The 57671-nt window shown below is 71.3% G+C and carries 48 protein-coding genes, 1 tRNA gene and 1 pseudogene (2 of these 50 cut by a window edge); 32 read left to right on the plus strand and 18 right to left on the minus strand.

The window, feature by feature from the left end:
• Positions 1–1177, plus strand: partial view of a transcriptional regulator gene (locus Q5694_RS09965; RefSeq protein WP_333932185.1) — the 3' portion only. 239 nt of this gene lie to the left of the window's left edge; 1177 of the gene's 1416 nt are visible here — the last part of the coding sequence; its start codon lies beyond the left edge, outside the window; the stop codon is at positions 1175–1177.
• Entirely contained in the window at positions 1178–2998 is a 1821-nt protein-coding gene (locus Q5694_RS09970) for a DEAD/DEAH box helicase (RefSeq protein WP_333932186.1), read from the plus strand.
• Between the two features lie 18 nt (positions 2999–3016).
• Here the strand turns inward: Q5694_RS09970 and Q5694_RS09975 are convergent, their stop codons facing one another.
• Positions 3017–3205, minus strand: a complete 189-nt coding sequence (locus Q5694_RS09975; RefSeq protein ID WP_123188664.1) for a hypothetical protein — start codon at positions 3203–3205, stop codon at positions 3017–3019.
• 70 nt (positions 3206–3275) lie between these two features.
• Between Q5694_RS09975 and Q5694_RS09980 the strand changes: the two genes are divergently transcribed.
• Together Q5694_RS09980 and Q5694_RS09985 are read left to right on the plus strand one after the other, a co-directional pair.
• On the plus strand, positions 3276–4229 hold the full coding sequence (locus Q5694_RS09980) for a NaeI family type II restriction endonuclease (protein ID WP_333932187.1): 954 nt from the start codon (positions 3276–3278) through the stop codon (positions 4227–4229).
• A complete protein-coding gene (locus tag Q5694_RS09985; RefSeq protein WP_333932188.1) occupies positions 4226–4729 on the plus strand; it encodes a very short patch repair endonuclease in 504 nt (167 codons plus the stop codon). Before Q5694_RS09980 ends, Q5694_RS09985 begins: the two co-directional genes overlap by 4 nt.
• A gap of 16 nt (positions 4730–4745) precedes the next feature.
• On the opposite strand, the gene Q5694_RS09990 is transcribed toward Q5694_RS09985, so the two are convergent.
• Entirely contained in the window at positions 4746–6020 is a 1275-nt protein-coding gene (locus Q5694_RS09990; RefSeq protein ID WP_333932189.1) for a DNA cytosine methyltransferase, read from the minus strand.
• A 363-nt stretch (positions 6021–6383) separates the two neighbouring features.
• Here Q5694_RS09990 and Q5694_RS09995 point away from each other — a divergent pair, with 363 nt between their 5' ends.
• Together Q5694_RS09995 and Q5694_RS10000 are read left to right on the plus strand one after the other, a co-directional pair.
• On the plus strand, positions 6384–6743 hold the full coding sequence (locus Q5694_RS09995; RefSeq protein ID WP_333932190.1) for a DUF317 domain-containing protein: 360 nt from the start codon (positions 6384–6386) through the stop codon (positions 6741–6743).
• A 168-nt stretch (positions 6744–6911) separates the two neighbouring features.
• Positions 6912–7550, plus strand: a pseudogene (locus Q5694_RS10000) (DUF317 domain-containing protein); the annotation flags it as partial.
• Positions 7551–9675: 2125 nt separating this feature from the next.
• On the opposite strand, the gene Q5694_RS10005 reads toward Q5694_RS10000, so the two are convergent.
• The 3 genes from Q5694_RS10005 to Q5694_RS10015 all read right to left on the minus strand — a co-directional run bounded on the left by Q5694_RS10005 (position 9676) and on the right by Q5694_RS10015 (position 11672).
• A tRNA-Pro gene (locus Q5694_RS10005) sits at positions 9676–9749 on the minus strand.
• A 47-nt stretch (positions 9750–9796) separates the two neighbouring features.
• A complete protein-coding gene (locus Q5694_RS10010; protein ID WP_333932191.1) occupies positions 9797–10570 on the minus strand; it encodes a Pr6Pr family membrane protein in 774 nt (257 codons plus the stop codon).
• Between the two features lie 163 nt (positions 10571–10733).
• Positions 10734–11672, minus strand: coding sequence for a metallophosphoesterase (locus Q5694_RS10015; protein WP_333932192.1), 939 nt, complete (start codon positions 11670–11672; stop codon positions 10734–10736).
• 156 nt (positions 11673–11828) lie between these two features.
• On the opposite strand from Q5694_RS10015, the gene Q5694_RS10020 reads away from it, so the two are divergent.
• Positions 11829–12293: a GatB/YqeY domain-containing protein gene (locus Q5694_RS10020; RefSeq protein WP_333932193.1), complete on the plus strand. Its 465-nt coding sequence runs from the start codon at positions 11829–11831 to the stop codon at positions 12291–12293.
• 139 nt (positions 12294–12432) lie between these two features.
• Here the strand turns inward: Q5694_RS10020 and Q5694_RS10025 are convergent, their stop codons facing one another.
• Positions 12433–14745, minus strand: a complete 2313-nt coding sequence (locus tag Q5694_RS10025; RefSeq protein WP_333932194.1) for a transglycosylase domain-containing protein — start codon at positions 14743–14745, stop codon at positions 12433–12435.
• 407 nt (positions 14746–15152) lie between these two features.
• Between Q5694_RS10025 and wblA the strand changes: the two genes are divergently transcribed.
• The gene (gene wblA / locus Q5694_RS10030) at positions 15153–15491 is read left to right on the plus strand and encodes a transcriptional regulator WblA (protein ID WP_333932195.1); all 339 of its coding nucleotides are present in this window, start codon (positions 15153–15155) and stop codon (positions 15489–15491) included.
• A 165-nt stretch (positions 15492–15656) separates the two neighbouring features.
• On the opposite strand, the gene Q5694_RS10035 is transcribed toward wblA, so the two are convergent.
• Together Q5694_RS10035 and Q5694_RS10040 are read right to left on the minus strand one after the other, a co-directional pair.
• The gene (locus Q5694_RS10035) at positions 15657–17105 is read right to left on the minus strand and encodes an ArsA family ATPase (protein WP_333932197.1); all 1449 of its coding nucleotides are present in this window, start codon (positions 17103–17105) and stop codon (positions 15657–15659) included.
• Between the two features lie 48 nt (positions 17106–17153).
• Positions 17154–18131 carry an ArsA family ATPase gene (locus Q5694_RS10040; protein WP_333932198.1) on the minus strand — a complete coding sequence of 326 codons (978 nt, stop codon included), beginning with the start codon at positions 18129–18131 and terminating at the stop codon, positions 17154–17156.
• 117 nt (positions 18132–18248) lie between these two features.
• Between Q5694_RS10040 and Q5694_RS10045 the strand changes: the two genes are divergently transcribed.
• The 4 genes from Q5694_RS10045 to Q5694_RS10060 all read left to right on the plus strand — a co-directional run bounded on the left by Q5694_RS10045 (position 18249) and on the right by Q5694_RS10060 (position 20666).
• Positions 18249–18407 carry a DUF4177 domain-containing protein gene (locus Q5694_RS10045; RefSeq protein ID WP_003991873.1) on the plus strand — a complete coding sequence of 53 codons (159 nt, stop codon included), beginning with the start codon at positions 18249–18251 and terminating at the stop codon, positions 18405–18407.
• Positions 18407–18868 (plus strand): RidA family protein, encoded by a 462-nt coding sequence (locus Q5694_RS10050; protein WP_333932201.1) that lies wholly within the window; start codon positions 18407–18409, stop codon positions 18866–18868. Before Q5694_RS10045 ends, Q5694_RS10050 begins: the two co-directional genes overlap by 1 nt.
• An 80-nt stretch (positions 18869–18948) precedes the next feature.
• The gene (locus Q5694_RS10055) at positions 18949–19827 is read left to right on the plus strand and encodes an NUDIX hydrolase (protein WP_333932202.1); all 879 of its coding nucleotides are present in this window, start codon (positions 18949–18951) and stop codon (positions 19825–19827) included.
• Positions 19824–20666, plus strand: a complete 843-nt coding sequence (locus tag Q5694_RS10060) for an MBL fold metallo-hydrolase (protein ID WP_333932203.1) — start codon at positions 19824–19826, stop codon at positions 20664–20666. Before Q5694_RS10055 ends, Q5694_RS10060 begins: the two co-directional genes overlap by 4 nt.
• Here Q5694_RS10060 and Q5694_RS10065 read toward each other — a convergent pair.
• The gene (locus tag Q5694_RS10065) at positions 20663–21484 is read right to left on the minus strand and encodes a nucleotidyltransferase (protein ID WP_333932205.1); all 822 of its coding nucleotides are present in this window, start codon (positions 21482–21484) and stop codon (positions 20663–20665) included. The genes Q5694_RS10060 and Q5694_RS10065 overlap by 4 nt on opposite strands.
• Before the next feature lie 121 nt (positions 21485–21605).
• Positions 21606–22280, minus strand: a complete 675-nt coding sequence (locus Q5694_RS10070) for a Crp/Fnr family transcriptional regulator (RefSeq protein WP_010031945.1) — start codon at positions 22278–22280, stop codon at positions 21606–21608.
• Between the two features lie 734 nt (positions 22281–23014).
• On the opposite strand from Q5694_RS10070, the gene nth reads away from it, so the two are divergent.
• The 3 genes from nth (at position 23015) to Q5694_RS10085 (ending at position 26100) form a co-directional block, all read left to right on the plus strand.
• Complete coding sequence (nth, locus tag Q5694_RS10075; RefSeq protein WP_333932324.1) at positions 23015–24046, plus strand: endonuclease III; 1032 nt, start codon at positions 23015–23017, stop codon at positions 24044–24046.
• A 145-nt stretch (positions 24047–24191) separates the two neighbouring features.
• Positions 24192–24887 (plus strand): NUDIX hydrolase, encoded by a 696-nt coding sequence (locus Q5694_RS10080; RefSeq protein WP_333932210.1) that lies wholly within the window; start codon positions 24192–24194, stop codon positions 24885–24887.
• Between the two features lie 13 nt (positions 24888–24900).
• A complete protein-coding gene (locus Q5694_RS10085; protein ID WP_333932211.1) occupies positions 24901–26100 on the plus strand; it encodes a MarP family serine protease in 1200 nt (399 codons plus the stop codon).
• A gap of 50 nt (positions 26101–26150) precedes the next feature.
• Here Q5694_RS10085 and Q5694_RS10090 read toward each other — a convergent pair whose 3' ends face one another.
• The 6 genes from Q5694_RS10090 to Q5694_RS10115 all read right to left on the minus strand — a co-directional run bounded on the left by Q5694_RS10090 (position 26151) and on the right by Q5694_RS10115 (position 34302).
• Complete coding sequence (locus Q5694_RS10090; RefSeq protein WP_333932212.1) at positions 26151–26333, minus strand: hypothetical protein; 183 nt, start codon at positions 26331–26333, stop codon at positions 26151–26153.
• A gap of 128 nt (positions 26334–26461) precedes the next feature.
• The gene (locus Q5694_RS10095; RefSeq protein ID WP_333932213.1) at positions 26462–27400 is read right to left on the minus strand and encodes an alpha/beta fold hydrolase; all 939 of its coding nucleotides are present in this window, start codon (positions 27398–27400) and stop codon (positions 26462–26464) included.
• Positions 27397–27885 carry a phage holin family protein gene (locus tag Q5694_RS10100; protein ID WP_333932214.1) on the minus strand — a complete coding sequence of 163 codons (489 nt, stop codon included), beginning with the start codon at positions 27883–27885 and terminating at the stop codon, positions 27397–27399. The genes Q5694_RS10095 and Q5694_RS10100 overlap by 4 nt, the downstream gene beginning before the upstream one ends.
• Positions 27886–28004: 119 nt before the next feature.
• The gene (nhaA, locus tag Q5694_RS10105; RefSeq protein WP_333932215.1) at positions 28005–29441 is read right to left on the minus strand and encodes a Na+/H+ antiporter NhaA; all 1437 of its coding nucleotides are present in this window, start codon (positions 29439–29441) and stop codon (positions 28005–28007) included.
• 198 nt (positions 29442–29639) lie between these two features.
• Positions 29640–31595 carry an acetate--CoA ligase gene (gene acs, locus Q5694_RS10110; RefSeq protein ID WP_333932216.1) on the minus strand — a complete coding sequence of 652 codons (1956 nt, stop codon included), beginning with the start codon at positions 31593–31595 and terminating at the stop codon, positions 29640–29642.
• Positions 31596–31917: 322 nt separating this feature from the next.
• Positions 31918–34302 carry a bifunctional SulP family inorganic anion transporter/carbonic anhydrase gene (locus Q5694_RS10115; protein ID WP_333932217.1) on the minus strand — a complete coding sequence of 795 codons (2385 nt, stop codon included), beginning with the start codon at positions 34300–34302 and terminating at the stop codon, positions 31918–31920.
• Between the two features lie 292 nt (positions 34303–34594).
• Between Q5694_RS10115 and Q5694_RS10120 the strand changes: the two genes are divergently transcribed.
• Positions 34595–35860, plus strand: coding sequence for a hypothetical protein (locus Q5694_RS10120; protein WP_333932218.1), 1266 nt, complete (start codon positions 34595–34597; stop codon positions 35858–35860).
• 67 nt (positions 35861–35927) lie between these two features.
• Entirely contained in the window at positions 35928–36749 is an 822-nt protein-coding gene (locus Q5694_RS10125) for an oxidoreductase (protein WP_333932219.1), read from the plus strand.
• 330 nt (positions 36750–37079) lie between these two features.
• On the opposite strand, the gene Q5694_RS10130 is transcribed toward Q5694_RS10125, so the two are convergent.
• A complete protein-coding gene (locus tag Q5694_RS10130; RefSeq protein WP_333932220.1) occupies positions 37080–37913 on the minus strand; it encodes an HAD family hydrolase in 834 nt (277 codons plus the stop codon).
• A 572-nt stretch (positions 37914–38485) separates the two neighbouring features.
• Here Q5694_RS10130 and ssd point away from each other — a divergent pair.
• The 7 genes from ssd (at position 38486) to Q5694_RS10165 (ending at position 43620) form a co-directional block, all read left to right on the plus strand.
• Positions 38486–39595 carry a septum site-determining protein Ssd gene (gene ssd / locus Q5694_RS10135; RefSeq protein ID WP_333932221.1) on the plus strand — a complete coding sequence of 370 codons (1110 nt, stop codon included), beginning with the start codon at positions 38486–38488 and terminating at the stop codon, positions 39593–39595.
• A complete protein-coding gene (locus tag Q5694_RS10140; protein WP_333932222.1) occupies positions 39592–40812 on the plus strand; it encodes a TadA family conjugal transfer-associated ATPase in 1221 nt (406 codons plus the stop codon). The genes ssd and Q5694_RS10140 overlap by 4 nt, the downstream gene beginning before the upstream one ends.
• Positions 40813–40843: 31 nt before the next feature.
• Positions 40844–41716, plus strand: a complete 873-nt coding sequence (locus tag Q5694_RS10145; RefSeq protein WP_333932223.1) for a type II secretion system F family protein — start codon at positions 40844–40846, stop codon at positions 41714–41716.
• Positions 41713–42507 carry a type II secretion system F family protein gene (locus Q5694_RS10150; RefSeq protein ID WP_333932224.1) on the plus strand — a complete coding sequence of 265 codons (795 nt, stop codon included), beginning with the start codon at positions 41713–41715 and terminating at the stop codon, positions 42505–42507. Before Q5694_RS10145 ends, Q5694_RS10150 begins: the two co-directional genes overlap by 4 nt.
• Positions 42508–42594: 87 nt before the next feature.
• Complete coding sequence (locus tag Q5694_RS10155) at positions 42595–42804, plus strand: DUF4244 domain-containing protein (protein WP_333932225.1); 210 nt, start codon at positions 42595–42597, stop codon at positions 42802–42804.
• Positions 42791–43150 (plus strand): TadE family type IV pilus minor pilin, encoded by a 360-nt coding sequence (locus tag Q5694_RS10160; RefSeq protein ID WP_333932226.1) that lies wholly within the window; start codon positions 42791–42793, stop codon positions 43148–43150. The genes Q5694_RS10155 and Q5694_RS10160 overlap by 14 nt, the downstream gene beginning before the upstream one ends.
• Positions 43147–43620: an Rv3654c family TadE-like protein gene (locus tag Q5694_RS10165; RefSeq protein ID WP_333932227.1), complete on the plus strand. Its 474-nt coding sequence runs from the start codon at positions 43147–43149 to the stop codon at positions 43618–43620. The genes Q5694_RS10160 and Q5694_RS10165 overlap by 4 nt, the downstream gene beginning before the upstream one ends.
• A gap of 54 nt (positions 43621–43674) precedes the next feature.
• Here the strand turns inward: Q5694_RS10165 and Q5694_RS10170 are convergent, their stop codons facing one another.
• On the minus strand, positions 43675–46227 hold the full coding sequence (locus Q5694_RS10170) for a DEAD/DEAH box helicase (protein WP_333932228.1): 2553 nt from the start codon (positions 46225–46227) through the stop codon (positions 43675–43677).
• Positions 46228–46306: 79 nt separating this feature from the next.
• On the opposite strand from Q5694_RS10170, the gene bldG reads away from it, so the two are divergent.
• The 8 genes from bldG to tmk form a co-directional block, all read left to right on the plus strand.
• The gene (bldG, locus tag Q5694_RS10175; protein WP_003991900.1) at positions 46307–46648 is read left to right on the plus strand and encodes an anti-sigma factor antagonist BldG; all 342 of its coding nucleotides are present in this window, start codon (positions 46307–46309) and stop codon (positions 46646–46648) included.
• Positions 46649–46770: 122 nt separating this feature from the next.
• The gene (locus tag Q5694_RS10180) at positions 46771–47202 is read left to right on the plus strand and encodes an ATP-binding protein (RefSeq protein WP_333932238.1); all 432 of its coding nucleotides are present in this window, start codon (positions 46771–46773) and stop codon (positions 47200–47202) included.
• A gap of 274 nt (positions 47203–47476) precedes the next feature.
• On the plus strand, positions 47477–49891 hold the full coding sequence (locus tag Q5694_RS10185) for a sodium-translocating pyrophosphatase (protein WP_333932239.1): 2415 nt from the start codon (positions 47477–47479) through the stop codon (positions 49889–49891).
• 192 nt (positions 49892–50083) lie between these two features.
• Positions 50084–50674 (plus strand): small secreted protein, encoded by a 591-nt coding sequence (locus tag Q5694_RS10190; protein WP_333932240.1) that lies wholly within the window; start codon positions 50084–50086, stop codon positions 50672–50674.
• A gap of 297 nt (positions 50675–50971) precedes the next feature.
• Positions 50972–52501, plus strand: coding sequence for a DUF7059 domain-containing protein (locus Q5694_RS10195; RefSeq protein WP_333932241.1), 1530 nt, complete (start codon positions 50972–50974; stop codon positions 52499–52501).
• A gap of 254 nt (positions 52502–52755) precedes the next feature.
• Positions 52756–52953, plus strand: coding sequence for a hypothetical protein (locus Q5694_RS10200; RefSeq protein WP_333932242.1), 198 nt, complete (start codon positions 52756–52758; stop codon positions 52951–52953).
• Positions 52954–53200: 247 nt separating this feature from the next.
• Positions 53201–56098, plus strand: coding sequence for a type I DNA topoisomerase (topA, locus tag Q5694_RS10205; RefSeq protein ID WP_333932243.1), 2898 nt, complete (start codon positions 53201–53203; stop codon positions 56096–56098).
• Positions 56099–56274: 176 nt separating this feature from the next.
• Positions 56275–57671 carry the beginning of a dTMP kinase gene (tmk, locus tag Q5694_RS10210; protein ID WP_333932244.1) on the plus strand. The gene runs 1936 nt beyond the window's last position, so the window shows 1397 of its 3333 coding nt (coding positions 1–1397); the start codon lies at positions 56275–56277; its stop codon lies off the right edge, out of view.

Consider the following 57671-nt stretch of genomic DNA (forward strand, 5'->3'; position numbering starts at 1 on the left):
GGACGACCCCTGGAGCAGTGACAGCCAGGCATACTTGGACCGCCTTCTGCAGGTGCTCCCAGCAGATCCCGCCCGGACTGATCCTGAGTTCGACGAACTGATGGCGAGCCTCAAGGAGTACGGCCAGACCGATCCCGGGCTGATCACTCACGAAGGCATCCTCGTCAACGGCAATACCCGGCGCGCTGCTTTGATGCAGCTCTTCGGTCCCAACCACGCCATGCGTGTAGCCGTACTGCCGCCTTCCTGCGACTGGCAGGACATCGCTGCGATCGAACTGTCGCTCCAGCTGCGCAAGGAGCACCGGCGGGACTACTCCTACATCAACCGGTTGCTCGCGGTTCAGGAGCTAGTGGATCAAGGCACGCCCCTCGCTGTCATCGCCGCTACCTTCCGCACGACCGCGGAGCGCTGCCGGCAGGACCAGTGGGTGCTCGCCCGCATCGAGTCGCTCATCGAGCGAAGCAAGACGGCCGGCGAGCAGCTGTCCTTGGTCGCTTTCGAGGACCAGGCTGAGAAGTTCCGCGAACTGCACCGCGCATACGCCAAGCAGTACGCGGTCAACCCGGAGAAGGCGGAGCTCCTGCTGGAGAACCGGCTGGCGGCCATGCTCCTGGGCTTCGCCAAGACTGATGTCCGGTTCATCGACCACGACTTCCGCGACCGCTACCTCTCCAAGACGCTGCCGGACAGCGAAGCCCCAGCTGAAGCTTCGGCGGGGGTGGCCATCCCCGGTTTGGGTCGGGCTGTGAAGGGTCCGTCTGCCTCCCTTGGTGCAGCCAAGGCATTGACAGACGCCGTCCTGCACGCGCGAGCTGTCAGCCGGCCAGGCAGCGCGGCTCCGCCGGAGGCTGCGGCTGAGGCACAAAAGGAGGTCGTGCGGCTGCGCGCAGCGATGGATCAGGCCATCAGCGATGCCGGCCGCGACGCGCGTATCAAGAAGCGCAAGCAGGCAGCACCTGCCCGCCTTGCCGACGCCGGCCGCGACATCGAGCAATGCGTTACGGACCTGGTCATGTCCCGCGCGCAGCGAAGCCTGGATGAGGAGTCGTTCGACGACGCCGTCACTGATCTGCGGCAGAAACTGGAGAAGCTCGCTATCGAGACCAAGCGCACTGTGCAGCACCCAGGAGACGGCGTGACCTGGCTCCTCGAGACGTTCGGGAAGGCGCGCTAAGTGGCCGACGGACCCAGTCTGACGATCGGCTTCGACATCACTCGCACGCAGGCAGCGCTGCGGACTGTGCCCGAGTGCCGTGGTGCGCTGGGGCAGTTGATCGCCAGCTTCCCCAGCGGCCGGATGACCGACAGGCTCTCGGCAGCTGTCCCCATCGATAGCTTCCTCGCCAGTATCAGCGCGCTCGGGGCCTGGGCACGACCGGACAGCGTTGTCTGGGAGGAGGACTTCCGTCTCCTTGTCACCGAGATGCTCGACACGGCGGACACGGCGGAGAGGCTCCTCAGCGGCTCGCCCGACGAGGACACCGTCGAGCCGGATTCGGTCCCGTCCCTGCTGAGCGACGACTGGATCGGCCCTCTTACCCCTTTCCAGCTCCGCGACATAGCCCGCCTTCTCTCGGTCGGCCACGGAGCCAACTTCAGTGTGCCCGGCGCCGGCAAGACCCGTGTCTCCCTCGCCGTCTTCTCTGCACTCCGCCAGCGCGGAGCCGTAACCCGCATGCTTGTGGTGAGCCCGAAGTCCGCCTACGAAGCATGGCAATGGGAGCCGGAGCAGTGCTTCTCCACCGGGCTCGACGTGCAGGTGCTCGGCAAGTCGGTCCCGGCCTCAGCAGACATCCTCCTCGTCAATTACGAGCGTCTGGACCGGGCCCTCGCTGGGCTGTCCCAGTGGCTGGAGGCGGCCCCAGCGATGCTCGTCCTCGATGAGGCCCACCGAATGAAGCTCGGCGGGGCCGGGGTTTACGGTGCCGCCTGCATGGCACTAGGCCCCCTCAGCCGCGTCCGGATGATCCTCAGCGGCACTCCTGCACCCAATGGCGCCAAGGACCTGGAGAACCTTCTTTCCTTCGTCTGGCCGGGGCACGGGCGGCGCGTGGTCACTCAAGCTGTCGACGGCGGCGACCTCGCCCATGCCAGCCGAGTACTGCGCCCCCTGTATACGCGGACGACCAAAGAGGAGCTCGGACTGCCTCCCGTGGAGACGCGGGTGCGCCGAATCCCGATGCCGCCGCTTCACCGCGAGATCTACGACGCTCTGGTGGGGAAGCTCTCAGCCAGGGCGGCGGCCGACCGCACCGACTTCGAATCGCTCGGCAAGACAGCGCTGCGCCTGCTGATGGCCGCCACCAGCCCGGCTCTGCTCGTGGCGGGCTCAACGCGTTACGAGCCGCTGCACTTCCGCGTCCCACCGCTGGAGGTGGCCGAGGGGGATCCGCTCTCCATGCTCCTCCGCCGACTCCCCGACTACGAGCTGCCGCCCAAGTACCAGGAAACCCTCTCCATCGTGTCCGCCAATGCTGCGGCCGGACGCAAGACTCTGATCTGGACGAGCTTCGTCCGCAGTATCACTTCGCTCCAAGCACTGCTGACGCCGTTCCAGCCAGCGGCTGTGCACGGGGGGACCCCCGACCGGGAAGCTGAGTTGCGCCGCTTCCGGAAGGATCCGGACTGCAGCGTCCTCATCTCCAATCCGGCGACCCTCGGCGAGGGCATCAGCCTCCACCAGGTGTGCCATGACGCGGTCTATGTGGACCGTGATTTCCAGGCCGGCCGGTTCCTGCAGAGCCTCGACCGCATTCACCGCCTCGGCCTCGCGCTGGACACGGAGACGCGGGTCACGGTCCTTACGGCCGAAGGTACGGTCGACGAGGTGGTAGCCCTTCGGTTGGCGCAGAAACTGGACTTCATGGGGCGGATCCTCGACGACCCGGAGGTGCAGCAGCTGGGCGATCCGGAAGAGGAAGTCCCGCTGGCCGCAGGAATGGACGCCGCGGACGTGCGAGCACTCCTGCAGCATCTCGGGGCGGGAGCCGTCTAGCGCCAGCAAAACTGCGACTCACAGAGTTCCGTCTCGCAGCAGCGCCTCGACGGCGTCCGCCTCCCGCTGCAGCACAATGCGCCCGTCCCCGTCGCTGAAGGCGAGGATGCGGCCGCCCGTATCCAGGCCCGCCTCCGCCAGGAGCCCCAGCGGCAGGGACACACGGCCCTCGTCATCGATCTGCAGTTCAGCTGGTTCGCGTATCACAGCTGAAGTCTGCCAGTCTCCTCGTCGGACCGGGCTGCCCTGCCGTCCGGAGCCCGGATAGAGTCCTGCCGTGGACGGCGAAGCGATGAGCACGCAGGCAGCCCTGTGGCCTGTTGACGAACCAGGCGATCCGGAACTGGATGCCGTTGCGCAGCAGATTCTCGCTGCCGACCCGCACGGCAGGAGGACCGCAGGGGCGATCCGGCGGAGCATCGACATGCTGCTGGATGGGCAGCACACCGGTCGCTTCCGGTGGGACCAGCTGTACAAGACCGAGAAGGCCCACTTGGGCACGTTGATCGAGATCAACATGCAGCGCGAGTTCGGCTTCGCCGACGGCCTCAGCATGGACTACTCGATCGCCGGCACCGACGTCGACTGCAAGTACTCGCAGACGCTCGGCGGGTGGATGGTCCCGCCAGAGGCCCTCGGCCACCTGCTGCTTGTCGTCTGGGCCAGCGATGAAGAGTCCAGATGGTCCGCCGGCCTCGTGCGCGCCCTGCCTGAGAGGCTGAACAACGGCGGCAACCGGGACGCCAAGAAGACACTGAACGCCGCAGGGCGGGCCGCAGTGCGGTGGCTGTTCCACCGGGCTCCTCTCCAGGAGAACATGCTGCTGCGGCTCTCCGAGGCCGATATCAAGGCGATCTTCTCCCACAGGAGCGGCCAACGCAGGGTGGACGATCTCTTCGTGAGAGCTCAGGGCCGCCGGATCAGCCGCACTGTCGTCGCTACAGTGGCGATGCAGGAGGACTACATGAAACGCGTCCGCTACAACGGCGGATCGCGCTCAAGGCTCCAACCCCGCGGCATCGTTATCCTGGGCCATTACTCCAGCCACGGCCGGATTGCCGAAGCGCTCGGCCTGCCCATACCTGGTCCCGGTGAGTCGGTGAGCGCCCGGCTTGCGGCTGCCGCTCTCCGCCACGGGGACGCACCGAGAGTAGAACTGGGCGGGCAGGAATGGGTTGTCGCGAGGCCGGATGACCCAGAGGAAGCCGTCCCCAAACTGCCGGAGATATGAGCGAGCAAGCGCAACCAGAGCAACAGGCCGGGCAGTGGACACGGCCCGAAGGTTCCTGGGCCTCCTCGGCCGCGAACCGGCGGAGCATGCTCGGCAACCGGAACCGCGACACCGCACCCGAGCTGCTCCTCCGCTCGCTCGTCCACGCCGCTGGACTGCGCTACCGGGTGGCGGCCAAGCCGCTTCCGAAGATGCGCCGCACGGCTGACATGGTCTTCCGCCCAGTGAAGGTGGCCGTCTTCATCGACGGCTGCTTCTGGCACGGCTGCCCAGAGCACTTCGTGATGCCGAAGACGAACCGGCCGTACTGGGAAGACAAGATCGGCCGGAATATTAAGCGCGACCGGGACACGGACAACCGCCTCGCGGAGGCGGGCTGGATGGTGCTCCGCTTCTGGGAGCACCTCGAACCAGAGGCGTGCGCCAGGACCGTCATCGAGGCAGTGACCGCCCGGCGGCAGGAGGCCGCAGCCACGAAGCGTGACCGGAAGGCCCCCTGACCGCCCGCGGCAGCTGTCAGCTGATCTTCGCCTGGTTCAGGGAGAAGAGTTCATGCCTCTGATGGCCCTCTTGGCCGACGAAAGCCTTGAACTCGCCGAGCCTGTAGCTGAGGGCGCCGCTGGAGCGCTTCACCCTGTGGATCACGAAGTCGTGCTCGAGGTGGGCAATGTGGCGTTCGACTTCCGGCTCTGACATGTGCTGCCCGGTCTTCTGCAACCGGCTGATGATCTGGTCGACCCCGATGGGACGCTCCATCCCCCGAAGCAGCTTGTAGACGGGGTCGTGGACTACCTCTGTTGTCTCTACCAGCTCGGTGCGGGGCCCTTCCTGCCGCAGCGCCCGTGCGATGGACCGGCCCACCGCCTCCGCGACAGGCGGCGGGAAGGCGTTGCCTACCTGCCGGTACGTACTGGTCTTCCGGCCCTCGAACACCCACTCGTCCTCGGGCTTCCAGCCCTGAATCCGGGCCACCATCTCCACGGTCAGTTTCGGTCCTGGCTTGCCTTCAGCCGGCTTCCAGCCAGGCTCTGGGGCATGATCGCTGACACCGAGAGCGTCCACCCCCAGCTTCGCCCAAGCAGCCTTGGCGCGCGTAGGTCCTAGGTCGGCACCACCGTGCTTCTTCGACCCTCCGACGATGGTGGGGGCGATGTCGTTGGCCTCCTCAGCCCAGCTTTTAGCGCCCTCCCAGCCTCTAGCGGCCATGAGGTCGCAAAGGGCTTCGCCCACTGTGGGCCGCTTGGCCGCCAGCGGTTCAGGCCATGTGAAGTACTCAGCGTATTCAGGGCGTAGCGCTACGAGCACGAAACGGGGCCGCAGCTGCGGCACTCCGAAGTCAGCTGCGTGGAGGAGCTTCCACTGAGCGACGTAGCCAGCGCTCTGCAGGGTGTCGAGGACGTTCTGCCGATAGGCCGCGAAGCGGTTGGCGCTGAGCCCCCGGACGTTCTCCAGCAGGAGCGCCTTGGGCTTGGCCCTCTCAGCCAGGCGCACGGCCCAGGCGAAAAGATCACGCTCGTCGGTTGCCCCCAACTGCTTACCGGCGATGGTGAAGGGCGGGCACGGCACTCCGCCGGCGATCAGATCCATCCCGCTGAACTTCTCGGGCTTCCAGACCTCCGGATCAGCCACATCGCCTTGCCGGACATCCCAGTCTGGCCGATTCCTGCGCAGTGTGGCGACGGCGTGCGTGTCGAGCTCAACGGCCAGGGCGTGCCCGAATCCGGCGCGCTCCAAACCGAGGGCCTGGCCGCCCGCCCCTGCGCAAATCTCGACAGCCTGCAGATCTGTCATTCATCCTCCATACGTGCGCACCGCCCGCCGCGCGCTTGGCTGCACTCGCGGCAGACCGGACTCGAACGCGCTAGCGAGTCCGTCTCTGTGTACGAACATCCCAGGAACAAGCCAGCAAGTCCACCGAGCCGGGCGTGTACAGCTGACCGCGAACGGGGCCAGTGAGAATGCCCAGTCTAGGTGGCTGGAACCCAGCGGACCCTTGCCTTACTGCCGCCTCACACGAAAGAAATAGAGGACCATCTCACATCCGACGCCGACGACCTCATGCCCGACCTCAGCGGCCCTCACCGCGAGCGGCAGTCGGCAGGTCTCTGTCCCACCGGATGGACGCGTAGTCACTGGGCTTGACGCATCTTGATCATGCTGTCTACCTCGTTGTGCAAATGCCCGTACGGAGGTCCGGGCGAGTCGTACCCGCCCTTGCGTAAGTGGCAGCTCGGCCCGGGCCAGCCCACGCTCGTAATGGATCAGTTCTGCGCCGACGACTTCAACCTGGTCGTCGACGACCGCGCGGACGTACACGTCAACTCCAAGGACGGCTCCTTCTATCTCGGATGGTTCCCGTCCGGCCGTCCTGGCACCGACAGCGAGGGATGGAAGATCGCCGTTACCGGGACGGCCAAGGTACGCGGCTACCAGATGTCCTTCGACACCGAGACGCCGACCGATACCGTCGCCGCCGCAGTCGCTCGCGTGCTGGAGACCTCCCAGCATCTGTGACAGCAGAGGCACGGTGCGGAACTCCTCGGGCGGCCCGTCGTCTCCCTGGCGCAGGGGAGGCGCGGGGACACGCAGCTCGGCCACCTGCCACCCGAGACCGCCGCAAACCCGGCCCGGCACTCCCCTCTATCCCCGCGCGTTGCTGGCGGCACGAAGACCCCCAAGCCTTTGGAGGCGCACCTGTATCCCGACTTTCCGTTCGGCCCACCTAGCCCGACGAGCGTCCCGTCCGCGTACTGGGTCGGTCCCCGGCATCTGGCCGGTGACGACGGACGACTGTACGACTCCGTCGCCGACACACTCGCCGGCCTGGGCTGGACGAGCCTGACGATCGTCCGTGGTCGCCAGGAGCCGGACGAGGCCACGAAGGACCGTCAGGTCCTGCGCAGCACCGTCCTCCACATCAGTCCCGACTCCCTGCGGTGGGCGCAGCGGGTTCTGCCGGACGAGCCGTTCCACCTGGGGAACCAGCCGATCGCCTGGCAGGTCTCCGCGCGCACGGACCTGAGCAGTCCGCTCGCCCAGTGGTCGGCCTACTTCACCCCCGAAGTCCCCGGAGAGGTCCTCGCCAACTTCCTCGTCGCGCTCGACGCCCGCAATCAGCCCGCCCTTTCGCTCGGTGGCCCCGAGCTGGTCCTCGACGCCGTTACGGCGCACGGGTGGCTGCGTGACGCCGACCAGCCCGGCACGGGCGCGGTCGATCCGACCTTCGCCTCCCACATCCGCCTCGGGGAGGTGCCGCCCCTCATCCAGGACGCCGACCCTCGGGCGCTGGTGGCTCAGGCGGACGAGGCGGTCCTGGCTGGATGACAGGCGTGGGCTGAGCCGGTGCTCGGCGCTGGTGAGGTATCGGCCTTGGGCGGTGAGGAAACGCGAGTCTCCGGCCAGCGGCACGACAACAGCGGCAGCGGGCTCTGCGGGGCTGGGCGCGGTCGCCCTGTCAGACTGCGGAGCTATGAGCCGCTCCAAGTAGAAGGTGAGCTCCGTCCCATCAGCAGCCAGTACGTGCCGACCTGGTCTTAAGCCCCGCCCACGTAGCTCAACCAGGCCCTCAGCGGGTACATCGAGCCGGTCTCCGTCCAGGGTGACCAAACCAGGCTTGCGGAGCTCCTTCGGCACCATCAGGTCCGGCTCGCCGCCTAGCAGGAAGTGCGACCGCTGGCGCCACTCTGGCCGTACACGCCGGCCGTTGCGGAGGCTCAGCAGATTGGCCGTGTTGTGGCGGACGTTCTGGATTCCCGATTGGGCCAGAGCTTCAGCTAGCGCTGGTGCGTCCTTGAACTCCAGCGCTGGGGTGATCTGCCAGCCCGGAAGCGGCACATCCTCGGGTCGGTACCATTCCACCCAGCCTCCCGCTACCGGCTCTTCCCGTAGCGCCATAAGCTTCCGCCCGCTTTCCACGCGCACGGCGGTTTTCTGACCACGCGCGGTGAACCCGGATTGAAGCGCGTCCGCCACCTCAGGTACCGCTCCGGACAGCACATACGCTTGATCCTCGGCGCCGGACGCGAGGTTCAGCTCCCCGTTGGGATGCTGCAGCACGTCCGCTTCCACTCCTGGCACAGTCTCCGCGTGCCAGCGGATCTCCCATCCTGCCCATCCGTCTTCGACCACCACACGCAACGGCACCCGACGGAGACCGTCGATGGAACCCTGAGTCGTCGCATCGTCCCAGCTTTCGAGCAGGGCAACCAGCAAGGGCTCCAGCAGTGGCCTCTCGCTGTCAGAAACGAGGGCCCGGCGCAGCCCCTGGGATAGGCCCTGCGGATGGCGGGTGCTCCACACGGCGAGGTCCCTCAGCAATGTCGCACCATCCACCGGTTGACCCGGTGACAGGTCGGCAGACCGGATGAAGGACGTGAGGGCGGCGTGATCCGAAGCCCTGACCAGCGCCTGCGACTGGGCATAGCCGATCTTCGTGTACGTGGGGTTTTTCTTGATCGTGCTGAGGCCGCGTGCCCCGGCCTTCTCGCGAAGCCATTGATCCAGGCAGACCCAAAGTTCGACGACAGTGTCGTAATGCTGCTGAAGCTGGTGCTTGTGCTGTGCTCTATTGCCCCAAGGGGGCTGGAGGACCTCGGCGAGGCGCGCATAGTATGCCGGTGCTCCGGGCCCTAGTTCGGTCCGTCGCATATTGGCGGCCGCCAAGACGGTAGCTGCCAGCAGGGGCAGGCAGGGGGGAGGATCCTGGCGCGTCCCCCGCTTCCAGGCACGGCAACGCGCAGAGACCGGCTCGTACGGGCTTCCATGCCAGGCGAGCACAGAACTGACCGCGATGCGTAGTTCCGGCACCTGCTCCTGGTCGTGAAGGGTGAGCAGCTCTGCCTCGTCGATGAAGAAGAGAACGGGTATACCGCTGCGATCTTCACCGAAGAATTCTCGGGCCAGGCGAGACTGCCACCACTCAAACGAGTGCCACGCACTCTTCCCCTGAGACCCATTCCCGACGCTCATCCGCTCACCCCGCTGCCGGAGCTGCAACTGCTGATCTGCGGCCTAGCTCTACCCGAACCAGCAGAACAACTACATGCACTTGCACACAACCCCCCCGGGCCTCATGAATCGTGCTGATGGGCATACAGCACGTCACAGATCTATCACCTGAACACCCCCTCCGATACCGAAAGACCATCTGAGAACCAGGCGACTTGATCCGCTGGGCGTGTAGGGGCGGCGGCGGCTTGCCCTCGCTAGGTCGTCCTCCGCCACCATCGAACGCCCACTGCTCGACACTGCTGCCTGGCCCAGTGGGGTGGCTTGCCCGAACCGCCATCTTGCATCGATGCGAGGGCGAGGTGCCGATAGTCCGGTCCAGGGGATGGCGAGCCTTCTACCGGGTTTGGCTCCCCAATGGCTCCCAAGATGGACCCTGAAACCACTCAGGGGCCCGACCCGCTCTCGCGGATCAGGCCCCTGACCTGGTACTTCACTGTCGGGGTGGCGGGATTTGAACCCACGACCTCTTCGTCCCGAACGAAGCGCGCTGCCAAGCTGCGCTACACCCCGATGTCACTGCTGTCGCGGCGACGTCGTTTACTTTAGCCCACCGGTGGCTAGAGACGAAATCCGGTTTTGCCGCGGTGGCGCATGAGGTTCGGGCGGGCGTGGTCCAGCCCCACCAGCAGCAGCGCCAGGGCGTAGAAGGCGAGGCCGAGGAGGAGGGCGTTGCCGAGCACCTTCTTGTAGCCGTCCTGGCCGACGTCCAGGAAGGGGTAGAGGTACTGGTCGGTGCTGCCCGGGAGGAGCAGCTCGCCCCTGCCCAGGCTGAAGGCCAGGTAGGCCATGGGGTAGAGCAGCCACGTGCTGGCCTGGCGCAGGTGCAGGCGGCCCGGGACGGTGAGCAGCAGCCAGTCCAGTACCGCCGCGACGGGCGTCACCGTGTGCAGCACGGCCTGGGAGAGGGCCCGCCAGCCGGTCGGCTCGGCCGCCGCCTCGCCGGTGAGGGCGAAGGGGCTCGCGTCGTTGGCCAGGAGCACGTGGTGCACCGCCGCCGCGATCACCACGTAGAGCAGCGTCGCGCCCAGGAGGGCTCCCGGCAGCGGGCGGCTGGCCGTCCAGGCGCGGCGGGCCGAGAGGATCATGACCGCTGCCAGCAGGATGTTGCTCTGGACGGCGAAGTAGCCGAGGGCCCGGGACGCGTCGCCGAGGACCAGTTCCAGCGTCACGGCCCCGGCCGCCGCGGCGGCGACCAGCAGGCGGAACAGCGCGGCCGCGGGGCGGCGGACCGGGGTGACGACGGCCGCGGCGGGCACGGGCGTCGGCTTCAGTACGGGCTTGCCCGGAATCGCGGGGAGGTCCGGTATGTCCCTGGGTATCGGGGCTGTCATGCCCTCAAGCTGACAGAAGCGGACATAGCGGGCGACGCGGGCGTAGCCGAGTGGGTGATCCAGAGCCACCCGGTGACCGGCCTCCGCCGCCTTGCCCCCGGGGCCTCGCCTCGGGCCGTCGCTGCTCGGACCCGCTCACCCGGCCCCCGTCACGCCCGACCCGCTACCGCCTCCCCTGGTCCCGGGCCACCAGCGTCAGCAGCGTCGCCTCCGGCGGGCACGCGAACCGGACGGGGGTGTAGCGGTTCGTGCCACAGCCCGCCGAGACGTGCAGGTACGACGTGTGCCCGTCGGCCGTGTGCGTGGACAGGCCCTTCACCCGGTCCGTGTCCAGGTCGCAGTTGGTGACCAGGGCGCCGTAGAAGGGGATGCACAGCTGCCCGCCGTGGGTGTGGCCGGCGAGGATCAGCGGATAGGCGTCCGCCGTGAAGGCGTCCAGGGTGCGCAGGTACGGGGCGTGCACCACGCCCATCGAGAAGTCGGCCGAGTCGGACGGGCCGCCGGCCACCCGCGCGTAGCGGTCCCTCTTGATGTGCGGGTCGTCCAGACCCGTCAGCTCCACCGTCGCGCCCTCGAGCTTGAGCTCGCCGCGCGTGTTCGTGAGGTTGAGCCAGCCCGCCGCGTCGAAACCGTCCCGCAGGTCCTCCCACGGGTTGTGCACCACGCCCCGGGCGGGCGGGTTGCCGTTCAGGCCGTGGCGGCCCTGGGCCTTCTCCATCAGGTAGCGGGCGGGGTTGCGCAGCTTGGGGCCGTAGTAGTCGTTGGAGCCGAAGACGTACGCGCCCGGAAACTCCATCAGGGGGCCGAGCGCGTCCAGCACCTCGGGGACACCCTCGGGGTCGGACAGGTTGTCGCCCGTGTTGATCACGAAGTCGGGGCGCAGGCCGGCCAGGGAGCGCAGCCAGCGCTGCTTCTTGCGCTGCCCGCCGACCATGTGGATGTCGGAGACCTGGAGCACACGCAGGGGACGCATCCCCGGAGGCAGGACCGGGACGGTGACCCGGCGCAGGCGGAAGGAGCGGGCCTCGAAGCCCGCGGCGTACAACAGACCGGCGGCGCCAGCCGCCGCGATTCCCAGGGGGACTCCGTATCGCGCGCGCATACGACCATCGTGTCAGACCGCGAAGGGGGCCCGGGTACGGCGGTGGCCGAAGTGGCCCACCGGTACGGGCTCTTGCCGTGCCGCCCGCGGGCGGGGAGGCGGTACGGCCGCCAAATCGGGGGGCGCCCGTCGCCGGGCACCTGCGACAATCACCCCATGACCACGCTCAAGTCGAAGCTGCAGGATGACCTCAACGCCGCGATCAAGGAGCGCGACGAGCTCCGCTCCTCGACGCTCCGGCTGACGCTCGCCGCGATCACCAAGGAGGAGGTCGCGGGCAAGGAGAAGCGCGAGCTCTCCGACGACGAGGTGCAGAAGGTGATCACCCGTGAGGCGAAGAAGCGCCGCGAGGCGGCCGAGGCCTTCGCGCAGGGTGGGCGTCCCGAGCAGGCCGAGCGGGAGAAGGCGGAGGGCGAGGTCCTCGCCGGCTACCTGCCCCGGCAGTTGTCCGACGACGAGCTCCAGCGGATCGTGGCCCAGGCCGTCGAGGAGGCCAGGGCGGCCGGCGCGGAGGGCCCGCGGGCCATGGGCGCGGTCATGAAGATCGTGAACCCGAAGGTGGCCGGGCAGGCCGAGGGCGGCCGCGTCGCCGCCGTGGTGAAGAAGCTCCTGGCCGGCTGAGCCACCGTCCCCACCGGACGAACCGGGCTCCGTCGTCCGACCCCGGCGCCCGGCCGTGACTCGAACGCCGCGGCCCCCTCCCACCACCCGGTGGGAGGGGGCCGCGGCCCATGTCACTGCCCGGCGCAAGCCGCCCGCGTCAGCGGAAGCCGCCTCCGTTGCCGTTCCCGCCGCCGTTGCCCTGGCCGCGGAAGAGGCCCTCCGGGATGGAGAAGGAAGGCGTCGGGAAGGGGTTGTCGCCCCCGCCACCGCCGCCGTTGTTGCCCCCGACCAGGCCGCCGATGAAGCCGTCGTTGCCGCCGTTCCCGCCGTTGCCGTCGCCGTTGCCGCCGTCGTCGCGGCCACCGTCGCCGCCGCCGCGGTCCCGGTCGCGGTCGATGCCGCCGGGGATGTGGACGTCGCTGAAGTCCTCGACCGGCTTGCCCGCCAGCGCGCCGGACATCATGTCCCGCCAGATCGGACCCGGCACCTGACCGCCGAAGACCTTGCCGTACGAGCGGCCGCCGATGGTGATGCCGGTCATCTTGCGCTTGTGCGCCGGGTCGCCGACCCACACCGCGCCGGCCATGTTCGGCGTGTAGCCCACGAACCAGGCCGCGTACCGCTCGTCCGTCGTACCGGTCTTGCCCGCGCTCGGACGGCCGCCGAGGCCCGCCTGCCTACCGGTGCCGTCCTCGACCACGCCCTTGAGCAGCGCGTTGATCGTGTCGGCGGTCCTCTCCGACATCGCGCGCGAGCAGGTCGACTTCGGCACCGGCAGCGACTTCGTCTTGTCACCGATGCGCCGGCTGACCGACTCGATGGCGATCGGCGTGCAGTACATGCCCCGCGAGGCGAAGGTGGCGTACCCGTTCGCCATGGTCAGCGGGGACATCTCCTGCGTGCCGAGGGCGATGGACGGCACCTGCGGCATCTTGTCGCCGTCGGCGCGCTGGACACCCATCTTCTTCGCCATCGTCGTCACCGGGCAGATGCCGATGTCGCTGATCATCTGCACGTAGTAGGTGTTGACCGACTTGGCGGTCGCCTCGCGCATGTCGTACGGGCCGACCTCCGACTCGTTCTCGTTCTCGAGCCGGGCCGGGTTGTTGGGGTCGTTCATCCACTGCTTGCCGTCACAGGCCGAAACCGGGCTCGGGTACGGCATCCGGTACGGCGAGGAGTACACCTTGTTGGCCGGCATGCCGTCCTCGATGGCCGCCGCCGCCACGATCGGCTTGAACGTCGAACCGGGCTGGTAGCCCATGCCGCCGCCCATCGCCTGGTCGACGGAGAGGTTGATCTGCGTCTCGTTCTTCTTGAAGCCGTACGGACGCGACTGGCCCATGGCGAGGATCTTGCCGGTGCCCGGCTGGACCACGGTGGCGGCGGTGGCCACCTCGTCGCTCTTGTAGACGTGGTCCCGGATGGAGTCCTGCGCCGCGTCCTGGGCCTGCGGGTCCAGGGTGGTGCGGATGGTGAGGCCGCCCTGGTTCCAGACCTTCGCGCGCTGCTCCCTCGTCTTGCCGAAGACCGGGTCGGTGAGGAAGACCTCGCGGACGTAGTCGCAGAAGAAGCCGGCGCCCTTCACGGCCGTGATGCAGCCGTTCTTGGGCCTGCTGACCTTCAGGCCGAGCGGTGCCCGACTGGCCTCGGCGGCCTGGGCCCGGGAGATGTCGCCCACCTCGGCCATCCGCCGCAGCACGATGTTGCGCCGCTTGGTGGCCTCCGCCTCGTCGTTGACCGGGTCGTACCGGCTGGGCGACTGGACGATGCCGGCCAGCAGGGCCGACTCCTGGATGTTCAGGTCCTTGGCCGGCTTGGAGAAGTAGCGCCGGGACGCGGCCTCGATGCCGTAGGCCTGCTGGCCGAAGAACGTGATGTTCAGGTAGTTCTCGAGGATCTTCTTCTTGCCCAGCTCCTCCTCGACCTGGATCGCGTACTTGAGCTCGCGGATCTTGCGGCCGATGGTCTGCTGGGTGGCCTGGGCGACCTTGGTCGGGTCGTTGCCGGCCTCCTCGACGAAGACGTTCTTCACGTACTGCTGCGTCAGGGTGGAGGCGCCCTCGGAGACCCCGCCGGTCTGCGCGTTCTTGTTGAGGGCGCGCAGCACGCCCTTCAGGTCGACCGCGCCGTGCTGGTAGAAGCGCGAGTCCTCGATCGCGATGATCGCCTTCTGCATGTGCGGCGAGACGTCCTTGAGGGGGACGACCGTGCGGTCGCGCGAGTAGACCGTCGCGATCGCACCGCCCTCGGCGTCGAGGATGGTGGTGCGCTGGCTCAGCGGCGGGGTCTTCATGTTGGCCGGGAGCTCGTCGAAGCTCTCGACGGATCCCTTCGCCGCCAGCCCCAGCGCGCCCACCGCGGGCAGGGCGAGGCCGGCCAGGACCGCCCCCGCCAGGACACTGACACCGAGGAACTTGGCGGCCTGCTGCGTGGGAGACAGACCACCGCCCGAGCGCTTGTTTGGCATGAGGGCAGCCTACGTTCTCATTCGCCGGACAGGCGTATATGCCTTGGCCTAAGCTGCTCTCGACTGTCACAGCAGCGAGGTCACGTATCCATACGTCCGGCGACCCCGAATCGTTCCGGATGTTCCCCGACTTTCTGATGGGGGCGTGTCCGAATCCGCCTCGTGTGTCACGCGGCGTCCGATGTGACGCAACTGAACTGTCCCGTTTTGACGGGAAAGTTCTGTATGTCGTCAGCTCACTCCCCCGGGTGATCTGCCGCTTACCCATAGTCCGTTCGGACCATTCAAGATTGGGCCCGCTGGGGGTGTTGCGCTCTGCCCACCTTCCGTAACGTCCTCAACTGGCGGCGGTGAATATGCCGCTGCCGCCGTGGGGGAGCCTCGATTCGGGAGAGGACGGCGCCGGTATGGGCTGGGTAACCGACTGGAGTGCGCAGGCGGCCTGCCGCACTACCGATCCGGATGAACTGTTCGTTCAGGGAGCAGCGCAGAACAGGGCCAAGGCGGTGTGCACCGGATGCCCGGTGCGCACGGAGTGCCTGGCGGACGCGCTGGACAACCGCGTCGAGTTCGGCGTGTGGGGAGGCATGACGGAGCGGGAGCGCCGCGCACTGCTGCGCAGGCGACCCACCGTCACCTCCTGGCGCCGGCTGCTGGAGACGGCGCGTACGGAGTACGAGCGGGGGTGCGGTGTCCTCCCCCTCGACGACGACGAGGTCTACGAGAACTACGCGGCGGTGAGCTGAGCGGCTCCCGCCGGGAGCAGCCGGAGGTCGAGGGCCCTTCACGGGGCCCGTCGCCGTCGGTCACTCAGCTCCACCGCCCCCAGGGGGCACGGTGTTCGTCGCCCTGGGGGACGAGGCCCGTTGCCCTGGGGCACGGGCCGGCCATCCACTGCGGCGTAGGCGTCCTCAGGCAGTCGCCTCGGGCGTGTCGCCCGGTTCCGTTCCGGTCGCCACGGCCGGGTCGGGCAGTGCGCGCTCGCCTGCCGCAAGCCGGTCGCCGATCTCGCGCAGTCCCGCGAGGTCGTGCACGTCACCCGGCAGCGCGGCCACCTCCGTCACGGCCACCTCGGGGTGCAGCGCGGTGAAGCGGTCACGCGTGCGCTTCTCGCGGGAGAGCAACTGCATACGGTCCGCGTGCAGCCTCAGCAGACCCGCGGCGAGCCGGTCGACGGCCCGCTCGTCCTGCGCGGCGCCCCCGGTGTTCTCGTCGTCGCCGCCCTCGGCGTTCTCCATGTTCTCGGCGGGGGAGCCGGACTCGGGGGCCGCAGCGGCGTCACGTTCTGGGGTTCCGGGCGTGGGAGAGTCTGAACTGTCCTGTGCGTCGGGGGAGTTACGAAGTAGTGCTTTCCCGCCCCCCTGATCCACAATGCGGGCCTCTTCAAGATTTTCCGCGGCGGCGAGCGCCCGCTCGGCGGACAGCCCGTCGGCGCCGCTGCCGTGGACCCGGTTGAGCACCAGACCGGCCAGCGGCATGTCCTCCGCGGCCAGCCGTTCCACGAAGTAGGCGGCCTCGCGCAGCGCGTCCCGCTCCGGCGCCGCGACCACGAGGAACGCCGTCCCGGGCGCTTGCAGCAGCTTGTACGTCGCGTCCGCGCGGGTGCGGAATCCGCCGAAGGTCGTGTCCATCGCGGAGACGAACGTCTGGACGTCCTTCAGGAGCTGACCGCCGAGCAGCTTGCCCAGGGTGCCGGTCATCATGGACATCCCGACGTTCAGGAACTTCATGCCGGCCCGGCCGCCCAGCTTGGCCGGGGCCGTCAGCAGCCGGATCAGCCGCCCGTCCAGGAACGACCCCAGCCGTTTGGGCGCGTCCAGGAAGTCCAGCGCCGAGCGCGAGGGCGGGGTGTCGACGACGATCAGGTCCCACTCGTCCCGGGCGCGCAGCTGCCCGAGCTTCTCCATCGCCATGTACTCCTGCGTGCCCGCGAAGCCCGCCGAGAGCGACTGGTAGAAGGGGTTGTTCAGGATCGCGGCCGCCCGCTCGCGGTCCGCGTGCGCCTCGACGATCTCGTCGAAGGTGCGCTTCATGTCCAGCATCATCGCGTGCAGCTCGCCGCCCGCGGAGTCGTCGACGCCCTTCACCCGGCGCGGGGTGTTGTCCAGCGAGTCGATGCCCATGGACTGGGCCAGCCGGCGGGCCGGGTCGATGGTCAGGACGACGACCTTGCGGCCCCGCTCGGCCGCGCGCAGGCCCAGCGCCGCCGCGGTCGTGGTCTTCCCGACCCCGCCCGAGCCGCAGCAGACCACGATGCGGGTCTGCGGGTCCTGCAGCAGCGGATCGACGTCCAGCAGGCGGGCGGGGGCGAGGCGGTGGCGGGCCGGGTCGTGCGTGTGGGCCGGGTCCGGACGACTCATTTCATCCCCTGCTTCCGCTCGTGACCGACCTCGACCGTGTGCCCCCGCTCATGACACGCCCTGCTCGCGCAGTTCGCGCGCCAGGGCGTACAGCCCCGCCAGGTCCATGCCCTCGGCGAACAGCGGCAGTTCGTGCAGCGGCAGGCCCAGCTCGGTGAGGACCGCGCGCTGTTCCTGCTCCAGCGTGTACCGCTCGGCGTACTCCGCGGCCTGCGCCAGCAGGGGGTCCACCAGCCGCTCGGCGTGCCCCCCGCGCCGCGCTCCGCCCAGCCCCGCCGACGACAGCGACCGCGCGACAGTGGAACGCGCCACCGTCCCCGCGAGTTCCAGGTCGGCCGCGTCCAGCAGCTCCGGGCGCACCATGTTCACGATGATCCGGCCCACCGGAAGCCGGGCCGAACGCAGCTCGGCGATACCGTCCGCCGTCTCCTGGACGGGCATCTCCTCCAGCAGCGTCACCAGGTGCACCGCCGTCTCCGGCGACTTCAGCACCCGCATCACGGCCTGCGCCTGATTGTGTATCGGGCCGATCCTGGCGAGCCCCGCCACCTCGTCGTTGACGTTCAGGAAGCGGGTGATGCGGCCGGTCGGCGGCGCGTCCATGACGACGTAGTCGTACGTGAAGCGGCCGCTGCGCTCCTTGCGGCGCACGGCCTCGCACGCCTTGCCGGTCAGCAGGACGTCCCGCAGGCCGGGCGCGATCGTGGTGGCGAAGTCGATCGCGCCGATCTTCTTCAGGGCCCGCCCCGCGCCGCCCAGCTTGTAGAACATCTGGAGGTAGTCCAGAAGGGCCAGTTCGGGGTCGATGGCGAGGGCGTACACCTCCCCGCCCCCGGGAGCGACGGCGATCTTCCGCTCCTCATAAGGCAGCGCTCCCGTCTCGAAGAGCTGCGCGATGCCCTGGCGGCCCTCGACCTCGACGAGAAGCGTCCGCTTCCCCTCGGTGGCGAGGGCCAGCGCGAGGGCAGCGGCCACCGTGGTCTTGCCGGTACCGCCCTTGCCACTGACGACCTGGAGCCTGCTCACGTATTCGAGCCTAACCAGTCCGCGCCCGCGCTACGCGGCAGGCTGTGGACAACGGGTGCCGGGGTCGGCCCGGGACCGCGGCCCTGGCCCGCCCGGACACGGGCTAAAGTCGGCCGCATGACCAAGTGGGAATACGCAACCGTGCCGCTGCTCGTCCATGCCACGAAGCAGATCCTGGACACCTGGGGCGAGGACGGCTGGGAGCTCGTCCAGGTCGTGCCCGGGCCGAACAACCCCGAGCAGCTCGTGGCCTACCTGAAGCGGGAGAAGCAGTAGTGGGCGCCGTCGAGGCGAAGCTCGCCGAGCTGGGCCTGAGCCTGCCCGACGTGGTCCCGCCGCTCGCGGCGTACCAGCCGGCCGTGCAGTCCGGCCCGTACGTCTACACCGCGGGTCAGCTGCCCATGGTGGACGGCAGGCTCCCGGTCACCGGCAAGGTCGGCGCCGAGGTCACCGCGGAGGAGGCCAAGGAGCTGGCACGCACGTGTGCGCTGAACGCCCTGGCGGCCGTCAAGTCCGTCGCCGGTGACCTGGACCGCATCGCGCGCGTGGTCAAGGTCGTCGGCTTCGTGGCCTCGGCCTCGGACTTCACGGGCCAGCCCGGGGTGCTCAACGGCGCGAGCGAGCTGCTCGGCGAGGTCCTCGGCGACAAGGGCGTGCACGCGCGCAGCGCCGTCGGCGTGGCCGTGCTGCCCCTGGACGCCCCGGTCGAGGTCGAGATCCAGGTGGAGCTCGCGTAGCACCCCGCACCCGTCCGAGCTGCGTGATCCGTACCCGGGGCCGCTCGAACATCCGCCCGTCACGGGATAGCCTCGCGCCCATGGCGAACGGTCAGTGGTACCCCGCGGAGTGGCCGGACCGCATCCGCGCGCTCGCGGCGGGGACCCTCACTCCGGTGGCTCCCAAACGCGCGGCCACCGTCATGCTCCTGAAGGACACGGGCGGCGGCCCCGCCGTCCACATGTTGCGCCGACGCGCCTCCATGGCCTTCGCCGGGGGCGCGTACGCGTATCCGGGCGGTGGTGTCGATCCGCGCGACGACGACCACCACGTCCGCTGGGCGGGTCCCACGCGCGCGTGGTGGGCCCGGCGGCTCGGCGTCGGCGAGGCGGAGGCCCAGGCGATCGTCTGCGCGGCCGTCCGGGAGACGTACGAGGAGGCGGGCGTGCTGCTCGCCGGTACGGCGCCCGACTCCGTCGTCGGCGACACCACCGGCGCCGGCTGGGAGGCCGACCGGGCCGCCCTGGTCGCCCGGGAGCTGTCCTTCGCGGAGTTCCTCGACCGCCGCGGCCTCGTGCTGCGCTCCGACCTGCTCGGTGCCTGGACGCGCTGGATCACCCCCGAGTTCGAGTCCCGGCGCTACGACACCTGGTTCTTCGTGGCCGCGCTCCCCGAGGGGCAGCGCACCCGCAACGCCTCCACGGAGGCCGACCGCACCGTGTGGATCACCCCGGGCGACGCGGCGGCCCGCTACGACAGGGGCGAGCTGCTGATGATGCCGCCGACGATCGCCACCTTGCGCCAGCTGACGGCGTACGGCACGGCCGCTGAGGCGCTCGCGGCGGCGCCGGAGCGCGACCTCACGCCCGTGCTGGCCACCGCGCGCCTGGTGGACGGGGAGATCGTGCTCTCCTGGCCGGGCCACGACGAGTTCACCAAGCACGTCCCGGCGTCCACGACCGGCGGGGCCGGCGCATGACCGACGCCGCAGCCCTCCCCGGCCAGCCGCGCGGTCAGGTCCTGTCCGGGCCCGCCACCGCGCGGGCCGTCAACGTGCTGGCACCCAACGCGTCGGCGATGACCCTGGACGGCACCAACACCTGGATCCTGTCCGAGCCCGACTCGGACCTCGCCGTCGTGGTCGATCCGGGACCGCTGGACGACGGCCACCTGCGCCGGATCGTCGCCACGGCCGAGCAGGCGGGCAAGCGCGTCGCCCTCACCCTGCTGACACACGGACATCCGGACCACGCGGAGGGCGCGGCCCGCTTCGCGGAACTGACCGGCACCGGCGTGCGTGCCCTCGACCCGGCCCTGCGGCTGGGCGACGAGGGACTGTCCGCCGGGGACGTGATCACCACCGGCGGTCTCGAACTGCGGGTCGTGCCGACCCCCGGCCACACCGCCGACTCCCTGTCCTTCCACATCCCGGCGGACCGGGCCGTCCTCACCGGCGACACGATCCTCGGCCGCGGCACGACGGTCGTCGCCCACCCGGACGGCCGCCTGGGCGACTACCTGGACTCCCTGCGCCGCCTGAGGTCCCTCACCGTCGACGACGGCGTCCACACGGTGCTGCCGGGCCACGGCCCCGTCCTGGAGGACGCCCAGGGCGCCGTCGAGTACTACCTCGCCCACCGCGCCACGCGCCTGGCCCAGGTGGAGACGGCCGTGGAGAACGGCCACCGCACCCCGTCCGAGGTGGTCGCCCACGTCTACGCGGACGTGGACCGCTCCCTGTGGCCGGCGGCGGAACTGTCCGTCCGCGCCCAGCTCGACTACCTGGAGGACCACGGCCTCATCCCGCGCCTCGGCTAGGAGGCCGGAGGAGCTTTCACGCCGTGCACGCGCGCGTACTCGGCGGCGAGCCACGGCCCCAGGTCGTCGACGTACGACGCGAGCACGGCGGCGTCACCGACCGGATCACGGCCCAGGGCGGCGGCGGCCCGCATCTGATCGCCGCGCTCCGGGTAGTACCGGGCGAACGCCTCCGCCATCTCGCGCAGCTCACCGGTCCAGCCTCCCCAGCGGGGCATCACCAGGGTGAAGCCCGTCCGGACGAGGTGCCGGGACATGTACCGGACCAGCGGGCGCACGGCCGCCTCCCCGCCGTCCGCCGCGGCGATCCGCGGTCGCCGGCGGTCGAGGTGCACGGCCAGATCGCCGTTGGTCCCACGGGCCAGGTGTGCGTCGGGCCGGTAGCGCGGCAGAAGCGGCCCGAGGTCCTCGCCCAGCAGCGGCGTACACAGGCAGGCGACGAACCACCCCAGGTCGTAGCGCTCCGGGGCGCTCAGCAGCCGCTCACGACTGAACAGCAGCGCCCGGCACCCGTCGATCTGCCCGAACTCCCCGTCCAGCGCCGCCCCGAGCGCGTCGGCATCCGCCCGGTCCGCCCCCGTCGGCTCCGCGCGCAGCGCGAGCAGCAGGTCGAGGTCGCTGCGGCCCGGGCGCGGGGTGCCGCGCGGAAGGGAACCGTAGAGGTACGCGCTGTGCAGCCGCGCCCCGAAGACGTCCACCAGCCGCGTCCCCGCTGCGGCGACGACCGGACGGAAAACCGCGGGCACGCGTGCGAGGGAGCCCTCCCGGGTGAGGAACCCCTGGTCGTCGAGGCCGGGGCGGCGGGCGGCGGCGGTCATGGCGTCACCGAGGGGCGTCGGGCGCCGCCTCGCCGTGGTCGTCGCGGCACGGTGCCGGGCCCTGTCCCGTGCAGGACAGGGCCCGATGACGTACTGCGGGGCGGGCGGGCGGGCGGACGGATCAGCGCGAGCGCTTGGCGAGGCGTTCGACGTCCAGGAGGATCACCGCGCGGGCCTCCAGACGCAGCCAGCCGCGCTGCGCGAAGTCCGCCAGGGCCTTGTTGACCGTCTCGCGGGACGCGCCGACCAGCTGGGCCAGCTCCTCCTGCGTGAGGTCGTGAACGACGTGGATGCCCTCCTCGGACTGCACGCCGAACCGGCGCGACAGGTCCAGCAGGGCGCGGGCGACGCGGCCGGGGACGTCCGAGAAGACGAGGTCGGACATGGCGTCGTTGGTCTTGCGGAGCCGGCGCGCGACGGCCCGCAGCAGCGCCGTGGCCACCTCGGGGCGGGCGTTCAGCCAGGGCTGGAGGTCGCCGTGGCCCAGGCCCAGCAGCTTCACCTCGGTCAGCGCCGTGGCGGTCGCCGTGCGAGGGCCCGGGTCGAACAGCGACAGCTCGCCGATCAGCTCGCCGGGGCCGACCACGGCCAGCATGTTCTCCCGGCCGTCGGGCGACGTGCGGTGCAGCTTGACCTTGCCCTCCGTGACCACGTACAGGCGGTCACCGGGGTCGCCCTCGTGGAACAGCGAGTCCCCGCGGGCGAGGGTCACCTCACTCATGGAGGCGCGGAGCTCCGCGGCCTGCTCGTCATCGAGCGCCGCGAAGAGCGGATTGCGCCGCAGAACGTCGTCCACGAGTTCTCTCCCTTTCGACCTGCTCAGGGGATCTTGCTCCCCTGCGTACCAGGGGACCGTGGTGCCCATTTTGCCGGACGGTCCAAACAGTGTGATCTGTCACAAGGATGCCGCACACGTGTCCCGGGGTACGCGGCAGGGGTCCAATTGGGCGCCGGTCTTCAGGGGCCGGGGCGGATGAGGGTGCCACGGCTTAGGCTGGCCGGGTGTCCGAATCGCCGGTGAGAGCACAGGCCGAGGGGGCTGCGCGGGTGGTTGTACGTCGCGATTCCGCTGTGGGCGAACGGAGCCCCGATGGCGGTAGGAAAACGGCGAAAGCGACAGAGGAGGCGGCGGTGAGGAAGACGGCGGCCCCGGAGGAGACGACGCCCCCGGCGAGGGGAGCGGCGCCCGCGAAGAAGGCGACGGGAGCGGCGAGGAAGACGTCGGCGTCGAAGAAGACGACGGCGGCCGAGGAGACTTCGGCGACGAGGGGGACATCGGCGGCGAAGAAGGCATCCGCCACCAAGAAGGCCACCGCCGCGAAGGGGACCGCCGCCGTCGCCGAGAAGGCACCCGCCGCGACGAAGGCGCCGGCCGCGAAGAGGAGCGCCGCCGCCACCAAGAAGGCCACCGCCGCGAAGGGGACCGCCGCCGCCACCAAGAAGGCACCCGCCGTGAAGGGGACCGCCGCCGCCACCAAGAAGGCACCCGCCGTGAAGGGGACCGCCGCCGCCACCAAGAAGGCCACCGCCGTGAAGGGGACCGCCGCCGCCACCAAGAAGGCACCCGCCGCGACGAAGGCGCCGGCCGCGAAGAGGAGCGCCGCCGTCGCCGAGAAGGCCCCGGTAGCCAGAAAGTCTCCGGCCGCGAAGAAGACCGCCGCCGCCGCGAAGAAAACCGCCGTCGTGAAGAAGGCTCCGGCTGCCAAGAAGGTCGCCGTCGTGCCCAAGAAGGCCACCGCCCGTCTGAAGGACGCCGCTCCGGCCAAGGCCGTCGTGCACCCGCCGGGCGACGAGTCGCGCACGGCCCTGGTCCGCCGCGCGCGCCGTATCGACCGCGAGCTGGCCGAGGTCTATCCGTACGCGCACCCCGAGCTGGACTTCGACAACCCCTTCCAACTCGTCGTCGCCACGGTCCTGTCGGCGCAGACCACCGACCTGCGCGTCAACCAGACGACCCCCGCGCTGTTCGCCAGGTACCCCACCCCGGAGGACCTGGCCGCCGCCAACCCCGAAGAGGTCGAGGAGATCCTGCGCCCCACCGGCTTCTTCCGGGCCAAGACCAAGTCGGTCATAGGGCTGTCGAAGGCCCTGGTGGAGGAGTTCGGCGGGGAGGTGCCCGGCCGGCTGGAGGACCTGGTCAAGCTGCCCGGTGTCGGCCGCAAGACGGCGTTCGTCGTGCTCGGCAACGCCTTCGGACGGCCCGGCATCACCGTCGACACGCACTTCCAGCGTCTGGTGCGCCGATGGCAGTGGACCGCCGAGACGGACCCGGACAAGATCGAGGCCGCCGTCGGCGCGCTGTTCCCCAAGAGCGACTGGACGGATCTGTCGCACCACGTGATCTGGCACGGCCGCCGCATCTGCCACGCCCGCAAGCCCGCGTGCGGCGCCTGCCCGATCGCGCCGCTGTGCCCGGCGTACGGGGAGGGCGAGACCGACCCGGAGAAGGCGAAGAAGCTCCTGAAGTACGAGAAGGGCGGCTTCCCGGGCCAGCGGCTGCGGCCCCCGCAGGCCTACCTGGACGCGGGCGGCAAACCGGCGCCGCCGCTGGGGGCCGGATGATCCGCGCCCGCCGTCGGGCCGCAGGGGCGTGCCCGCTCCGCACGTGCGCCGCTCCCCGCCCCTCCACGATCGGTGGAACGGGGCCCTTCGTGGAACGATCCGCCGGGTGCCGGGCGTTGGAAGCGGCAGGACTACGGGGGTGGCGATGACGCGGGCGAGTGAGACGCGGGGCGGGCCGGTGACGGTGAGCAAGGAGGGCCTGCCCGGCTGGCTGGACCCGGTGGTGCACGCGGTCGAGACGGTCCGGCCGCAGCAGCTGAGCCGCTTCCTGCCGCCCGAGGACGGAGCGGGTCGCCAGTCCGCCGTGCTGGTCCTGTTCGGGGAGGGCGAGCGCGGCCCCGAGCTGCTGCTGATGGAGCGGGCCAGCTCCCTGCGCTCGCACGCGGGCCAGCCGTCCTTCCCGGGCGGCGCGCTCGACCCGGAGGACGGGGACCCGGCCGGTGACGGACCGCTGCGGGCCGCTCTGCGCGAGGCCGAGGAGGAGACCGGGCTCGACCCCTCCGGCGTGCAGGTGTTCGGCGCCCTGCCCCGGCTGTACATCCCGGTCAGCGGCTTCGTCGTCACGCCCGTGCTGGGCTGGTGGCGGGTGCCGAGCCCGGTCGGGGTGGTCGATCCGAACGAGACCGCCCGGGTCTTCACCGTCCCCGTGGTGGATCTCACGGATCCGGCGAACCGGGCCACCGCCGTCCACCCCAGCGGTCACCGAGGTCCGGCATTCATGGTCGAATCGGCTCTCGTGTGGGGCTTCACGGCCGGGATCATCGACCGGCTGATGCACTTCGCGGGCTGGGAGCGGCCCTGGGACCGGGAGAAGCAGGTCCCGCTCGACTGGCGCGCATGACAGGGTGGCCTCCGTGAACGTGCTGGACATCTTGTTGCTGGTCGCCGCCGTGTGGTTCGCGGTCGTGGGGTACCGCCAGGGCTTCGTCGTCGGCATCCTGTCGGTGATCGGCTTCCTGGGCGGTGGTCTCGTCGCGGTGTACGTGCTGCCCGTCATCTGGGACGCCGTCACGGACAACGCGGAGGTGAGCACCACCGCCGCCGTCGTCGCGGTCGTCGTGGTCATCGTCTGCGCCTCCGTCGGGCAGGCCCTGACCACCCACCTGGGCAACAAGCTGCGAAGGCACATCACCTGGTCACCGGCCCGGGCGCTGGACGCCACGGGCGGCGCCCTGGTCAACGTCGTGGCGATGCTGCTGGTCGCCTGGCTGATCGGCTCGGCCCTCGCGGGCACCACCCTGCCCACGCTCGGCAAGGAGGTCCGCAGCTCCAAGGTGCTGCTGGGCGTCTCGCAGGCGCTGCCCGACCAGGCCGCCACCTGGTTCGCCGACTTCTCCTCCGTCCTCGCGCAGAACGGCTTCCCGCAGGTCTTCAGCCCGTTCTCGAACGAGCCGATCACCGACGTCCGGCCGCCCGACCCGGCGCTGGCCGGCAGCTCGGTCGCCACCCGCGCCCAGCGTTCCATCGTCAAGGTGATGGGCACCGCCCCCGGCTGCGGCAAGGTCCTGGAAGGCACCGGCTTCGTCTTCGCCGACCGCCGGGTCATGACCAACGCGCACGTGGTGGGCGGCGTCGACGAGCCGACCGTGCAGATAGGCGGCGAGGGCAGGAAGTACGACGCCGAGGTCGTGCTCTACGACTGGCGGCGCGACATCGCCGTCCTCGACGTGCCGGACCTCGACGCGCCCGCGCTGCGGTTCACCGAGAAGGACGCGACCAGCGGCGACAGCGCCATCGTCGCGGGCTTCCCGGAGAACGGGGCGTACGACGTGCGGGCCGCGCGCGTGCGCGGACGCATCACGGCCAACGGCCCGGACATCTACCACCGCGGCACGGTCCGCCGCGACGTCTACTCCCTCTACGCGACCGTCCGCCAGGGCAACTCCGGCGGCCCGCTGCTCACCCCCGACGGCAAGGTCTACGGCGTGATCTTCGCCAAGAGCCTCGACGACGCCGAGACGGGGTACGCGCTCACCGTGGACGAGATCCGCGAGGACATCACCAAGGGGCGCAGCGCCAACCAGCAGGTGGACAGCGACAGCTGCGCGCTCTAGAGGGGGCCCAGCGGAGGCACGGCCGCGTTGTCACTCACACGAGTGACAACTCAGTCACGTGGGTGACGCAGACGCACGGAGACCCAGCGGGCCCGGCGACGGAGGATGCGCGGGATTCCCACCCGGGGATCGGCGGTCACCATCTGCGGTGCGCCGCTTCGCCGGTAGGGGTTCGTACCGCTCGCCGAGCGGCGACTGCGGGTTGCGTCACTGTAGTCGTGCGTCCAGCCCATACCCGGACGTGTGCCCCCACCCCATGGTCCATAACCGCGCCGGCGGCGGCCAATTGGCTTATGCGCCGGGCAAGTGGCCGTCCGTCGGACACGTGTTCAGACCGGGCGTGCCGGACGGGGTCCCGCGGTCACCGGTCGGGTTCGGGATCCCGCAGCCAGTTGATGAGTTCCGCGGAGAAGGCGACCGGGTCCTCCTCGTGCGGGAAGTGACCGAGGCCGTCGAACAGGCGCCAGCGGTACGGGGCTTCGACGTACTCCCCGGAGCCGGCCGCGCTGCGCGTGCGCATCACCGGGTCGAGCGAGCCGTGCAGATGCAGCGTCGGCACCCGCACGGGCCGCTTCATCCGGCGGTTGAACTGGATGCCGTCCGGCCGGGCCAGGGACCGCACCATCCAGCGGTACGGCTCGACCGCGCAGTGGGCCGCGGAGGGGATGCACATGGCGCGGCGGTAGTTCTCCAGGGCCTCGTCCTCGGGCGGACGCGGCCCCGACCAGTCGCGGATCAGGTCCGCCACGAGCGCCCCGTCGTCGGCGGTGAGCTGCCGCTCGGGAATCCAGGGCCGCTGGAACCCCCAGATGTGTGAACCCGCACGCGTCTGCTTGACGTCGCGCAGCATGGCCGCGCGCCAGCGCCGCGGATGCGGCATCGACGCGACCGCCAGCCGCCGCACCAGCTTGGGACGCATCGCGGCGGCCGTCCAGGCGAGGTAGCCGCCCAGGTCGTGCCCGACCAGCGCGGCGTCCGGCTCGCCGAGGGAGCGGATGACGCCGGTGACGTCGAGCGCGAGGTTGGCCGGGTCGTAGCCGCGCGGTGTGCGGTCGCTGCCCCCGACGCCCCGCAGGTCCATGGCCACGGCCCGGAACCCCGCGTCGGCGAGCGCCACCAGCTGGTGCCGCCAGGTCCACCAGAACTGCGGGAACCCGTGCAGCAGCAGCACCAGCGGCCCGTCGCCCAGCTCGGCGATGTGGAAGCGTGCGCCGTTGGCGGCGACGTCGCGATGGCTCCAGGGGCCGTCCAGGAGGACGGCCGAGGCCGAGGGTGCCGGGGGCGGGGCGGGGTCCGTCATGACGACGAGCGTGCCACAGCCTCGATGACCTCGGGGACCCGGTCCTGCGGGAGCTCGGGGCGCGGGTGCGGCTTGGCCTTCTGCAGGACGACCGCGCTCTTCTTCATCGACGCGGCGACCTTCTGCGGGCCCTTGCTCTTCTTGGCCTTCTTCGCGAAGACCACGCCGATCAGCGCCAGCCCGCCCGCGATCAGCACGTTCGCGGCGAAGGACAGCAGGAAGCAGACGGCGAGGTTCCAGTCCGACCAGGTCCGGATGCCGTACGCCAGCGCGAAGTTCAGCATCGGCAGGGAGAACACCAGGACGGCGCCGGCCAGCGAGAAGGCGCCCCCGCTGGTCGCGCCGCGCTTGACGTCCTGCTTGAGCTGCGCCTTCGCCAGCGCGATCTCGTCGTGCACCAGCGCCGACATTTCCGCCGTCGCCGAGGCGAACAGCTGGCCGATGCTGCGTTCGGCGCCGACCGGGCTGCCGTCGGGTGCGCTCATCGCGGTCTCCCTCTTTCGCGTACGGTCCGATTTCCGCTACGTCCTCCGGTCCGCACACGGTCGTCCCGTGCGTCCGGCCCGACTGCGTACGGTCCCGTCTTTTGTACCGTCTCGTCAGATCATGCCGGACGGTGGTGGTCCTCGCCTGCCCCGCCCGGCACTTCGGCAAGCCCGTGGCGCGCCGCCGCCTTCTCCCGGGCGATCCGGCGGTGTTCGGCGGCCTTGCGCTCGTAGAGGTCGGCGAGCCGCAGGTGGTACGCCGGGTCGTCCTCCTCGTAGACGTCCGGGATGCCGTCGGCGTCCTCGTCCCGCTCCTCGTCCTCCCACAGGCGGCGGTACTTGGCGTTGCGCAGCTTCAGCAGCACGGTCGCGAGTGTCGCGGCGACGAGCGAGCCGATCAGGACCGCCGCCTTGACCTCGCCGGTCATCGCCTCGTCGCCCTCGAAGGCGAGTTCACCGATGAGCAGCGACACGGTGAAGCCGATCCCGGCCAGGCTCGACACCGCGAACACGTCCGCCCAGGCGAGGTCGTCGCTGAGCGAGGCCCGGGTGAAACGGGCCGTCAGCCAGGTGCCGACGAAGATGCCGAGGGTCTTGCCGACCACCAGGCCGAGGACGACGCCGAGCGTCTCCGGCTGGGTGAACACCTCCGCGAGCGCACCGCCCGAGACGGAGACGCCCGCGCTGAACAACGCGAACAGCGGAACGGCGAGCCCCGCCGACAGGGGCCGCACGAGGTGCTCGATGCGCTCGCCGGGGGAGACCTTCTCGCCCTCGCGGCGGTGGCAGCGCAGCATCAGGCCCATGGCGACACCGGCGATGGTGGCGTGCACGCCGCTGTTGTACATCAGCGCCCAGATCACCAGCGCGAGCGGCACGTACACGTACCAGCCGCGCACCCCGGTGCGCAGCAGCAGCCAGAAGACGACCAGTCCGGCGACGGCACCGCCGAGCGCGGCGAAGTTCAGGCTGCCGGTGAAGAACACCGCGATGATCAGGATCGCGAAGAGGTCGTCGACCACGGCCAGCGTGAGCAGGAAGGCGCGCAGGGCGCTCGGCAGGGACGTGCCGATGACCGCCAGCACGGCGAGGGCGAAGGCGATGTCCGTGGCGGTCGGCACCGCCCAGCCAGCGAGCGAACCGCCGCCGCCGGCGCTGGTGACGGTGTACACCAGCGCGGGTACGGCCATGCCGCACAGCGCGGCGACGACCGGGAGGGCGGCCGCCTTGGGGTCGCGCAGATCGCCCGCGACGAGTTCGCGCTTGAGTTCGATGCCGGCGACGAAGAAGAAGACCGCGAGCAGCCCGTCGGCGGCCCAGTGCGCGACCGAGAGGTCGAGCCCGAGGGCCGCGGGACCGAGGTGGAAGTGGGAGACGCTCTCGTAGCTGTCGTGCAGACCGGGGATGTTCGCCCACAGCAGCGCGGCGACCGCGGCGACGAGCAGCAGCACGCCCCCCACGGTCTCGGTGCGCAGCGCGTCCGCCACGTAGGTCCGCTCGGGCAGGGACAGCCGGCTGAGGACCTTGCGGGTGGTGGTGGGGCGGGGCGCAGTCACGGGGAGGACCTCCGGGAAGTGGGCAGGACGGAGCACATGCCGACCAGACTTCCCGGCGCACCATGGAGCACTTGTTTTTCTTAGTTTAGCTAAGGGAGTGGCCGCCCGCATCCCCTGATCTGCGGCGGAGGCGCGCGGAGGGCACCCGGCGTACCGCTCCCCGGGTGCCCTCCGCGGCTCGTGCCATGCCTGTGCCGGTCAGTCCTCGCTGGGCGCGGCCGGCAGCTTGGCCTGGATGAGGTCCATGACCGTGGAGTCCGTCAGCGTGGTGACGTCACCCAGCTGGCGGTTCTCGGCGACGTCCCGCAGCAGCCGGCGCATGATCTTGCCGGAGCGGGTCTTGGGCAGCTCGGCCACCGGCAGGATCCGCTTGGGCTTGGCGATCGGGCCGAGGGTGTTGCCGACGTGCGTGCGCAGCTCGGCGACCAGGTCCTCGGTCTCGGCGGCCGTACCGCGCAGGATCACGAACGCGACGATCGCCTGCCCGGTCGTCTCGTCCGCCGCGCCGACCACGGCCGCCTCGGCGACCGAGGGATGCGAGACCAGCGCGGACTCTACCTCGGTGGTGGAGATGTTGTGCCCGGAGACGAGCATGACGTCGTCGACCCGGCCCAGCAGCCAGATGTCGCCGTCGTCGTCCTTCTTGGCGCCGTCACCGGCGAAGTACTTGCCCTCGAAGCGCGACCAGTAGGTGTCGATGAACCGCTGGTCGTCGCCCCAGATGGTGCGCAGCATCGACGGCCACGGCTCGGTGAGCACCAGGTAGCCGCCTCCGCCGTTCGGCACCTCGTTCGCCTCGTCGTCGACGACCGTCGCGGAGATGCCGGGCAGCGGCGTCTGCGCCGAACCGGGCTTGGCGGCGGTCACACCCGGCAGCGGCGTGATCATCATCGAGCCGGTCTCGGTCTGCCACCAGGTGTCGACGACCGGGGTGCGGTCGCCGCCGATGTTCTTGCGGTACCAGACCCACGCCTCGGGGTTGATCGGCTCGCCCACCGAGCCGAGCACGCGCAGGCTGGACAGGTCGAACTTGGCGGGGATGTCGTCGCCCCACTTCATGAACGTGCGGATCGCGGTGGGCGCGGTGTAGAGGATCGTCACGCCGTACTTCTGGACGATCTCCCAGAAGCGGCCCTGGTGCGGGGTGTCGGGCGTGCCCTCGTACATGACCTGCGTCGCGCCGTTGGCCAGCGGGCCGTAGACGATGTACGAGTGGCCGGTGACCCAGCCGACGTCGGCGGTGCACCAGTAGACGTCGGTCTCCGGCTTGAGGTCGAAGACGGCGTGGTGGGTGTAGGCGGTCTGGGTGAGGTAGCCGCCGGAGGTGTGCAGGATGCCCTTCGGCTTCCCCGTGGTGCCCGAGGTGTAGAGGATGAACAGCGGGTGCTCCGCGTCGAACGCCTGCGGGGTGTGCTCGGCGCTCTGCCGGGCCACGAGGTCGTGCCACCACACGTCGCGGCCCTCGGTGAAGGCGACCTCCTGGCCCGTGCGGCGCACGACCAGGACGTGCTCGACGTTGCCCGCCTTCTCGACGGCCTCGTCCACGGCCGGCTTGAGGGCGGACGGCTTGCCGCGCCGGTAGCCACCGTCGGCGGTGATGACCACGCGCGCGTCGGCGTCCTGGATGCGGGTGGCCAGCGCGTCGGAGGAGAAGCCGCCGAACACGACCGAGTGGGCGGCGCCGATGCGGGCGCAGGCCAGCATGGCGATCGCCGTCTCGGGGATCATCGGCATGTAGACCGCGACCCGGTCCCCGGCCCGGACGCCCAGCTCCAGCAGCGCGTTGGCCGCCTTGGAGACCTCGTCCTTCAGCTCGGCGTAGGTGAGGGCGCGGCTGTCGCCGGGCTCACCCTCGAAGTGGATGGCGACCCGGTCGCCGTGCCCGGCCTCGACGTGCCGGTCGACGCAGTTGTAGGCGACGTTGAGCTCGCCGTCCTTGAACCACTTGGCGAACGGGGGGTTCGACCAGTCGAGGATCTCGGTGAACTCCTTGGCCCAGGTCAGCCGGCGGGCCTGCTCGGCCCAGAAGCCGAGCCTGTCAGCCTTGGCCTGTTCGTACGCCTCCGCGGTGACGTTGGCGTTCGCGGCCAGGTCGGCGGGGGGCGAGAAGCGTCGCTCCTCCTTCAAGAGGTTGGCCAGGCTTTCATTGCTCACGGCATCTGCCTTTCCCAGGGTGTCCGTTGTGTCCCAAGCCACAGCTCATCAGACCCGAGGGTGCGCTGACAAGGGCCGACCGCCGATTGGTTTAGACCTGTCAGCGGTGCTGTCGGCGGTGCTGCCGGGGACCGGGGTCACCCGTACCCACGGACGCCGACCAGGGAAAGTTCACACGGGTGCCGGGTGCCGGGTGCCGGGTGCCGGGTGCCGGGCGAGGGTGGGGGAGTGGGCGGACGGGCGAGAGGCCGGGGAGCGGGCCGGGGTGAGGCCATGCACGCCACGCGGCCTCACCCCGGCCCGGCTCACTCCGTCCTCCGGCTCATACCGTCACGTCCGCCTCCCGTACGCGGTCGAAGACACCGCCGGCCTCCGTCTCGGTGAGCAGGTACGCCTCCGCCTCGCCCACGTGGAAGTACATGCCCTGCAGCTCCAGCGCCCCCTTCTCCAGGGCGCGGGCCACCGACTCGTGGGCGCGCAGGTGCTCCAGCTGCTGGACGACGTTGGTCAGGCACAGTTGCTCGACCGCGTCCTCGGGCATCCGGCCGGCCAGCCTGCTCCAGGGCCGGCTGCCGTCACCCATCCGTTCCAGGCTCGGCATGCCGTGCCGCAGCCACCGCTGGAGCGGGGTCCGCCCACCGCCGGGCTCGGTGTCGAGCAGAGCCTGCATGGCACCGCACCCCGAGTGCCCGCACACGGTGATGGAGCGCACGCCCAGGACGTCCACGGCGTACTCGATCGCCGCGGCCACCGAGTCGTCGCCGCTCTCCTCGCCCGGGCGGGGCACGAGGTTGCCCACGTTGCGCACGACGAACAGGTCACCGGGACCACTGGAGGTGATCATCGACGTGACCAGCCGGGAGTCGGCGCAGGTCAGGAAGAGCTGCGACGGCCGCTGCCCCTCGCGCGCCAGCCGGGCCAGCTCGCTGCGCACCAGGGGCGCGGTGTTGCGCTGGAACGCGCTGATGCCGCGCGCCAGTTCGTGCCCGCTGCCCCCGCCGGTCCCGGCCGTGTCCGACGGCTCGGGCCCGGAGCCGTCCGTCCTCCCCGCCGCGTCCCCCTCGCGCCCGGAGCCGGCCGGCTGGGGCCGGTCGCACTGGTGGTTGCGCCAGGGCGTCCAAGGGCGGCAGCGGCAACCGCTGAAATCCTGGGGCTCGGAGATGCGGATACCGGGATGGCGGCCGGTGATCTCCACGGTGCCGCCCTGCGAGGTGTGCGTCTTCTGCCAGTCCTGCAGGGTCTCGTACGCCGCGTGGTCCATGAACGACCCGTCCAGCTCGACGACGGCGTCGGCGCCGTGCGGCACGAGGTGCAGGGCCCGGCTGAGCCGCGGCACCGCGAGGAACGTCAACTGCCCTCTGACGTGGACGTGATGGACTCCTTCCCTCTCCTCGTGCGTGATGCGGGTGCGGGTGAGGCGGTGCAGGGCGACACCGACGGCCATGGCGATCCCCAGGGCCACGCCCTGAAGAACCCCGAGGCACACCACGCCCAGGGTCGTCACGGCGTAGACCCACACCTCGCGGTGGCGAGTCACCGTGCGGATGTGGTTCAGGGACACCATCTGGATGCCGACGGCCATCACCAAGGCCGCAAGCGAGGCGAGCGGGATGAACTCCAGGATCGGGACCAGCAGCAGCGCGGCGAACACGACGAGAACGCCGTGCAGCATCGTGGAGTTCCGGCTCACCGCTCCCGCGTGCACATTCGCCGTACTGCGCACCGCGACACCGGCGATGGGCAGTCCGCCCAGCGAGCCGGAGACGATGTTGGCGGCTCCCTGCCCGAGCAGTTCGCGGTCGAGGTCGGAGCGTCCGACCCGGGCGGGCAGGCCCGGACGGGCGGCCACCAGCTTGTCCACGGCGACCGCGCCGAGCAGCGACTGCACGCTGCACACCAGCGTCGTCGTGAGCACCGCGGCGGCGAGGCCCAGCACGGGGCCCTCGGGGAGCCCGGCCAGCGCGTGGTTGCTCCAGGAGGGCAGGTCGACCTCGGGCAGGCGCAGGCCCGCCAGCACGGCGACCGCGGTGGCACCGGCGACGGCGACCAGTGCGGCCGGGACCTTGCGCAGCACCTGGCCGGCCCGGCCCGGCAGTCTCGGCCAGAGCAGCAGCAGGGTCAGCGTCAGCACGCTCACCGACACCGACGCCGGGCGCACGTCCGCCAACTGGGCGGGCAGCGCACGCAGGTTGTCGGGTACGGAGCTCTGCGGTGTGCCGCCGAGCACGATGTGCAGCTGGGCGACGGCGATGGTGACGCCGATCCCGGCGAGCATGCCGTGCACGATGGCGGGGCTGACGGCGAGGGCGCCCCGGGCCACGCGCAGGCAGCCCAGGCCGAGTTGGGCGAGCCCGGCGAGGACGGTGATGGCGCAGGTCGTCCGCCAGCCGTAGCGCTGGATGAGGTCGGCGGTGACGACGGTGAGACCGGCGGCCGGTCCGCTCACCTGGAGGGCGGAGCCGCCGAACCGTCCGGCGACGAGCCCGCCCACCGCGGCGGCCACGAGGCCGGCCTGCAGGGGCGCGCCGGTGGCGAGGGCGATGCCGAGGGACAAGGGCAGGGCGATCAGGAAGACCGCGATCGCGGCCGACACGTCGGCTCCCGCGATCCGGAAGCGGCGGGGGCCGGTGGGCGGCGGACTGTGGGGCGGATGGGTGCGCTCGGTCTCGTTCGGGTCGGCGGCACGTGTGGGGACGCAGGCTGACATGGGTTCCCGTCTCCTCCGGGGCTGCGCGGTCGCATGACTGTGGTCCCCGCTCGGGCGGGGTCGGTCGCGGCCGTGGGTCACGGCGTAAATCGGCGGGATGAATCAACGCTCGGTAAACGGATCGTAATGCAGAGTAAAGGGGGAGCATAGACTTTCCGGGCAAATGGGTGAATGCATCATCCAGAAGGGTGATGTGGATATCTGATCGGCTTGTCGTACTAATTCCTTCTCCGGGTCGTGCGAATTTGGCGGCGCTGTCGGCACCCGAGAGAAGGAAGAAGGTGGACGGAACATGGCCGCCACCCACAGGATCGCCGCGTGCTCCGTGATCGCCGCGGTCTGCGCCGCATCGCTCGCCGGTTGCGGGACCGGCGCCCCCCGGAAAAGCAACCCCGAACCGTCCAAGGCGAAGCCCGCCCAGGCGCCGAAGAGCATGGTCCGCCTGATCGGGGACGGCTCCACCGCCTACACCGGCGCCCAGCCCCACCTGCCCACCCCGGAGCGGCTGCGTCCGGGCCAGAAACCCCCGCAGTTCGTCGTCTTCTCCTGGGACGGCGCCGGCGAGGACAGCCAGAAGCTGTTCTCGCACTTCCGCAAGGTCGCCAAGGAGAACAAGGCGACCATGACGTACTTCCTCAGCGGCGTGTACATGCTGCCGGAGGAGAAGCGTGACCGGTACCGGCCGCCCCAGCACTCTCCGGGCCGCTCCGACATCGGCTTCAACGACCGCCGCGGCATCGCCGCCACCGCGAAGCAGCTGCGCCTGGCGTGGCTGGAGGGCAACGAGATCGGCACCCACTTCAACGGGCACTTCTGCGGCAGCGGCGGGGGCGTCGGCGAGTGGTCGGTGGAGGAGTGGAAGGACGAGATCTCCCAGGCCAAGCAGTTCGTGAAGACCTGGAAGACCAACACCGGCATGAAGGACGCCGCGCCGCTGCCCTTCGACTACGACAAGGAGCTGATCGGCGCCCGCACGCCCTGCCTGGAGGGCCAGCGCAACTTCATGCGGGCCGCCCGCGACCTGGGCTTCCGCTACGACACCAGCGGCGTCAACGACCAGGTCTGGCCCAAGCGGAAACAGGGCCTGTGGGACCTGTCCATGCAGCTCGTGCCGTTCCCCGGCCACTCCTTCGAGCAGCTCACCATGGACTACAACTTCATGGTCAACCAGTCGGGCACCAAGACCCAGGGCAACCCCGCCATGCACGACTTCTGGGGTGACCAGATGCGCGACGGCCTCCTCGCGGGCTTCCAGAGGGCGTACGACGGCAACCGCGCGCCCCTGATCATCGGCAACCACTTCGAGTCCTGGAACGGCGGCACCTACATGCGGGCCGTCGAGGAGGTCATCGAGACCGTCTGCACCAAGGAGGAGGTGCGCTGCGTCTCGTTCCGCCAGCTCGTGGACTGGCTGGACGCGCAGGACCCGAAGACGCTGGAGAAGCTGCGCACCCTGCAGGTGGGCGAGGCGCCCAAGGGCGGCTGGGAGGCCTTCCTCTCCGGCCGTCCGGCCCCCGCCCCGAAGGGCGTACCGGGCGCCCCGGCGGCCAGGGGCTAGTCCACGCGCGCGTGAAGAAGGCCACTCCGCCTCGGGGCGGGGCCGCGGGATGCGTAGGGTCGTACTCATGAGTACAGCAGGTGCGACCGATCCGCTCGCGGCCCTGGGCGCGTTGCCCGGCGTGGCCGATTCCGTGGAGTCCGTACGCAAGGCCGTGGACCGGGTCTACGGGCACCGGATCATGCGGCGGCGCAGCAACGAGATCACCTCCGAGGCGGCCCTGCGCGGTGCCCGCGGCTCGGCCGCGCTGTCGGGCGCGGACTGGGCCCTGGAGGAGGTGCGCCGCCGCACGGACTTCAGCGGGGACGCCGAGGCGCGCACCGTGGGCGCCGCGCTGCGGCTCACCGCGGAGGCGGGTCAGCTGCTGTCGATCTGGCGTCAGTCACCGCTGCGCGTCCTGGCCCGGCTGCACCTCGTGGCGGCCGCCGGCCAGGCCGAGCAGGTAGGGCGTCCCCGCCAGGAGGGCGAGCCGGTCGACGAACCCCTCGTCGGCCTGCCCCTGCCCGGCGCCGCCGAGACGCACGGCCGGCTGGAGGGACTCGCCGAGCTGATCGTCGCGGGAGGCTCCGCGCCCGCCCTGGTCACGGCCGCCGTCGTGCACGGCGAACTCCTCGCGCTGCGCCCCTTCACCTCGCACAACGGGCTGGTCGCGCGCACCGCCGAGCGGATCGTCCTGGTCGGCAGCGGCCTGGACCCGAAGTCGGTGTGCCCGGCCGAGGTCGGCCACGCGGAACTGGGCCGCGCCGCCTGTCTCAAGGCGCTCGACGGCTACGTCTCGGGGACTCCCGAGGGGATGGCCGCGTGGATCGCCCACTGCGGCAGGGCGGTCGAGCTGGGCGCCAGGGAGTCGACGGCGGTGTGCGAGGCGCTGCAGCGCGGAGCGGCGTGACACCGGGAGACAGGAATGCGGCGGTGCGAGCAATCGCACCGCCGCTGGCACGACCACCGGGTTACCAAGCGTCCTCGATATGTGCCCATCAGGCCGGGGACTTCGCCCGTCACCTGGTGCGGCTGGCCCGTAATCGACGGGTCGACGTCGCGTGGGTGCCCGGTGTTCATGCGCGGTCCGTGGGGCCGAATGCGTAATGAAGGGAATCCTCGCGGATGTCCTTGGTCTCGCGGGCCGTTGAGTCCTTTGTACTCCTGACCCGGTGGTAGCGGAAGCTTGGACCGCAGTTCTTTACTTTCGGGTTCGAGCAGGACGTCCGTGCGGCGCGGATCAGGCGACCGGCGCCCGGCGGCGGCTGGCGTACCAGACGAGTCCCGCGGTGGCCGCCGCCGCCCCTATCGCGGCGATCGCGACGAGCGCCGGACGCGGTGGCACCGAGAAGGCGGGCATGCGCTGCTTGAGCCGGACCGGACGGTGGAAGTCCAGGACGGGCCAGCCCCGCGCGAGGGCCTCGCGGCGCAACGCCCGGTCCGGGTTCACGGCGTAGGGGTGGCCGACGGACTCCAGCATCGGCACATCGGTGGCCGAGTCGCTGTAGGCGTAGCAGCGGCTGAGGTCGTACCCCTCGGACTCGGCCAGCTCCCTGACGGCCTCGGCCTTCGTGGGGCCGTACGCGTAGTACTCCACCTCGCCGGTGAAGCAGCCGTCCTCGCCGACGACCATGCGGGTGGCCACCACCCGGTCCGCGCCGAGGAGTTCACCGATCGGCTCGACCACCTCCGCGCCCGACGTGGACACGATCACCACGTCCCGGCCGGCGGTGTGGTGCTCCTCGATGAGGGAGGCGGCCTCGTCGTAGATGATCGGGTCGATCAGGTCGTGCAGGGTCTCGGCGACGATCTCCTTGACCTGCTGGACGTTCCAGCCGCGGCACAGGGCGGACAGGTAGGCGCGCATGCGCTCCATCTGCTCGTGGTCGGCGCCGCCGGCCAGGAAGACGAACTGGGAGTATGCGGTCCGCAAGACGGCCCTGCGGTTGATCAGACCGCCTTGGTAGAACGACTTGCTGAAGGTGAGCGTGCTCGACTTCGCAATGACCGTCTTGTCCAGGTCAAAGAAGGCCGCTGTGCGGGGCAAGGAGTGGTTTTCCACGCCCTTGAGCATAGGGGCAGCCCATTCGGCGTAAGGTGGGGCGCGTGGGTTTGCCTGAGAGGGCTCTCGGGTACACCATGGAAGTCACGGATCGTTCGCGACCGTGCTAACCCGGCCCGACTCCTCCCCCCCCGAGTCGGCCGTGGGGACGACCCCCGCTCTCCCCCCCGGCGGGGGTCGTCGCATGTCCGGGTGGGTTTTTCCCTCTTCTCGCGGCCTTGGCGCCGCTTCGCAGCGGCTGCGGCCGCTCCTTCGGCATGCCCGAAAGATGTGACGCAGCGTAGCCGTCGGACTGCTCTGTGAATCTCGCACAGAGGCCCTGCAGGGCTCACCGGTATGGGTGACGGCGATATTCACAACTGCGGGAGCGTCCACAGTTTTCCATCAAGATCCACACGATTTCCGGGATCGCTGCACCGTGATTCCAGCGCGTCCCGCTCGCCGCGAGTTCCTTGACGGTTCGGCGATTGCGGGGAGGCGTTTGGCCGGTTTCCGTCGGCCGTTCTGAGGAGGCCGCCTCGCCGGATCTCCCCAGGTTTGGGAATCGCGGGGCCGCCGGGGCCGCCGCGAGCAGCAGAAGGGGGATGGAGACCGTGGCCGGAACCGTCACACACGATCCGCCGCCCGCCGCGGGGCGGCAGGGCGGACCGTTGATCGTCACCGAGGACACCGACCTCCTCGACGACCTGTTGCGCCTGTGCGCCGCGGCAGGCGCCACACCCGAGGTGCACCACGGAGTACCCGAGCACAGAGGCCGCTGGGAGGCCGCACCGCTCGTCCTGGTCGGCGACGACGCCGCGCGGCGGGTGCGCGGCGCCGCCCGCAGAAAGGGTGTCGTCCTCGTCGGACGGGACCAGGACGACTCGGGGGTGTGGCGGCGGGCCGTCGAGATCGGTGCCGAGCACGTCCTGATGCTGCCCGACGGCGAGCAATGGCTGGTCGACCGGATCGCCGACGTGGCCGAGGGCGTCGGCCGGCCGGCCCTCACCGTGGGGGTCATCGGCGGCCGCGGAGGAGCCGGAGCGTCCACGCTCGCCTGCGCCCTGGCCGTCACCTCCGCGCGGGAGGGGTTGCGCACCCTGCTGGTGGACGCCGATCCGCTGGGCGGCGGACTCGACGTCCTGCTCGGCGGGGAGACGGCCGAGGGGCTGCGCTGGCCGGCCTTCGCCTCCTCACGGGGGCGCGTCGGCGGGGGCGCCCTGGAGGAGTCACTGCCCGAGCTGCACTCGCTGCGCGTGCTCAGCTGGGACCGGGGCGACCGGATCGCCGTCCCGCCCCAGGCGGTGCGCGCCGTGCTGGCAGCGGCCCGTCGCCGGGGTGGCACGGTGGTGGTCGACCTGCCGCGCCGGATCGACGACGGTGTCGCCGAGGTGCTCGGCCAGCTCGACGTGGGCGTGCTCGTGGTGCCCGCCGAGCTGCGGGCCGTGGCGGCCGCCGGCCGGGTGGCGTCGGCGGTCGGCATGGTCCTGCGGGACCTGCGGGTGGCGGTCCGCGGCCCGTACGCGCCCGGGCTCGACGACCGGGAGGTGGCCCGGCTGCTCGGACTGCCCCTGGTTGGCGAGGTGCCGGTCGAGCCGGGGCTGCTGCGACCGGACGGAGGCGCGGCACCCCCGGGGGCGGCCCCGCGCGGACCCCTCGCCCGGTTCTGCCGGGGGTTCTGGGAGCGGGCGCTCGTCGAGGCGGGTGCGGCATGAGCACACTGGCCGGACGCGAAGGCGCCGAACTGCTCGAGGGCGTGCGGCGGTGGCTGGCCGACAGCGGCGCCGAGCCGACCCCCGCACGCGTGGCGCAGGGCCTGCGGGAACAGGGCCGGGTGCTCGGTGACGCGGAAGTCCTCGCAGCGGCGGCGCGACTGCGGTCCGAACTGGTCGGCAGCGGGCCGCTGGAGCCGCTGCTCGCCGACCCGGCGGTGACCGACGTGCTGGTCTCGGCTCCGGACCGGGTCTGGGTGGACCGGGGCGGCGGGCTGGAGCTGACACAGGTGCGGTTCGCGGACGCCGCGGCCGTGCGGAGGCTGGCCCAGCGGCTGGCCGCCGTGGCGGGCCGCCGGCTGGACGACGCCCGTCCGTGGGCCGACGCCCGGCTGCCCGACGGCACCCGGCTGCACGCCGTACTGCCACCGGTGGCCGTCGACTGCGCCTGCCTGTCGCTGCGGGTGGTCCGGCCACGGGCCTTCACCCTGGGGGAACTCGCCGCGGCGGGCACGGTGCCGCCCGGCGGGGACCGGGTGCTGCGCGCGCTGCTCGACGCCCGGCTGTCGTTCCTGGTCAGCGGCGGCACGGGCAGCGGGAAGACGACGCTGCTCAGCGCGTTGCTCGGCCTGGTCGGAGCGGAGGAGCGGATCGTCCTCGCCGAGGACTCGGCGGAGCTGCGGCCGGACCACCCCCACGTGGTGCGGCTGGAGACCCGCCCCGCCAACCAGGAGGGCGCCGGCCTGGTCACGCTCGAGGACCTGGTGCGCCAAGCGCTGAGGATGCGGCCCGACCGGCTGGTGGTGGGCGAGGTGCGCGGGCCCGAGGTGGTGCATCTGCTCGCGGCGTTGAACACGGGGCACGAGGGCGGCTGCGGCACGGTCCATGCGAACGCCGCCGCCGACGTCCCCGCCCGCCTCGAGGCCCTCGGCACGGCCGCGGGCCTGGACCGGGCCGCTCTGCACAGCCAGGTGGCGGCCGCGCTCTCGGTGGTGCTGCACCTGGCGCGCGACCGGGCCGGGCGGCGGCGCATCGCCGAGGTGCACGTGCTGGAGCGCGAACCGACGGGGCTGGTGCGGACCGTGTCGGCGCTGCGGTGGGGAGCGGAGGCGTTCGTGCCGGAGCGCGGGTGGGAGCGGCTGCGGGAGTTGCTCCGGGGTGGATGCCGGGCTCCGGAGGACCGGCCGGCGACAGGACCGGCAGGGAGCCAGGGGTCGTGAAGGGAGCGACGGGGTGCTGGGGATGACGGGGATGACCGGGATGACGGGGATGTTCATGGGAGCGGCCCTGGCCTGTGTGGGCGTGGCGGTGTGGCTGCTGGTCGAGCGGGACTCGGCGGCGCGGCGCGCCCGGCTGCTGCTCGCGGGCGGTGGAGCCGTCGGTGGTGATCCGCCCGGGTGGCGGGCGAAGGCCGATGCGCTGACGCGGGTGCGCGGCCGGTGGCGGACCGAGTGGTGGGCACCGGCGGCCGGTGTGGTGGTCGCGGTGCTCGGGGCGTCGGTGCTTCCGGTCCTCCTCGGCGCGGCGGGGGTGCCGTTGCTGCGGAGGGTCCGGTCGGCCGGTCAGGTGCGACGGGCCCGGGAGCGCCGTGCCGACGAGGTAATCGCGTTGTGCTCGGCACTCGCGGGGGAGGTGCGGGCCGGACGCCAGCCGGGTGAGGCGCTGCTGCGGGGCGCCCGGGAGTGCGGCGGGCTCGCCGAGGCCCAGGCCACGGTGCTGGCGGCGGCTCGGTTCGGCGGTGACGTGCCGGAGGCGCTCGCGACGGCGGCAGGGCAACCGGGAGCCGAAGGACTGCGGGGACTCGCCGCGTGCTGGCGGGTGGCGGTGGACCAGGGCGCGGGTCTCGCGGCCGGTCTCGACCGGCTGGCGGCCGCCCTGAGGGCCGAGCGTGATCAACGGTCGGAGCTGAGTGCCCAGTTGGCGGGTGCCCGGGCGACGGCGGTGATGCTCGCCGGGCTTCCCGCCCTGGGGCTGCTCATCGGCACCGCCCTCGGCGCGGACCCCCTTCACGTTCTGCTGCACACCCCGGCCGGCCTTGGCTGCCTGGTGGTCGGCGGGGCCCTGGAAGGCCTGGGGCTGTGGTGGGTGTCGCGGATCGTGCGGGGCGCGGAGGCGGTGGCATGAGCGCAGAGGTTGTCCACAGGCTGGGGGTGGTCATGGGGATGGCGCTCGCCCTCGGATGGTGGGGCCGATGGCTGGCCGAGACGAGGCGCCGCCGGACGGTACGGCGGCGGCTGGCACGGCTGCGGGTCCGGGAGGAGGCCGCCGCCCCCCTCCCACGCATCGATCCGCGAGAGGTGGTGCGCGTCTGGTCGGCTCCCGTGGGCCTGGCGTGCGCCGGATGGGCGCTGACCGGTGGTCCGGCCGGAGTGGCGGTGGGACTCGCCGGTGCGGTGGGGGCGTGGCGGTGGCGGCTGCACCAGGAGGCGAAGGCCGGGGCCGGCCGGGACGCCCCCGTCCTGGCCGAGGCGGAGCGGCAGCTGCCTCTGGCCGCCGACCTGCTGGCCGCCTGCATCGCCGCGGGCGCGGGCCCGGTCGTCGCGGCCCGGGCCGTCGGGCAGGCGCTGGGCGGCCCGGTGGGCGACGCCCTGGCCCGGGGTGCGGCCGAGGTACGGCTGGGTGGAGAACCGTGCGCTGCCTGGCGGGGGTTGGCCGCCCTGCCCGGCGCCACGGGGCTGGCCCGGCTGCTCGAGCGGGCCGGTGTGTCGGGCGTGCCCGCCGCCGCCCCGGTCGCGCGGCTCGCCGCCGAGGCCCGCGCCGACTGGGGCCGGGCCGCGACGGCCAGGGCCCGCCGGGCGGGCGTGATGGTCAGCGCACCGGTCGGCCTGTGCTTCCTGCCGGCGTTCATCGCGGTCGGGGTGCTGCCCGTGGTGATCGGCCTCGCGGGCGGAGTGCTCGGAGGGGGTGGTGGCTGACGCGGACACGGGCCGGAGCACGTGAGTGAAGCGAGCGGGACAAGCGACGAGCAGTGGACATTCGGACTCTTTCCTACGGGGGTTGAGATGTATCAGGCGGTACGGGCGCGGCTGCGTGCCCTGGTGTGCGGGATGCGGGCGGCGCGCAGGGACGCGGGGATGGTCACCTCCGAGTACGCGATGGGCATCGTGGCCGCGGTGGCGTTCGCGGTGGTGCTCTACAAGGTCGTCACGAGCGGCACGGTCAGCGCGGAGCTGCAGGCCATCGTGAAGGGCGCCCTCGATGCGCGGATGTGAGCGGGGCGGGGACCGGGGGTTCGTGACGGCGGAATCGGCCGTGGTGCTGCCCGTGCTGGTCATGTTCGCGATGGCGCTGGTGTGGGGACTGCTGGTCGTGGCCGCGCAGATCCAGTGCGTGGACGCGGCGCGCACCGGTGCCCGCGCGGCTGCCCGCCAGGACCCGCCCGGGCGGGTCGTGCGACTGGCCCGGGAGGCGGCGCCGCCCGGCGCGAAGGTCACCGTCAGCCGGGGGCCGGAGCAGGTCCGGGTGGTGGTCGTGGCCGAGCCGCCGGTCCTGCGCGGTCTGTCCTTCGCCGTGCGCGAGGAGGCCGTGGCGTCGGTGGAGGAGGCGGTGGGGGCATGAGGGGCCGGGGCCACAGCCTCGTGTCCGGGAGGTGCCCTGATTCCGGAGGCGGTGGCTCGCGGCAGGGGCCTGCCTCGGACCGCGGGTCCGCCACCGTGTGGAGCGTCGGGGCCGTCGCCGTGCTGTGTGTCGTCTTCGGCGTGGTCCTCGCGCTGGGACAGGCGGTGGTGATCCGGCACCGTGCGGCGGGCGGAGCGGATCTCGCCGCCCTCGCGGCGGCGGACCACTGGGCCGAGGGCGCTACGGAGGCCTGTGCCCTGGCCGGCCGGGTGGCCCGGGCACAAGGCGTACGGCTGGTGCGATGCGAGGTCACCGGAGAGATCTCGGACGTGACGGCGGCCTCGGGGCGGGGGCCGTTCACCGCGCGGGTCAGGGCCCGGGCCGGGCCGCCGGCGGTGACGGACGGGGCGGTGTCGGCGGAGGGCACGGGGCGGAAGGAGGGCGGCGACGCTCCTCGGCGGGGTCGGTAGCCGGGCGTCACGGGCCGGACTGATCGGCCAGGGCGCCCCGGCCGCGCAGGCCGGCTACTCCTTCGTCTCGGCCTCCCGTTCCTCCGGCTCCGCAACGGCCTCCTTCCTCGGCTCCCCGTCGGCTTCGCTCGGCCCGGGCCCCCCGCCCGGTTCCTTCTCCTCGGGGGCTCCCTCCAGGAGCACCGTGAGGAGGCGCACCGCGCCCCTCTTGTGCAGCGGGTCGTTGCCGTTGCCGCACTTGGGGGACTGGATGCAGGACGGGCAGCCGGCCTCGCACTCGCAGGACGCGATGGCCTGGCGGGTGGCGGTCAGCCAGGTGCGGGCGGTGTGGAAGGCGCGCTCCGCGAAGCCCGCGCCCCCGGGGTGGCCGTCGTAGACGAAGACGGTGGGCAGGAGGGTGTCGGGGTGGAGGGGGATCGACACGCCGCCGATGTCCCAGCGGTCACACGTCGCGAAGAGGGGCAGCAGGCCGATCGAGGCGTGCTCCGCGGCGTGCAGGGAGCCGCCGAGGATCTCCGGGCTGATCCGGGCCCGGTCGAGCTGGTCCTCGGTGACGGTCCACCACACGGCCCGGGTGCGCAGCGTGCGGGGAGGGAGGTCGAGCTTGGTCTCGCCCAGGACCTCACCGGTGATGAGCCGGCGGCGCAGGAAGGAGACGACCTGGTTGGTGACCTCGACGGAGCCGTAGCACAGCCGGCCGTCGCCCCAGGGGATCTCGACGTCGGTCTCCAGCACGGAGATGGCGGTCGTGTCGCGGGCGACCGTGGAGTAGGGCGGGGATGCCTCCTCGACCAGTGCGACGGAGTCCTCCAGGTCGAGGGAGCGCACGAGGTACGTGCGGCCCTGGTGCAGGTGGACCGCTCCCTCGTGGACGGTCGAGTGCGCCGCGCCCGCGTCGACCGTGCCCAGCAGCCGGCCCGTGCTCGCCTCCACGACCTGGACCGGCCGTCCGCCCTCGCCGCGGATGTCGGTGAGGTCGGCGGCGCGTTCGCGGCGGGTCCAGTGCCAGGCGCGGGTGCGGCGGCGCAGCAGCTTCGCGGCCTCCAGTTGCGGCAGCAGGCCCTCGGCGGTGGGACCGAACAGGGCGAGGTCCTCGTCCGTCAGGGGCAGTTCCGCGGCGGCCGCGCACAGGTGGGGGGCGAGGACGTAGGGGTTGTCCGGGTCGAGGACCGTCGACTCGACCGGCTGGTCGAACAGGGCCTCCGGGTGGTGGACGAGGAAGGTGTCCAGCGGATCGTCCCGGGCGACCAGGACGGCCAGCGCTCCCTGGCCGGACCGCCCCGCCCGGCCCGCCTGCTGCCACAGGGAGGCCCGGGTGCCCGGGTAACCGGCGATGACGACGGCGTCGAGGCCGGAGATGTCGATGCCGAGTTCGAGGGCGTTCGTCGCCGCGAGGCCGAGGAGTTCACCCGAATGGATGGCTCGCTCCAGTGCGCGGCGCTCCTCCGGGAGGTAGCCCCCCCGGTAGGCCGCGACACGCCCGGCCAGCGAGCGGTCCACCTCGGCCAGTCGCTCCTGCGAGATGACGGAGATCAGCTCGGCGCCGCGCCGGGAGCGGACGAAGGCGACCGAGCGCACGCCCTGGACGGTGAGGTCGGTCAGCAGGTCGGCGGCCTCGGCGGTGGCCGTGCGGCGGACGGGGGCGCCCTTCTCGCCGTGCAACTCGGTCAGCGGCGGCTCCCAGAGGGCGAACACCAGTTCACCGCGGGGTGAGGCGTCGTCGGCGACCTCGACGACCGGCAGGCCGGTGAGGCGCCGCGCGGCGACCGCGGGCTCGGCGGCGGTGGCGGAGGCCAGCAGGAAAACCGGCGACGCGCCGTACCGGGCGCACAGGCGCCGCAGCCGGCGCAGCACCTGGGCGACGTGGGAGCCGAAGACGCCCCGGTAGGTGTGGCACTCGTCGATGACGACGTAGCGCAGCGACTTCAGGAAGGAGGACCAGCGGGGGTGGGAGGGGAGCATGCCCCGGTGCAGCATGTCGGGGTTGGTCAGCACGTAGTTGGCGTACTGGCGGATCCACTCGCGCTCCTCGAACGGAGTATCGCCGTCGTACACGGCCGCCCGCACGGAGGTGCCGAGCGGTTGTGAAAGTTCCTTCACCGAGCGGCACTGGTCCGCCGCGAGGGCTTTCGTGGGAGCCAGGTACAGGGTGGTCGCGCCGCGGCCGTTCGGGGCCTCGGAGCCGTCCAGGAGGGTGGACAGCACGGGCACGAGGTAGGCCAGGGACTTGCCCGAGGCGGTGCCGGTGGCCACCACGACCGAGTCGCCGTCCAGGGCGTGCCCGGCCGCCCGGGCCTGGTGGGCCCAGGGGTGTGCGATGCCCGCCGCCCGCACGGCCGCCACGACCTCCGCGCGGATCCGGTCCGGCCAGACGGCATGCCGACCCGCGCGCGGGGGCAAGTGCTCCGTATGAGTAATGCGCGAAGCCCTGCTCGGACCGGACGCGAGCCGGTCCAGGACCGCGCCCGGGGCGGGCCGGGAGGCGGGGTCCGTCGGGGTTCGATCGGATCGGTGATTCTTGGCCATCGGCACCGAGTGTGTCACTGGCGTGACGGACAATGGAGCCAAGGCGTCGTGCACGCCTGCCGGTAAGTGATTGAATGCCATCGCGGCTGGCGAAGCGTCCAAGGGCTGAAGCCGAGATGCCCCAAGGGCGACCGCTCGATAGCAAGGTGCTGGAGGATCCGTGGACCTGTCCCTGTCGACCGAGACCATGGGCGATCGCACGATCGTCAGGGTCGGTGGCGAAATCGACGTATATACCGCGCCCAAGCTGCGCGAGCAGTTGGTCGAGCTGGTGAACGACGGCAGTTTCCACCTTGTCGTCGACATGGAGGGCGTGGACTTCCTCGACTCCACCGGACTCGGCGTTCTGGTCGGCGGCCTGAAGCGCGTGCGGGCCCATGAGGGCTCCCTGCGCCTGGTCTGCAACCAGGAGCGCATTCTGAAGATTTTCCGCATCACCGGCCTCACCAAGGTGTTCCCGATTCACACCTCGGTGGAGGAAGCGGTTGCGGCCACCGACTGACACCGGTCCCGGGCCCCGTGCCCGGGCCGGCCGATGTTCGGCGGAAGTGAAGACCGAGGGGGCCCGGGCTTTCGGCGGCCCGGAGTCCCTCGACAGCACGCCCGAAGTTGCGAGGGGGATGCATGGCCACCGTTGAGCTCCGCTTCAGCGCGCTGCCCGAGCACGTCAGGACCGCCCGGCTGGTGGCGGCAGCGGTGGCGCGCAGGGCCGGAGTGGAGGAGGCCGTCCTCGACGAGGTCAGGCTCGCCGTCGGCGAGGCGTGCACCCGGGCCGTCGGACTGCACCAGACCGGCGGGATCTCGGCACCGGTGAAGGTGCTGCTGATCGAGGAGGAGAAGCAGTTCTCCATCGAGGTCGGCGACGAGGCCCCGCACGCGGCACCCGGCGACCGCGCATCCGGCGCCGGGGACGGCGACGGCGAGACCGACGAGGACGAGATGGGCCTCGCGGTCATCAGCGGACTCGTCGACGACGTCGAGGTCAGTGCGGGAGAGCACGGTGGATCCATCAAGATGACCTGGCCGACGACGCCGCCGCCGACGATCCTGGTCTGATCCGGCCACCGTCCACATCGTTCTTCCCGAAGGGCCCCACCCGTGGGGCCCTTCGTCGTGTGCGGGTGCCGGTGATCGCCTTTACAGTGGGTCCTGTGCCGTTCATCGCGTGAATTCGTTCACGATCATTTCGCGTGTCGCATGGTGCTCCGAGAATGCTTTCAGGGCATTACGTCGCAGGCGAATTCCGTTTATCGCGCACTGTTTTGATCAGGTTCCGGTACCTAGAATCCCGTCCACATCTTGAGCTCAGCCCAAGCGTCAAGGAGGACGAATGGCGGGGCTTTCCATCACACCACAGTCGGGCCGACCCACCGACCTCGCAGCCGCCGTACTGACCGACGGCAACCGTGTGCTCGTCGTGGTCATCGCGGTCGTCGCACTGGCGGCCCTGGTACTCGCGGGGGTCCTGGTGCGCCAGGTGCTCGCGGCGGGCGAGGGCACCGACAGCATGAAAAAGATCGCGGCAGCGGTCCAAGAGGGCGCGAACGCCTATCTGGCGCGGCAGCTGCGCACGCTCGGCGTATTCGCCGTGGTCGTGTTCTTCCTGCTCATGCTGCTTCCCGCGGACGACTGGAGTCAGCGCGCCGGACGTTCGGTGTTCTTTTTGATCGGAGCGGCGTTCTCGGCGGCCACCGGTTATATCGGCATGTGGCTCGCCGTCCGCAGCAATGTGCGCGTCGCCGCGGCGGCGCGCGAGGCGACACCGGCGGAGGGCGAGCCGGAAAAGGATCTGACCGCCGTCTCGCACAAAGCGATGAAGATCGCTTTCCGTACGGGTGGCGTGGTCGGCATGTTCACGGTGGGCCTCGGCCTGCTCGGTGCCTCCTGCGTGGTGCTGGTGTACGCCGCCGACGCGCCGAAGGTGCTGGAGGGCTTCGGCCTCGGGGCCGCGCTGATCGCGATGTTCATGCGGGTCGGCGGCGGCATCTTCACCAAGGCCGCCGACGTCGGCGCCGACCTGGTCGGCAAGGTCGAGCAGGGCATTCCGGAGGACGATCCGCGCAATGCCGCGACCATCGCCGACAATGTGGGCGACAACGTCGGCGACTGCGCGGGCATGGCGGCCGACCTCTTCGAGTCCTACGCCGTCACCCTGGTCGCCGCACTGATCCTCGGCTCGGCGGCCTTCGGCGACGCCGGTCTCGGCTTCCCGCTGCTGGTGCCGGCGATCGGTGTGATCACGGCGATGATCGGCATCTTCGCGGTGGCGCCCCGGCGGGCCGACCGCAGCGGCATGAGCGCCATCAACCGCGGCTTCTTCATCTCCGCGGCGATCTCGCTCGTGCTGGTGGCGGTGGCCGTGTTCGTGTACCTGCCGGGCAAGTACTCGGAGCTGGACGGCGTGACCGACGCCGCCATCCAGGGCAAGGACGGCGATCCACGGATCCTCGCCCTGGTCGCGGTGGCCATCGGCATCGTGCTGGCCGCCCTGATCCAGCAGTTGACGGGCTACTTCACGGAGACCACCCGACGGCCCGTCCGGGACATCGGCAAGACCTCGCTGACCGGTCCGGCCACCGTCGTCCTCGCCGGTATCTCCGTGGGTCTGGAATCGGCCGTCTACACCGCCCTGTTGATCGGACTCGGGGTGTACGGGGCGTTCCTGCTCGGCGGCACGTCGATCATGCTCGCGCTGTTCGCGGTGGCGCTGGCCGGCACCGGCCTGCTCACCACGGTCGGTGTGATCGTCGCGATGGACACCTTCGGGCCGGTCTCCGACAACGCGCAGGGCATCGCCGAGATGTCCGGTGACGTCGAGGGCGCGGGCGCGCAGGTGCTCACCAACCTGGACGCGGTCGGCAACACCACCAAGGCGATCACCAAGGGCATCGCGATCGCCACGGCCGTGCTCGCGGCGGCGGCGCTGTTCGGGTCGTACCGCGACGCGATCTTCACCGGGGCGCGGGACGTGGGCGAGAGGCTCAGCGGCGAGGGCGCCCCGATGAGCCTGATGATGGACATCTCGCAGCCCAACAACCTGGTGGGCCTGATCGCGGGCGCGGCGGTCGTCTTCCTCTTCTCGGGGCTGGCGATCAACGCCGTGTCGCGCTCGGCGGGTTCCGTGGTCTTCGAGGTGCGGCGGCAGTTCCGCGAGAAGCCCGGGATCATGGACTACAGCGAGAAACCGGAGTACGGCAAGGTCGTCGACATCTGCACCAAGGACGCCCTGCGCGAGCTCGCCACCCCGGGTCTGCTGGCCGTGATGGCGCCGATCTTCATCGGGTTCACGCTGGGCGTCGGCGCGCTGGGCGCGTTCCTGGCGGGCGCGATCGGCGCGGGCACGCTGATGGCGGTGTTCCTCGCCAACTCCGGTGGCGCGTGGGACAACGCCAAGAAGCTCGTCGAGGACGGCCACCACGGCGGCAAGGGCAGCGAGGCGCACGCGGCGACCGTGATCGGCGACACCGTCGGCGACCCGTTCAAGGACACCGCCGGTCCCGCGATCAACCCGCTGCTGAAGGTCATGAACCTGGTGGCTCTGCTCATCGCGCCCGCGGTGATCAAGTTTTCCTACGGTCCGGACAAGAGCATCGGGGTGCGCGTCCTGATCGCGGTCCTGGCGTTCGTCGTCATCGTCGGGGCGGTGTACGTGTCGAAACGGCGCGGGATCGCCATGGGCGACGACGACAACGCCGAGCCCGAGCCTCCGAAGCCCAAGTCGGCCGATCCGGCGGTGGTTTCGTAGGGACGTTCCTGGATATCCGGCTCAAGGTGTGGGCGGGCGGCGCGCGTTGCGCGTCGCCCGCCCGCGCTGTGCGGGTGCACGACCACGCGTGAGCCTTCTCTCGCTTGGTGCAAAAGGTTACAAAATGGTCTTATTAGGCGTTCGGCGTGCGGTTGCCGTGCATGCGGCGTGTATGTTCCGGGGCCGAGAGCCATGGAAGGGACCAAACCGGTGAACAAGAAGCTCGCGGCCGCACTGTCCGGCGGTGCGGTACTGGTACTGGCGCTGTCCGGCTGCGGCGGCGACGACGGCGACGACAAGCTCGATGCCTGGGCCAAGCAGGTCTGCGACGCCGTGCAGCCGCAGGCAAAGAAGATCGAGTCGGCGAACGCCGCGATCCAGAAGCAGACCTCGGACAACAGCGCGCCCGAGGACGTCCAGAAGACCGACGCGCAAGCCTTCCAGGACATGTCCGACGCCTACAAGGCGATCGGCAGCGCCGTGAACAAGGCCGGGGCGCCGGACGTCGAGAACGGCGAGAAGAAGCAGCAGGACGCGGTCAAGGAGCTCAACTCGATCTCCGCGTCGTACGCCTCGCTGAAGAAGCAGGTGGACGAGCTCGACACCAAGGACCAGGGCAAGTTCGCCGACGGCCTCAAGGACATCGCCGGCGAGCTGGACAAGCTGAGCCAGAGCGGCAACGACGCCCTGAAGAACCTGGAGGAGGGCGAGGTCGGCCAGGCGATGGCCCGGCAGTCCAGCTGCAAGGCGGCCACGGCCTCGGCGGGCGCGACGCAGAGCTGACCGGCGCCCGGGCGGGGCGGCGGCCCGTCGGGGCACGCCGGTGCCCGGGCCGGATCACGGCGGCGGTACGGCCGTCGTGCCCGGGCCGGATCACGGCCGTACGGAGTCCGTGCCCGCGCCGGATCACGGCCCTGTGGCGTCCGGGGCCTTGCCGGGTGACGCCCGGGCCCGTACCGACGGTGCTCGTGCTCGTGAAGAGGGACGACGACCGTGCCCGTGCCGTGCGGCGCCCCCGCCCGCCCGGGCGTCGGCGGCACGGGCGCGTGCGAACCCGTCCCCGGCGGCCACAATGGTGGCGTGAGTAACGCCAGCCAGTCACCCCTGCCCCCGCTGCCCGCCGCCGACCGGCCCGAGGTCGCCGCCCGGCTCCGGGACGCCCTGCTCGCGGCCTCCTTCACCGCCGACGGACTGCTCGACCTGCTCGGTGCCCCCGCGTACGCGGCGCTGGCCCGCAGCGAGACCGTGCCCGCACTGCGGGCGACCCGCGGGGACACGCCGCTGGAACTGCTCGTCCGGCTGTTCCTGCTCCAGCAGCCCGCGCCGCACGGGCGCGTGGCGGAGGTGCTGCCCGTGGACGCCTGCCTGGAGAGCGGCTGGCTGACCCGTGCGGGCGAGGGCGAGCTGGCCGCCACGGTGGACGTGCGGCCCTACGGCGGGCCCGACGGCGAGGACTGGTTCATCGTCTCGGACCTGGGCTGCGCGGTCGGCGGCGCCGGCGGGATCGGACGCCGTGACGAAGGGGTCGTCCTCGGCGTCGGCGGTGCCTCCACGACCCTTGCCGGCATCACCGTCCGCACACCCGTCGCCGCCGCGCTCGACCTGGGCACCGGCTCCGGCATCCAGGCGCTGCACGCCGCCCGGCACGCCACGCGCGTGACGGCCACCGACCTCAACCCGCGTGCCCTGCACATCACCGCGCTCACGCTGGCGCTGTCCGGCACCCCGGCCGCCGACCTGCGCGAGGGTTCCCTCTTCACGCCCGTCCGCGACGGCGAGAAGTACGACCTGATCGTCTCGAACCCGCCGTTCGTGATCTCGCCCGGCGCCCGGCTGACCTACCGCGACGGCGGGATGGGCGGGGACGATCTGTGCCGCACGCTCGTTCAGGAGGCGGGGGAGCGGCTGAACGAGGGCGGTTTCGCGCAGTTCCTCGCCAACTGGCAGCACGTGGAGGGGGAGGACTGGCAGGACAGACTCAGGTCGTGGGTGCCCCGCGGCTGCGACGCGTGGATCGTCCAGCGCGAGGTGCAGGACGTCAACCAGTACGCCGAGCTGTGGCTGCGGGACGCCGGTGACCACCAGGGCGACCCGGCGGAGTACCAGGCCCGGTACGACGCGTGGCTCGACGAGTTCGAGGCGCGCAAGGTGAAGGCCGTCGGCTTCGGCTGGATCACCCTGCGCAAGGCGGACGCCGCCGTGCCCTCGGTGACGGTCGAGGAATGGCCGCACCCGGTCGAGCAGCCGCTCGGCGACACCATCCGCCACCACTTCGACCGGCTCGACTTCCTCCGCCGCCACGACGACGCCGCTCTCCTCACCGAGCGCTTCCGGCTCACCGCCGAGGTCGTGCAGGAGCAGGTCGGGCTGCCGGGTGCGGAGGACCCCGAGCACATCGTGCTGCGCCAGAACCGCGGCATGCGCCGGGCCACCCGGGTGGACACCGTCGGCGCGGGCTTCGCGGGGGTGTGCGACGGCTCGATGAGCGCCGGCGTCATCCTGGACGCCATCGCCCAGCTGGTCGGCGAGGACCCGGTGCTGCTGCGCGACCGCACCCCGGCGCAGATCCGGCTGCTGGTCGAGCAGGGCTTCCTGGAGCCGGCCCGCTGAGGCTCCCCCGCGTACGTCCGGCCCGCACGAGCGGTCCGGCCGGACGGGTCCGCCGCCGGTCGGTCCGGGCCGCCCGCCAACAAATTCGAGTCGATTTGAACACCTCGTCCGGCACCGGCCGTGCCGGACGAGGCGGCCTTGACCGCACCGGCGTGCGGACCGCGTTCACCTCGGGTTCGCCTCCTCGCCGCCCACGCGTGACAGCCTCCCCGGGCTGGACACGGGTGGGTGGGAGAAAAGGGGCGCGGCGAGCCATGGAGAGCGAACCGGCGATCTTCGCGGGAGCGGTGTTCTCCCTGTTCGGGGGCGGACTGCTGGCGTGGACGGTGGCGTGCGTGCGGCAGGAGCGGCCCGTCGCCGAGGGTGTGAGGCCGGTCGCATCGGCGGCCGTGGCGGGCGTGGTCGCGGTGCTCGCGCTGGCGGCCGGAACCTGGTGCTTCACGCGCCTGTGAAGGGTGGTCCGGCGGGACGTCCGCCGGTGGTCCGAGGGGGCGCGCACCGCACGGGGCCGGGCCTGGGCCCCGCACTCCGGGCGGCAGGAATGGTGGTAGTCGGGTTACCGTTCGAGTGGCCGTTGCGGGCTTTTCCCGTTTGACACGGGGGCGGGATGTACCGTCACACTCCGCAGCGTCACCACGTACCCAGCCCCGGCACACGACTCCGGGGAGGCCCCAGCGTCGACCGGAGAGAAGAGCGAAGTTGTCCCCGACCAGCGAGACCGCGAAGGGCGGCCGCCGACTCGTCATCGTCGAGTCGCCTGCCAAGGCGAAGACGATCAAGGGCTATCTCGGCCCCGGATACACCGTCGAGGCGAGCGTCGGGCACATCCGCGACCTTCCCAACGGCGCCGCCGAGGTGCCCGAGAAGTACACCGGCGAGGTCCGCCGCCTCGGTGTGGACGTCGACCATGACTTCCAGCCGATCTATGTGGTCAACGCCGACAAGAAGGCGCAGGTCAAGAAGCTCAAGGACCTGCTGAAGGAGTCCGACGAGCTCTTCCTCGCCACCGATGAGGACCGCGAGGGCGAGGCCATCGCCTGGCACCTGCAGGAGGTGCTCAAGCCGAAGGTCCCGGTCAAGCGGATGGTCTTCCACGAGATCACCAAGGCCGCGATCCAGGCCGCCGTGGCCAACCCGCGCCAGCTCAACCAGAGGCTCGTCGACGCCCAGGAGACCCGCCGCATCCTCGACCGCCTGTACGGCTACGAGGTCTCGCCGGTCCTGTGGAAGAAGGTCATGCCGCGGCTGTCCGCGGGCCGCGTCCAGTCCGTCGCCACCCGGCTCGTGGTGGAGCGGGAACGCGAGCGCATCGCCTTTCGTTCGGCTGAGTACTGGGACCTGACGGGCACCTTCGCGACCGGCCGCGCCGGAGACCCGTCGGACCCGTCGTCGCTGGTCGCGCGCCTGCAGACCGTCGACGGCAGGCGGGTCGCGCAGGGCCGCGACTTCGACTCCCTGGGACAACTGAAGAGCGCGAACACCCTCCACCTCGACGAGGCGGACGCCCGCGCCCTGGCCGCCGCCCTGGAGCAGACGCGGTTCGCCGTCCGTTCCGTGGAGTCCAAGCCCTACCGCCGCTCGCCGTACGCCCCGTTCCGTACGACGACGCTGCAGCAGGAGGCGAGCCGCAAGCTCGGCTTCGGCGCGAAGGCCACCATGCAGGTCGCGCAGAAGCTGTACGAGAACGGCTACATCACCTACATGCGTACGGACTCCACGACGCTGAGCGACACGGCGGTGGCCGCCGCCCGCGCCCAGGTCACGCAGCTGTACGGCGCCGACTACCTGCCGCCGCAGCCGAGGACGTACGCCGGCAAGGTCAAGAACGCGCAGGAGGCCCACGAGGCGATCCGCCCCTCGGGCGACCGCTTCCGCACCCCTGCCGAGACGGGACTGACCGGTGACCAGTTCAAGCTCTACGAGCTGATCTGGAAGCGGACCGTCGCCTCCCAGATGAAGGACGCGACCGGCAACAGCGTCACGGTGAAGATCGGCGGCACCGCCTCCGACGGCCGGGACGTCGAGTTCAGCGCCTCCGGCAAGACGATCACCTTCCACGGCTTCCTCAAGGCCTACGTGGAGGGCGCCGACGACCCGAACGCCGAGCTGGACGACCGCGAGCGCCGGCTGCCGCAGGTCTCCGAGGGCGACGCCCTGACCGCCGAGGAGATCACGGTCGACGGGCACGCCACCAAGCCCCCGGCCCGCTACACCGAGGCCTCCCTGGTCAAGGAGCTGGAAGAGCGCGAGATCGGCCGCCCGTCGACGTACGCGTCGATCATCGGCACGATCCTCGACCGCGGCTACGTGTTCAAGAAGGGCACCGCCCTGGTGCCGTCCTTCCTGTCCTTCGCCGTGGTCAACCTCCTGGAGAAGCACTTCGGGCGGCTCGTCGACTACGACTTCACCGCCAAGATGGAGGACGACCTCGACCGCATCGCCCGCGGTGAGGCGCAGTCCGTGCCGTGGCTGAAGCGGTTCTACTTCGGCGAGACGGGGCCCGACAGCGGCTTCGCCGCGGGGGCCGCCGACGCCGGCAACGGCGACGGGGACCACCTCGGCGGTCTGAAGGAACTGGTCACGGACCTGGGCGCGATCGACGCGCGCGAGGTGTCGTCGTTCCCGGTGGGCAACGACATCGTGCTGCGGGTCGGCCGCTACGGGCCGTACATCGAGCGCGGGGAGAAGGACACCGAGCAGCACCAGCGCGCGGACATCCCCGACGACCTCGCCCCCGACGAGCTGACGGTCGAGCTGGCCGAGGAACTGCTCGCCAAGCCGAGCGGCGACTACGAGCTCGGCACCGACCCCGCCACCGGCCACACGATCGTCGCCAAGGACGGCCGCTACGGCCCGTACGTGACGGAGATCCTCCCCGAGGGCACCCCGAAGACGGGCAAGAACGCGGTCAAGCCGCGCACGGCGTCCCTGTTCAAGTCGATGTCCCTGGACACGGTGACCCTCGACGACGCGTTGCGGCTGATGTCGCTGCCGCGGGTCGTCGGCACCGACGCCGAGGGCCAGGAGATCACCGCGCAGAACGGCCGCTACGGCCCGTACCTGAAGAAGGGGACGGACTCGCGCTCGCTGCAGTCCGAGGAGCAGCTCTTCACCATCACGCTGGAGGAGGCGCTGGCGATCTACGCCCAGCCCAAGCAGCGTGGCCGGGCCGCGGCCAAGCCGCCGCTGAAGGAGCTGGGCACGGACCCGGTGAGCGAGAAGCCGGTCGTGGTCAAGGACGGCCGCTTCGGCCCGTACGTCACCGACGGGGAGACCAACGCGACCCTGCGCTCCGGCGACAGCGTCGAGACGATCACCCCCGAGCGCGGCTACGAGCTGCTCGCCGAGAAGCGGGCCAAGGGCCCGGCGAAGAAGACCGCGAAGAAGGCGGCCAAGAAGGCCCCGGCGAAGAAGGCGACGACGGCCAAGAAGACGACGGCCAAGAAGACCACGGCCGCGAAGACCACGGCCGCGAAGACCACGGCCGCGAAGAAGACGACGGCGAAGAAGACCGCCGCCAAGACCACCGCCGCCGAGACCACCGCCAGGAAGACGGCCGCCAGGACGGCGACCGCCACGAACCCGGCGGACGACTGAGGCCGTTGCGTCCCTGGTGAAGAGAGTGTGACAACCCGTCGGAGATCCGGGGGCCGAGGCCCGGGTCTTCGCCCCGGGTTCGGAATGCGAACGCCCCGGCAACACTTCGGTGTCGGGGCGTGCGCATGCCAGACCGGGCGGACCGTGGTGTCGGTGGCTGCCGATAGGCTGAACGCATGACGCGAGCCGACGAACCGACGGCCCCTCAGCCGGCCCCCGACGACGCACTGGTCACGGACTCCCGCGAGCGCGCCGTCCGCGCCCTGCTGCGACGGCCGCAACTGAGGCGGTTGTGGAGCGCCCAGCTCGTGGGCGGCGTGGGCGACACCCTCGCCCTGCTCGTCCTGGTCCTGCTCACGGTCCAGGCGGCTGTCGCCGAGGGCTCCTTCGGCGGTGGGTACCGCGGCGCGGCGTTCGCAGTGGCGATCGTTTTCGGCGTGCGCATCCTCGCGACGCTGCTGTTCGGGGCCGTTCTGCTCGGTCCGCTCACCGCGCTCACCTCGCAGGACGGCCCGCTCGACCGCCGCTGGACCATGGTCGGCGCGGACGGTGTGCGCGCGGCGCTGCTCATCGTCGCGCCCCTGTGGATCGACTGGACGCCCGGCAACGCGCCGGCGCTGCTGCTCGTCACGGTCTTCGTCGCGGGTGTCGCCGAGCGGTTCTGGACGGTGTGCCGGGAGAGCGCGGCCCCCGCCCTGCTGCCCGCCCCGCCCCCCGAGGGCGCGACGGTCCGGCCGCTGCCCGACCACATGGACGCCCTGCGCCGCCTGTCGCTGCGCACCGGCTTCGTGGCGATCCCCCTCGCCGCGCTCGTACTCGTCGTCGCGTCCCTGTTCAACAACGTTCTGGGCGCCGGCATCGACTGGTTCGGGCGGCACCAGGCGGCCCTCGCCTCCTACGTGGCGGCCGGACTGTTCGCCGCCTCGCTGTCCGTCCTGACCTTCCTGGAGCTGCCGGGTACGCGCACTCCCCGCGCGCGGTCGCCGCTGGAGGGACTGCGCCGCCCGAGGACCGGCACCGGCGCGGACAGGGGCCGCACCGGCGCGACGCCGCTGCTCGTCCTCGCCTGCGCGGCCGTCGCCGCCGCCGTCTCGGCCGCCGTCGCCGCGGCCGTGCTGCACGCCAGGGACCTGGGCGGCGGCCCGGTGCTGTACGGGCTGTTCGTCGCCGTGCTCACCGGAGGGGTCGTCGTCGGCATCCGCACCGCCCCGGCGCTGCTGCCCGCGCTGTCGCGGCGCCGGCTGCTGGCGCTGACCATCGCCTTCACCGGTGTCGCGCTGCTGGCCGCCGGGCTCGTCCCGGACGTCACCACCGTGCTGCTGATCCTGGCGCTGGCCGGCGTCGGGGCGGGCATGTCCGCCAACATCGGGCACACGCTGCTCGACCAGGAGACCGAGGAGTACCGGCGCCCCCGGACGACGGAGCACCTGCACGCGGTGGTCCGGGTCTGCGTGGCACTCGGCGCGGTCCTCGCCCCGCTGGTGGCGGCGGGGATCGGGCCGCACCGCCTGGAGAGCGGCAAGTTCGTCTTCGCGCACGGCGGCGCGGCCTTCACGCTGATGCTGGCCGGCGC

This window comes from Streptomyces sp. AHA2 (genome assembly GCF_036857595.1).
GTDB lineage: Bacteria > Actinomycetota > Actinomycetes > Streptomycetales > Streptomycetaceae > Streptomyces.

Excerpts from the sequence above, each read along its gene's own strand:
- Q5694_RS09985 (WP_333932188.1), top strand. The coding sequence starts at position 4,226 with ATGAGCGAGCAAGCGCAACCAGAGCAACAGGCCGGGCAGTGGACACGG.
- Q5694_RS09990 (WP_333932189.1), bottom strand. The coding sequence starts at position 6,020 with ATGACAGATCTGCAGGCTGTCGAGATTTGCGCAGGGGCGGGCGGCCAG.
- Q5694_RS09995 (WP_333932190.1), top strand. The coding sequence starts at position 6,384 with ATGCTGTCTACCTCGTTGTGCAAATGCCCGTACGGAGGTCCGGGCGAG.
- Q5694_RS10010 (WP_333932191.1), bottom strand. The coding sequence starts at position 10,570 with ATGACAGCCCCGATACCCAGGGACATACCGGACCTCCCCGCGATTCCG.
- Q5694_RS10015 (WP_333932192.1), bottom strand. The coding sequence starts at position 11,672 with ATGCGCGCGCGATACGGAGTCCCCCTGGGAATCGCGGCGGCTGGCGCC.
- Q5694_RS10020 (WP_333932193.1), top strand. The coding sequence starts at position 11,829 with ATGACCACGCTCAAGTCGAAGCTGCAGGATGACCTCAACGCCGCGATC.
- Q5694_RS10025 (WP_333932194.1), bottom strand. The coding sequence starts at position 14,745 with ATGCCAAACAAGCGCTCGGGCGGTGGTCTGTCTCCCACGCAGCAGGCC.
- wblA (WP_333932195.1), top strand. The coding sequence starts at position 15,153 with ATGGGCTGGGTAACCGACTGGAGTGCGCAGGCGGCCTGCCGCACTACC.
- Q5694_RS10035 (WP_333932197.1), bottom strand. The coding sequence starts at position 17,105 with ATGAGTCGTCCGGACCCGGCCCACACGCACGACCCGGCCCGCCACCGC.
- Q5694_RS10045 (WP_003991873.1), top strand. The coding sequence starts at position 18,249 with ATGACCAAGTGGGAATACGCAACCGTGCCGCTGCTCGTCCATGCCACG.
- Q5694_RS10055 (WP_333932202.1), top strand. The coding sequence starts at position 18,949 with ATGGCGAACGGTCAGTGGTACCCCGCGGAGTGGCCGGACCGCATCCGC.
- Q5694_RS10060 (WP_333932203.1), top strand. The coding sequence starts at position 19,824 with ATGACCGACGCCGCAGCCCTCCCCGGCCAGCCGCGCGGTCAGGTCCTG.
- Q5694_RS10065 (WP_333932205.1), bottom strand. The coding sequence starts at position 21,484 with ATGACCGCCGCCGCCCGCCGCCCCGGCCTCGACGACCAGGGGTTCCTC.
- Q5694_RS10080 (WP_333932210.1), top strand. The coding sequence starts at position 24,192 with ATGACGCGGGCGAGTGAGACGCGGGGCGGGCCGGTGACGGTGAGCAAG.
- Q5694_RS10090 (WP_333932212.1), bottom strand. The coding sequence starts at position 26,333 with ATGGGCTGGACGCACGACTACAGTGACGCAACCCGCAGTCGCCGCTCG.
- Q5694_RS10095 (WP_333932213.1), bottom strand. The coding sequence starts at position 27,400 with ATGACGGACCCCGCCCCGCCCCCGGCACCCTCGGCCTCGGCCGTCCTC.
- Q5694_RS10100 (WP_333932214.1), bottom strand. The coding sequence starts at position 27,885 with ATGAGCGCACCCGACGGCAGCCCGGTCGGCGCCGAACGCAGCATCGGC.
- Q5694_RS10115 (WP_333932217.1), bottom strand. The coding sequence starts at position 34,302 with ATGTCAGCCTGCGTCCCCACACGTGCCGCCGACCCGAACGAGACCGAG.
- Q5694_RS10120 (WP_333932218.1), top strand. The coding sequence starts at position 34,595 with ATGGCCGCCACCCACAGGATCGCCGCGTGCTCCGTGATCGCCGCGGTC.
- Q5694_RS10125 (WP_333932219.1), top strand. The coding sequence starts at position 35,928 with ATGAGTACAGCAGGTGCGACCGATCCGCTCGCGGCCCTGGGCGCGTTG.
- Q5694_RS10130 (WP_333932220.1), bottom strand. The coding sequence starts at position 37,913 with ATGCTCAAGGGCGTGGAAAACCACTCCTTGCCCCGCACAGCGGCCTTC.
- ssd (WP_333932221.1), top strand. The coding sequence starts at position 38,486 with ATGGAGACCGTGGCCGGAACCGTCACACACGATCCGCCGCCCGCCGCG.
- Q5694_RS10140 (WP_333932222.1), top strand. The coding sequence starts at position 39,592 with ATGAGCACACTGGCCGGACGCGAAGGCGCCGAACTGCTCGAGGGCGTG.
- Q5694_RS10145 (WP_333932223.1), top strand. The coding sequence starts at position 40,844 with ATGACCGGGATGACGGGGATGTTCATGGGAGCGGCCCTGGCCTGTGTG.
- Q5694_RS10150 (WP_333932224.1), top strand. The coding sequence starts at position 41,713 with ATGAGCGCAGAGGTTGTCCACAGGCTGGGGGTGGTCATGGGGATGGCG.
- Q5694_RS10155 (WP_333932225.1), top strand. The coding sequence starts at position 42,595 with ATGTATCAGGCGGTACGGGCGCGGCTGCGTGCCCTGGTGTGCGGGATG.
- Q5694_RS10160 (WP_333932226.1), top strand. The coding sequence starts at position 42,791 with ATGCGCGGATGTGAGCGGGGCGGGGACCGGGGGTTCGTGACGGCGGAA.
- Q5694_RS10165 (WP_333932227.1), top strand. The coding sequence starts at position 43,147 with ATGAGGGGCCGGGGCCACAGCCTCGTGTCCGGGAGGTGCCCTGATTCC.
- Q5694_RS10170 (WP_333932228.1), bottom strand. The coding sequence starts at position 46,227 with ATGGCATTCAATCACTTACCGGCAGGCGTGCACGACGCCTTGGCTCCA.
- Q5694_RS10180 (WP_333932238.1), top strand. The coding sequence starts at position 46,771 with ATGGCCACCGTTGAGCTCCGCTTCAGCGCGCTGCCCGAGCACGTCAGG.
- Q5694_RS10185 (WP_333932239.1), top strand. The coding sequence starts at position 47,477 with ATGGCGGGGCTTTCCATCACACCACAGTCGGGCCGACCCACCGACCTC.
- Q5694_RS10190 (WP_333932240.1), top strand. The coding sequence starts at position 50,084 with ATGGAAGGGACCAAACCGGTGAACAAGAAGCTCGCGGCCGCACTGTCC.
- Q5694_RS10200 (WP_333932242.1), top strand. The coding sequence starts at position 52,756 with ATGGAGAGCGAACCGGCGATCTTCGCGGGAGCGGTGTTCTCCCTGTTC.